The organism is Lactococcus formosensis, from assembly GCF_037892375.1.
Taxonomy (GTDB): Bacteria; Bacillota; Bacilli; order Lactobacillales; family Streptococcaceae; genus Lactococcus; species Lactococcus formosensis.
The window spans coordinates 1,903,156-1,960,826 of the sequence record NZ_CP141721.1; the positions used below are offsets into that span (position 1 = coordinate 1,903,156).

Annotated in this window: 51 protein-coding genes and 1 other annotated feature (2 of these 52 only partly in view); of the genes, 8 read left to right on the forward strand and 43 right to left on the reverse strand. The window is 39.4% G+C overall.

Annotated features, from left to right (window positions below):
* From VNN39_RS09190 to VNN39_RS09210, 5 genes are all read right to left on the reverse strand, one after another.
* Positions 1 to 2,118, reverse strand: the 5' portion of a protein-coding gene (locus tag VNN39_RS09190; protein WP_339007085.1) for an FtsX-like permease family protein. 540 nt of this gene lie to the left of the window's left edge; only the first 2,118 of its 2,658 coding nucleotides appear in the window; the start codon lies at positions 2,116 to 2,118; its stop codon lies off the left edge, out of view.
* 4 nt (positions 2,119 to 2,122) lie between these two features.
* Positions 2,123 to 2,824, reverse strand: a complete 702-nt coding sequence (locus VNN39_RS09195; protein WP_252175839.1) for an ABC transporter ATP-binding protein — start codon at positions 2,822 to 2,824, stop codon at positions 2,123 to 2,125.
* A 113-nt stretch (positions 2,825 to 2,937) separates the two neighbouring features.
* Entirely contained in the window at positions 2,938 to 3,762 is an 825-nt protein-coding gene (gene nadE, locus VNN39_RS09200; RefSeq protein ID WP_252175838.1) for an ammonia-dependent NAD(+) synthetase, read from the reverse strand.
* A gap of 2 nt (positions 3,763 to 3,764) precedes the next feature.
* The gene (locus tag VNN39_RS09205; protein WP_338997578.1) at positions 3,765 to 4,253 is read right to left on the reverse strand and encodes a GNAT family N-acetyltransferase; all 489 of its coding nucleotides are present in this window, start codon (positions 4,251 to 4,253) and stop codon (positions 3,765 to 3,767) included.
* A gap of 4 nt (positions 4,254 to 4,257) precedes the next feature.
* Positions 4,258 to 5,721 carry a nicotinate phosphoribosyltransferase gene (locus tag VNN39_RS09210; protein WP_017369594.1) on the reverse strand — a complete coding sequence of 488 codons (1,464 nt, stop codon included), beginning with the start codon at positions 5,719 to 5,721 and terminating at the stop codon, positions 4,258 to 4,260.
* Between the two features lie 266 nt (positions 5,722 to 5,987).
* Here VNN39_RS09210 and VNN39_RS09215 point away from each other — a divergent pair, with 266 nt between their 5' ends.
* Positions 5,988 to 6,575, forward strand: a complete 588-nt coding sequence (locus tag VNN39_RS09215) for a nicotinate-nucleotide adenylyltransferase (RefSeq protein WP_019292561.1) — start codon at positions 5,988 to 5,990, stop codon at positions 6,573 to 6,575.
* 11 nt (positions 6,576 to 6,586) lie between these two features.
* Here VNN39_RS09215 and rnr read toward each other — a convergent pair whose 3' ends face one another.
* The 7 genes from rnr to VNN39_RS09250 form a co-directional block, all read right to left on the reverse strand.
* Positions 6,587 to 8,614: a ribonuclease R gene (gene rnr / locus VNN39_RS09220; protein WP_339007287.1), complete on the reverse strand. Its 2,028-nt coding sequence runs from the start codon at positions 8,612 to 8,614 to the stop codon at positions 6,587 to 6,589.
* Between the two features lie 57 nt (positions 8,615 to 8,671).
* Complete coding sequence (locus VNN39_RS09225; protein ID WP_338997580.1) at positions 8,672 to 9,784, reverse strand: FAD-dependent oxidoreductase; 1,113 nt, start codon at positions 9,782 to 9,784, stop codon at positions 8,672 to 8,674.
* Between the two features lie 49 nt (positions 9,785 to 9,833).
* Positions 9,834 to 10,358, reverse strand: a complete 525-nt coding sequence (locus VNN39_RS09230) for a dihydrofolate reductase family protein (RefSeq protein WP_338997582.1) — start codon at positions 10,356 to 10,358, stop codon at positions 9,834 to 9,836.
* Between the two features lie 128 nt (positions 10,359 to 10,486).
* On the reverse strand, positions 10,487 to 10,654 hold the full coding sequence (locus VNN39_RS09235) for a hypothetical protein (protein WP_017369588.1): 168 nt from the start codon (positions 10,652 to 10,654) through the stop codon (positions 10,487 to 10,489).
* A gap of 18 nt (positions 10,655 to 10,672) precedes the next feature.
* Complete coding sequence (gene obgE / locus VNN39_RS09240) at positions 10,673 to 11,986, reverse strand: GTPase ObgE (RefSeq protein ID WP_338997584.1); 1,314 nt, start codon at positions 11,984 to 11,986, stop codon at positions 10,673 to 10,675.
* 252 nt (positions 11,987 to 12,238) lie between these two features.
* Entirely contained in the window at positions 12,239 to 15,376 is a 3,138-nt protein-coding gene (locus VNN39_RS09245) for an SMC family ATPase (RefSeq protein ID WP_338997585.1), read from the reverse strand.
* 2 nt (positions 15,377 to 15,378) lie between these two features.
* Positions 15,379 to 16,551 carry an exonuclease SbcCD subunit D gene (locus VNN39_RS09250; protein WP_338997586.1) on the reverse strand — a complete coding sequence of 391 codons (1,173 nt, stop codon included), beginning with the start codon at positions 16,549 to 16,551 and terminating at the stop codon, positions 15,379 to 15,381.
* Between the two features lie 185 nt (positions 16,552 to 16,736).
* Between VNN39_RS09250 and VNN39_RS09255 the strand changes: the two genes are divergently transcribed.
* Entirely contained in the window at positions 16,737 to 17,198 is a 462-nt protein-coding gene (locus tag VNN39_RS09255; RefSeq protein ID WP_338997587.1) for a GNAT family N-acetyltransferase, read from the forward strand.
* A 100-nt stretch (positions 17,199 to 17,298) separates the two neighbouring features.
* On the forward strand, positions 17,299 to 18,240 hold the full coding sequence (locus tag VNN39_RS09260; protein ID WP_338997589.1) for a UbiA family prenyltransferase: 942 nt from the start codon (positions 17,299 to 17,301) through the stop codon (positions 18,238 to 18,240).
* 51 nt (positions 18,241 to 18,291) lie between these two features.
* On the opposite strand, the gene VNN39_RS09265 is transcribed toward VNN39_RS09260, so the two are convergent.
* The 18 genes from VNN39_RS09265 to VNN39_RS09350 all read right to left on the reverse strand — a co-directional run bounded on the left by VNN39_RS09265 (position 18,292) and on the right by VNN39_RS09350 (position 43,531).
* Positions 18,292 to 20,967, reverse strand: a complete 2,676-nt coding sequence (locus VNN39_RS09265) for a cation-translocating P-type ATPase (protein ID WP_339007087.1) — start codon at positions 20,965 to 20,967, stop codon at positions 18,292 to 18,294.
* A gap of 382 nt (positions 20,968 to 21,349) precedes the next feature.
* Entirely contained in the window at positions 21,350 to 21,691 is a 342-nt protein-coding gene (locus VNN39_RS09270; RefSeq protein WP_035001249.1) for a DUF2200 domain-containing protein, read from the reverse strand.
* Positions 21,692 to 21,752: 61 nt separating this feature from the next.
* Positions 21,753 to 22,643, reverse strand: a complete 891-nt coding sequence (locus tag VNN39_RS09275; protein ID WP_338998122.1) for an ROK family protein — start codon at positions 22,641 to 22,643, stop codon at positions 21,753 to 21,755.
* Positions 22,627 to 24,006, reverse strand: coding sequence for a glycoside hydrolase family 1 protein (locus VNN39_RS09280; protein ID WP_338997594.1), 1,380 nt, complete (start codon positions 24,004 to 24,006; stop codon positions 22,627 to 22,629). Before VNN39_RS09280 ends, VNN39_RS09275 begins: the two co-directional genes overlap by 17 nt.
* Positions 24,007 to 24,018: 12 nt before the next feature.
* Positions 24,019 to 24,816, reverse strand: a complete 798-nt coding sequence (locus VNN39_RS09285; RefSeq protein WP_338997595.1) for a MurR/RpiR family transcriptional regulator — start codon at positions 24,814 to 24,816, stop codon at positions 24,019 to 24,021.
* A 9-nt stretch (positions 24,817 to 24,825) separates the two neighbouring features.
* On the reverse strand, positions 24,826 to 27,444 hold the full coding sequence (locus VNN39_RS09290) for a glycoside hydrolase family 38 C-terminal domain-containing protein (protein WP_339007089.1): 2,619 nt from the start codon (positions 27,442 to 27,444) through the stop codon (positions 24,826 to 24,828).
* A gap of 57 nt (positions 27,445 to 27,501) precedes the next feature.
* The gene (locus VNN39_RS09295; RefSeq protein ID WP_086582483.1) at positions 27,502 to 27,954 is read right to left on the reverse strand and encodes a PTS sugar transporter subunit IIA; all 453 of its coding nucleotides are present in this window, start codon (positions 27,952 to 27,954) and stop codon (positions 27,502 to 27,504) included.
* A 14-nt stretch (positions 27,955 to 27,968) separates the two neighbouring features.
* Entirely contained in the window at positions 27,969 to 29,462 is a 1,494-nt protein-coding gene (locus tag VNN39_RS09300; RefSeq protein WP_165711606.1) for a PTS fructose transporter subunit IIC, read from the reverse strand.
* 194 nt (positions 29,463 to 29,656) lie between these two features.
* Positions 29,657 to 30,394, reverse strand: a complete 738-nt coding sequence (locus VNN39_RS09305) for an MIP/aquaporin family protein (protein WP_338997598.1) — start codon at positions 30,392 to 30,394, stop codon at positions 29,657 to 29,659.
* 51 nt (positions 30,395 to 30,445) lie between these two features.
* Positions 30,446 to 32,275: a type 1 glycerol-3-phosphate oxidase gene (gene glpO / locus VNN39_RS09310; RefSeq protein ID WP_338997599.1), complete on the reverse strand. Its 1,830-nt coding sequence runs from the start codon at positions 32,273 to 32,275 to the stop codon at positions 30,446 to 30,448.
* A gap of 36 nt (positions 32,276 to 32,311) precedes the next feature.
* Complete coding sequence (glpK, locus tag VNN39_RS09315; RefSeq protein ID WP_338997600.1) at positions 32,312 to 33,808, reverse strand: glycerol kinase GlpK; 1,497 nt, start codon at positions 33,806 to 33,808, stop codon at positions 32,312 to 32,314.
* A gap of 175 nt (positions 33,809 to 33,983) precedes the next feature.
* Positions 33,984 to 36,092 carry a BspA family leucine-rich repeat surface protein gene (locus tag VNN39_RS09320; protein WP_338997601.1) on the reverse strand — a complete coding sequence of 703 codons (2,109 nt, stop codon included), beginning with the start codon at positions 36,090 to 36,092 and terminating at the stop codon, positions 33,984 to 33,986.
* A gap of 297 nt (positions 36,093 to 36,389) precedes the next feature.
* Entirely contained in the window at positions 36,390 to 37,856 is a 1,467-nt protein-coding gene (locus tag VNN39_RS09325) for a helix-turn-helix domain-containing protein (protein WP_096368372.1), read from the reverse strand.
* Positions 37,857 to 38,014: 158 nt separating this feature from the next.
* Positions 38,015 to 39,226: a voltage-gated chloride channel family protein gene (locus VNN39_RS09330; RefSeq protein ID WP_165713657.1), complete on the reverse strand. Its 1,212-nt coding sequence runs from the start codon at positions 39,224 to 39,226 to the stop codon at positions 38,015 to 38,017.
* 254 nt (positions 39,227 to 39,480) lie between these two features.
* The gene (locus VNN39_RS09335; protein WP_004257921.1) at positions 39,481 to 39,720 is read right to left on the reverse strand and encodes a DUF896 domain-containing protein; all 240 of its coding nucleotides are present in this window, start codon (positions 39,718 to 39,720) and stop codon (positions 39,481 to 39,483) included.
* Between the two features lie 16 nt (positions 39,721 to 39,736).
* On the reverse strand, positions 39,737 to 41,770 hold the full coding sequence (glyS, locus tag VNN39_RS09340) for a glycine--tRNA ligase subunit beta (protein ID WP_338997603.1): 2,034 nt from the start codon (positions 41,768 to 41,770) through the stop codon (positions 39,737 to 39,739).
* Positions 41,770 to 42,738 (reverse strand): glycine--tRNA ligase subunit alpha, encoded by a 969-nt coding sequence (gene glyQ / locus VNN39_RS09345; protein WP_339007091.1) that lies wholly within the window; start codon positions 42,736 to 42,738, stop codon positions 41,770 to 41,772. Before glyQ ends, glyS begins: the two co-directional genes overlap by 1 nt.
* A gap of 13 nt (positions 42,739 to 42,751) precedes the next feature.
* The gene (locus tag VNN39_RS09350; protein ID WP_338997607.1) at positions 42,752 to 43,531 is read right to left on the reverse strand and encodes a formate/nitrite transporter family protein; all 780 of its coding nucleotides are present in this window, start codon (positions 43,529 to 43,531) and stop codon (positions 42,752 to 42,754) included.
* Positions 43,532 to 43,848: 317 nt separating this feature from the next.
* Between VNN39_RS09350 and VNN39_RS09355 the strand changes: the two genes are divergently transcribed.
* On the forward strand, positions 43,849 to 44,871 hold the full coding sequence (locus VNN39_RS09355) for an alpha/beta hydrolase (RefSeq protein ID WP_338997609.1): 1,023 nt from the start codon (positions 43,849 to 43,851) through the stop codon (positions 44,869 to 44,871).
* Between the two features lie 36 nt (positions 44,872 to 44,907).
* Here the strand turns inward: VNN39_RS09355 and VNN39_RS09360 are convergent, their stop codons facing one another.
* Both VNN39_RS09360 and VNN39_RS09365 read right to left on the reverse strand, forming a co-directional pair.
* On the reverse strand, positions 44,908 to 45,930 hold the full coding sequence (locus tag VNN39_RS09360) for a DUF475 domain-containing protein (RefSeq protein ID WP_019293557.1): 1,023 nt from the start codon (positions 45,928 to 45,930) through the stop codon (positions 44,908 to 44,910).
* A 12-nt stretch (positions 45,931 to 45,942) separates the two neighbouring features.
* Positions 45,943 to 46,566: a YigZ family protein gene (locus VNN39_RS09365; protein WP_017369704.1), complete on the reverse strand. Its 624-nt coding sequence runs from the start codon at positions 46,564 to 46,566 to the stop codon at positions 45,943 to 45,945.
* Positions 46,567 to 46,620: 54 nt separating this feature from the next.
* Between VNN39_RS09365 and VNN39_RS09370 the strand changes: the two genes are divergently transcribed.
* Both VNN39_RS09370 and VNN39_RS09375 read left to right on the forward strand, forming a co-directional pair.
* A complete protein-coding gene (locus VNN39_RS09370; RefSeq protein WP_338997610.1) occupies positions 46,621 to 47,877 on the forward strand; it encodes a DEAD/DEAH box helicase in 1,257 nt (418 codons plus the stop codon).
* Positions 47,874 to 48,518 carry a ComF family protein gene (locus VNN39_RS09375; RefSeq protein ID WP_338997611.1) on the forward strand — a complete coding sequence of 215 codons (645 nt, stop codon included), beginning with the start codon at positions 47,874 to 47,876 and terminating at the stop codon, positions 48,516 to 48,518. The genes VNN39_RS09370 and VNN39_RS09375 overlap by 4 nt, the downstream gene beginning before the upstream one ends.
* A gap of 2 nt (positions 48,519 to 48,520) precedes the next feature.
* Here VNN39_RS09375 and VNN39_RS09380 read toward each other — a convergent pair whose 3' ends face one another.
* The 5 genes from VNN39_RS09380 to ald all read right to left on the reverse strand — a co-directional run bounded on the left by VNN39_RS09380 (position 48,521) and on the right by ald (position 52,123).
* Entirely contained in the window at positions 48,521 to 48,982 is a 462-nt protein-coding gene (locus tag VNN39_RS09380) for a diacylglycerol kinase family protein (protein WP_096368379.1), read from the reverse strand.
* Positions 48,966 to 49,454, reverse strand: coding sequence for an rRNA maturation RNase YbeY (ybeY, locus tag VNN39_RS09385; protein ID WP_338997612.1), 489 nt, complete (start codon positions 49,452 to 49,454; stop codon positions 48,966 to 48,968). The genes VNN39_RS09380 and ybeY overlap by 17 nt, the downstream gene beginning before the upstream one ends.
* Before the next feature lie 9 nt (positions 49,455 to 49,463).
* The gene (locus tag VNN39_RS09390; RefSeq protein ID WP_017369708.1) at positions 49,464 to 49,937 is read right to left on the reverse strand and encodes an NUDIX hydrolase; all 474 of its coding nucleotides are present in this window, start codon (positions 49,935 to 49,937) and stop codon (positions 49,464 to 49,466) included.
* A 1-nt stretch (position 49,938) separates the two neighbouring features.
* Entirely contained in the window at positions 49,939 to 50,898 is a 960-nt protein-coding gene (locus VNN39_RS09395) for a PhoH family protein (protein WP_096368380.1), read from the reverse strand.
* Between the two features lie 118 nt (positions 50,899 to 51,016).
* The gene (ald, locus tag VNN39_RS09400; protein WP_338997613.1) at positions 51,017 to 52,123 is read right to left on the reverse strand and encodes an alanine dehydrogenase; all 1,107 of its coding nucleotides are present in this window, start codon (positions 52,121 to 52,123) and stop codon (positions 51,017 to 51,019) included.
* Positions 52,124 to 52,432: 309 nt separating this feature from the next.
* Here ald and VNN39_RS09405 point away from each other — a divergent pair, with 309 nt between their 5' ends.
* Positions 52,433 to 52,774, forward strand: coding sequence for an AAA family ATPase (locus VNN39_RS09405; protein WP_243415387.1), 342 nt, complete (start codon positions 52,433 to 52,435; stop codon positions 52,772 to 52,774).
* Positions 52,775 to 52,873: 99 nt separating this feature from the next.
* Here VNN39_RS09405 and rpmA read toward each other — a convergent pair whose 3' ends face one another.
* The 6 genes from rpmA to VNN39_RS09435 form a co-directional block, all read right to left on the reverse strand.
* Positions 52,874 to 53,158 carry a 50S ribosomal protein L27 gene (gene rpmA / locus VNN39_RS09410; RefSeq protein WP_004257956.1) on the reverse strand — a complete coding sequence of 95 codons (285 nt, stop codon included), beginning with the start codon at positions 53,156 to 53,158 and terminating at the stop codon, positions 52,874 to 52,876.
* On the reverse strand, positions 53,151 to 53,495 hold the full coding sequence (locus tag VNN39_RS09415; RefSeq protein ID WP_004257958.1) for a ribosomal-processing cysteine protease Prp: 345 nt from the start codon (positions 53,493 to 53,495) through the stop codon (positions 53,151 to 53,153). The genes rpmA and VNN39_RS09415 overlap by 8 nt, the downstream gene beginning before the upstream one ends.
* Before the next feature lie 3 nt (positions 53,496 to 53,498).
* Positions 53,499 to 53,813, reverse strand: a complete 315-nt coding sequence (gene rplU, locus VNN39_RS09420; protein ID WP_003136338.1) for a 50S ribosomal protein L21 — start codon at positions 53,811 to 53,813, stop codon at positions 53,499 to 53,501.
* 33 nt (positions 53,814 to 53,846) lie between these two features.
* Positions 53,847 to 53,919, reverse strand: a sequence feature (ribosomal protein L21 leader region).
* A 143-nt stretch (positions 53,920 to 54,062) separates the two neighbouring features.
* Complete coding sequence (locus VNN39_RS09425; protein ID WP_165714463.1) at positions 54,063 to 54,971, reverse strand: YegS/Rv2252/BmrU family lipid kinase; 909 nt, start codon at positions 54,969 to 54,971, stop codon at positions 54,063 to 54,065.
* 90 nt (positions 54,972 to 55,061) lie between these two features.
* The gene (locus VNN39_RS09430) at positions 55,062 to 56,240 is read right to left on the reverse strand and encodes a DUF998 domain-containing protein (RefSeq protein ID WP_165711982.1); all 1,179 of its coding nucleotides are present in this window, start codon (positions 56,238 to 56,240) and stop codon (positions 55,062 to 55,064) included.
* Position 56,241: 1 nt separating this feature from the next.
* On the reverse strand, positions 56,242 to 56,619 hold the full coding sequence (locus tag VNN39_RS09435; RefSeq protein WP_017369717.1) for a DUF1934 domain-containing protein: 378 nt from the start codon (positions 56,617 to 56,619) through the stop codon (positions 56,242 to 56,244).
* 200 nt (positions 56,620 to 56,819) lie between these two features.
* Here VNN39_RS09435 and VNN39_RS09440 point away from each other — a divergent pair, with 200 nt between their 5' ends.
* Positions 56,820 to 57,671, forward strand: partial view of an HD domain-containing protein gene (locus tag VNN39_RS09440; RefSeq protein ID WP_339007093.1) — the 5' portion only. The gene runs 447 nt beyond the window's last position; 852 of the gene's 1,299 nt are visible here — the first part of the coding sequence; the start codon lies at positions 56,820 to 56,822; its stop codon lies off the right edge, out of view.

Here is a 57,671-nt window from a genome sequence, read left to right on the forward strand (position 1 = left end):
ATTTGTCTTTATTGGTGCATCAAACAGCTCCTTATATTGGTTTTGATTCATAAAAATATAGTGCCCCATATACATCTCGGTAATGCCTGCAACTTTTATTTTTACTGTTTTATCCTGATCGTTTTTTAACGAAATGGTCTGTCCAACTTTTGCTCCAAGCAATTCTGCCAATTTTTCACTTACTACTGCACCCTCTTTTGGTAAAGACAGCTTCTCTTTACTTACACGATTACGCAGTGTTACAAACTGTTTAAAGTTCTCTTCCTTCTCCGGAACCATTAAACTAATATCCTGACGATTATCGTTAATCGTTTGATGCAGTTGTTCAAAGTGAACTGGAGCGTAAGACTTAATATTGTCTGACTGTAAAAACTGGTCAAGTTCATCTTGCTCCTGTTTATTCAAGTTATCTTGAGAAACCGCAAGCATATTGTAGTGTAAAATTTCGCCAAACTGTCGTTGACTAAGCCCTGAGATAGAATCACGGATACCAAAGCCCATAACAAGAAGTGCTGTACATCCCGCAACCCCAACAATAGTCATCAACATTCGCTGTTTGTAACGGAAAAGGTTACGTGCTGTTACTTTATAAGTAAAGCTCATACGCTTCCAAATCGGCTTGATTCGCTCCAAGAAAATACGCGAACCTGCTTTAGGTGGTTTGGCTAAGAAGAGTGACGCTGGTGCGCCACGCAACTCAGATTGAGCCACCAAATAAGCGGGCAAAACGGTACAGGCAAGCGCAATAACAAAGGAAACAAGCGTCCAGAAAGGTGAGAAAGTCAAAATCAATCCTGAAAATGTAGAGGAAGCCGAATAAGCGTTAAATACCACATGAGGAAGCACAACATGACCTAAAATAACACCTACAGTTGCACCGGCACAGGCTGAAACAGCTCCATATACGATAAATTTTTTCCGAATTTGAGCATTGGTGTAACCCAAGGCTTTAAGTAAGCCCATATTGCCTCGTTCTTCTTCCACGAAACGTGTCATCGTCGTTAAACTTACAAGTACGGCAATCGCAAAGAGCACGACGGGAAAAATGTTTGAGAGGGCATCGATACGAGTGGAATTATCAACAAAGGTTTGATAGCCCGGGTTTCCTTCTTTTCGATTATTTACGGTATATTCTGGAGCTTCAAGCGCTTCTAGTTTATCTCTCTGTTCTTGCAGTTGAGTTTTACTTTCTACAAGTTTTGATTTACCTGTATTCAAACTTTCCTGCAGGGCTTGGAGTTGAGGATTTTCACCAGCTAAAGCTTTTTGTTGATTGAGCACATTCTGTGATTCTTGCAGTCTTATTTCTTCTGCTTTCAGTTTATCCTGGGCTTGATTTAACTGAGCTAGTGGCTCTTCTTTTATCTCCGCTAAACGCTTTTCAGGTTGTCCTTCCAAAAGATTTTTAAGCTTTTGTTGGTAATAGTCTGAGCGTTCCTTAAATTGTGAATCATATGGACTGAGGCCTTGCATGGTTTTGAAACTCAAGCGTGCAATCATATACACATCTGACTGAAAAGCTTCAGGAGGGACCACGGCATAGCCGTTAAGCTGTCCCGTTCCTATATTGGTCGGACCGTATAGACTTTTATCAACAAATTCACTTGATTTGACAAAACCGACCAGCTTTAACTCATGGTTTTTTAGAAGATATGATCCCTCATTTTTTTCTTCAGTTACGCGGATTGTATCGCCAAGCTTATACTTGTCTTGGTAGAGAAAATCAAGGGCAATTTCATTGCTTTTTTGGGGCATTTTTCCTGCAATGAGCTCATAAGTCGAAAGGTTATCTGCTTGCGAGAAAATACGCAAGGATGTTTTCTTATCGGGCAACAAGATATCACGAAAGTAGCCAAAGTCCACCGTTTTGAGTCCATCTGCCTGGCGAATAAGCGCTTGGTCCGATGCATTTAAACCCATTGTTGAAGTAATGCTCAAATCTGCCAAGTGATGCCGCGCATAGAACTCCTCAGCCGTTGCCCTCATATTTGGCCCAGACATTTTTAAACCGACAAAGGCAAAGACCCCCAAAGCCATGAGGGAGAAAATAGATATGAAACGTCCAAAGGATCCAGTAATCGACCGCCTTATACTTTTATTGAGGGTTTTTGTTTTCATCGAATCACCACTCAATCGTTTCGATATCTGCCGGACTGTCGTTGACCGTAATCTCCTTGACTCGACCATCATGGACATGAATGATACGGTCCGCAATTTGACTAATGGCAGCATTATGGGTCACAATAATCACTGTTGCACCCTGAACGCGCGACATGTCCTGCAGTATTTTCAGTACATGCTTACCTGTTTGATAGTCTAATGCTCCGGTTGGTTCATCACAGAGAAGGATTTTAGGATTTTTAGCGATAGCACGCGCAATAGCCACACGTTGTTGTTCTCCCCCTGAAAGTTGTGAGGGAAAATTATCCAAGCGATGACCCAAGCCGACATTTTGAAGAACTTCTACAGGATCAAGCGCATTTTCGACAATCTCTGAAGCTAATTCGACATTTTCCTTGGTCGTCAAATTATTAATCAAGTTATAAAATTGAAAAACAAAACCAACGTCACGTCTACGATAAGTGATCAATTCTTTAGCAGACAACTCAGCAATATTTATATCATCTATTATTACTTGACCTTCATCACTAGAATCCATGCCGCCTAAAATATTCAAAATCGTTGACTTACCCGCACCTGATGTACCTAGGATAACCGCAAGTTCCCCTTTCTCGATTGCAAAGTTCACATGATCATTGGCATAGATTTTTTCTCCACCAGATTGATAAATTTTAGATTCATCTTTTATCTCAATATAGGACATAATATTCCTCCTGTAAGCGTTTATATTACTCTATTATACCATACTCTCAACTCGCATTTTATTGATTTAGGTATAAAAAAACGCCAGCCTAGGCGCTCACGTCTTTTTATATATTATTTCCAAAAATCATCAAAAACGGTAATAGGTAAGTGACGTTTGTGTTCCGTTTTAAGATACCAATTTTCGATTTTTTCTTGTGCCTCAGGGCTGATTGAGCGGCCTTCTGTATAGTTGTCGATATCCTCATAAGTCACGCCCAAAGCAACTTCGTCTGCCAAACCAGGCTTACCATCTTCCAAGTCTGCTGTTGGAACTTTTTCATAAAGAGAAGCTTCGGCACCCAAAGCAGCGAGCAACATTTTACCTTGACGTTTATTGAGACGGAAGAGCGGCAACAGATCAGCGCCACCATCACCAAATTTCGTATAAAAACCAGTAATATTTTCAGCTGCATGGTCTGTTCCCAAAACAGCACCTTGCATCCCACCAGCAATCCCATATTGACTAATCATACGTTGACGGGCTTTGATATTTCCCTTGTTAAAGTCAGAAATCTCCACACCAGTTGCTTCTAAAGCAGCAACTTGAGCATCAACAGCTTCTTTGATATTCACCACTAAACTTTTATCTGGTTTAATAAAGTCCAGTGCTCTTTGCGCATCCTCTTCGTCTGCTTGTGTACCATAAGGCAGACGAATAGCTACAAATGTATAAGCTTCGTTTCCCGTTTCTGCACGCATTTCTTCCATGGCAATCTGTGCCAAGCGGCCAGCCAATGTTGAATCTTGCCCTCCAGAAATTCCTAAAACATAGGTTTTAATAAATGGATATTTCTTTAAGTAGTCTTTGAGGAAATCCACTGATTTACGGATTTCTTCTTGTGCATCGATTGTTGGTTTAACACCTAATTCTTTGATAATTTTTTCTTGTAAAGACATATTCACTCCAAAATTTTCGCCATATAAAATTCATCTACCAACTCATCATTGATTTTAAGAGATTGGCTACGTACACCTTCAATCACAAAACCGTTTGTTTTATAACATGAAATAGCTGCACTGTTGTTCATTGCCACTGTAAGTTCTAGACGCGAAACTTCTTCTTTGCGTGCCCAATCTTCCAATGCTGTAAAGAGACGGCTCGCAATTCCTTGACGACGATAATCTTTAAGCACAGCAATGACAATTTTAGCACAATGTCTATTGCGACGGTAAGTGCCCCGATAGGCAGCTAAGAAGGCAACTAATTCACCTTGATCATTGTCGGCGCCCATCAAAAAGTCCGTTGAGGCAACTTGATTGGCTAATTCATGAAGTTTAGTTTTATGTTCGTCCGGTTCAACCAGCATAAAGTTATTTTCTTGAAAAATTTCCATTTGGAGCTGACCAAACGCTTCAGCATGTCCTAATTCAATATTTTTTATTCTCATAGTATCAATCCAATTTCATTCCAGAAACCTTGGTGCGTACTTGACTAATCAAACGCATCTTATGGTTCCATAATTCTTGTGATAAGTCAACGGGATAAGGTTGGGGATTGAGGTTGCGCTTATATTCATCCCAAAGTTCTGTCAAGTTGGCTTCAGCAAAAGTTTTAATTTCTTCTAAGGTAGGCAAAGGATAAACTTGCTGGCCTTTGACAAAAATTTCTTTAAGTAGAGGTTTGGCAGTAAAGTCACGTACATTTTTATTGATGAAGGTATGCACAGGGTGGAACATATAGATTTCCTCACTCTGGTCTGGTCTTTCCCCATCAAAAGTAATATAATCCCCTTCAGATTTACCGTCACTTTCTCTTGTGATACGCCATATTTGTTTTTTGCCGGGCGTGGAAACTTTCTCTGCATTGCTCGAAAGTTTGATGGTGTCTTGCATTTCGCCCTGATCATCCTCCATAGAGACGAGCTTGTAGACAGCACCAAGCGCAGGCTGATCATAAGCCGTAATGAGTTTAGTACCTACACCCCAAACATCAATTTTCGCTCTCTGCATTTTCAAGTTCAAAATTGTTGACTCGTCCAAGTCATTTGAGGCGTAGATTTTGGCATCAGTAAAGCCAGCTTCATCCAGTTGCTTACGTACTTTTTTTGAGATATAGGCCATATCTCCAGAGTCGATACGGACACCTTGGAAATTGATTTTGTCACCAAATTCACGTGCCACACGAATAGCTGCCGGAACACCAATGTTCAAAGTATCATATGTATCCACAAGGAAGACACAATCTTTATGTGTCTGTGCATAAGCTTTAAAGGCTTCATAATCGTTGCCATAGCTCTGAACTAAAGCATGAGCATGTGTTCCACTTGGTTTAATGCCAAAAATCTTAGCCGCACGCACATTACTTGTGGCATCTGCACCACCAATATAGGCCGCACGTGTCCCCCAAATAGCAGCATCCATTTCTTGGGCACGGCGTGTACCAAACTCAAGCAAAGGATCATCACCAATCACAGACTTGATGCGTGACGCCTTGGTTGCAATCAGTGTTTGGAAATTAATAATATTGAGGACAGCCGTTTCGATAAGCTGACATTCAGCCAGCGGTCCTTCTATCTGAACCAAAGGTTCGTTGGCAAAAACGAGTTCTCCTTCTTGGACAGCACGCACCGTACCTGTAAAACGAAGCTGTGTCAGATAGTCCAAAAAATCCTCAGGATAATCTAAATCACGCAGATAAGAAATATCTGTTTCGGTAAATCTTAGATTGTTCAAGTAGTTAACCATGCGTTCCAGACCTGCAAAAATAGCATAGCCGTTTTCAAAAGGCATTGAACGGAAAAAGACTTCAAAAACAGAATTGCGGTTATGACGCCCAAGCTCCCAATAGGTCTGCATCATATTTATTTGGTAAAGATCTGTATGTAAAGTTAAACTATCGTCTGGATATAGTGACATGGTGATCCTTTTATGAGTGACAAATTATATTCTAACTCTATTTTAACAAAATTTGACGGTAAATTGTATTGTCATCACCTTTATTTACAAATATTCAGGGACATTTCTATCTTCATGTTGAAATTATCTCAATGCTTCTTAAATTCTTCATGAGTTTAAACTCAATAAATTATTATTTTCTTATTTGAAAATGCTCATGTGACTGATGAAAGTGGGCTTTTCTGATATAATATGAAAAGAATTAAAAAGGAGCTATATACCTACTAATGGAACAAGCAAAAAGAAACAAAATAGGAATTCTGGGCGGTAACTTTAACCCGGTCCACTTTACCCATCTGATGATGGCTGATCAGGTCGCTCAACGTCTTGAATTAGATAAAGTTTGGCTCATGCCCGAGGCTCTTCCTCCCCATATTGATGAGAAAAAAACAATCTCGGCTGAGCATCGTGTGAAAATGCTGGAGCTGGCGATTGCAGATAGTCCACGTTTATCACTTGAGTTGGGAGAAGTTGCACGTGGTGGGAAATCTTACACCTATGACACGATGAAGCACCTCACTCAAGCTTATCCAGATACTGATTTTTATTTTATCATTGGTAGCGATATGGTGGAATATCTTCCGAAATGGTACAAGATTGATGCCTTACTTGACTTGGTTCAGTTTGTTGCTGTTCAACGTTCAACTGAAGCTATTGAAAGTCTTTATCCTGTCCAATGGGTGGACTTACCTCTTTCTTTTGCTTCCAGTACTTCTTTACGTAAGATGTTTAAAGATGGAATCGAGCCGGTTTACCTCATGCCTCAATCTGTTATCGATTATATTAAAAAAAATAAGCTCTATCTTGAAGGATAGAACTTTTTTTATTATTCTTCAATAATTTCTTCAAAATCAACGGTTCCCTTACGTTTATTGGCTGAAATGACACGAATTTTTAGGACATCCCCCATACGATAAGTTTTCTCAGATTTTTTACCTTTGAAGATATCTTCTTCTTCATCGAATTCAATGGCTTCTTCAACACCCGTATGAAGATTGACTGTACGAATCAAACCTTGAACCGTATTATCAAGTTCCATGAAAAGGCCAAACTTTTGAACACCAGTTACGGTTGCTGAGTAAACTTCACCGATATGATCTTGCATATACTCCGCTTTTTTCATGGCATCTACGATTCGCTCTGTCACCACTGCACGATGTTCCATGTCAGAAGACTGTTTAGCGATTTCAGGTAAACGTTCTTTCCATTCTTCTTTCGTACGATTTGAGTGATCTTTTGGATAAAGATGAAGCAAACGATGCACAATCAAGTCCGGATAACGACGAATCGGACTGGTAAAGTGAGTGTAGTCTGTCGCAGCTAAACCATAGTGCTGCGTATTTTTTTCCGAATAAAGAGCAGTCGACATCGTGTGGCGTAATTGATATGTCAGTGTTTTTTCAAACGCCGTTCCTTTAATCTCTTCCGCAAAGTAATTCACAGCTTCATGAGAGTTTGAACTCAAGCTAAAGCCAGCATCAGCAGCCTTTTCCATTAATTTAGCAAATGCTTTTTCTTTTGGCTTGTCATGTACGCGATAAAGTGACGGCAATTTTTTCTTTTGGAAATCAAGGGCAACCGTTTCGTTGGCTGCCAACATGAAGGATTCAATCATACGTTCTGCTGTACCACGTTCACGTTTCACAACATCAATCGCATGTCCTTTTTCATCCAAGATAACTTTTGCTTCACTTTCGTCAAATTCGATCATGCCACGTTGATGACGCATCTCTTCGAGTAGTGCATGAAGTTCCCCAGCGATAGCGACAGAATCCACAATTTTAGGGAATTGCTCTAGACTTTCGCGATGTCCTTCTTGCCCTTTATTGAGCATCTTGTTTACTGTTGAATAAGTCATACGATAAGTTGTCTTAATCACAGACGGACCAATCTTATAATTGATAATTTTACCGGAATTATTGATTTCCATCACACAGGACATCGTCAACCGCTCTTGCGCTTCATTTAGTGAACAAAGGTTATTGGACAGCTTAACGGGTAACATTGGCACGACACGATCGGTGACGTAGACAGATGTAGCGCGCGCAAAAGCTTCCTCATCCAAAGGTAAACCATCAGTGACATAGTGAGAAACGTCAGCGATATGAACACCCAGTTCATAATTTCCGTTGTCTAACTTCTTAACATGAATGGCATCATCCAAGTCTTTCGAATCTTCGCCATCAATCGTATAAGTGATTTCTGAGCGATAATCGTCACGCCCTGCAAAATCTTCTTCCGTTAATTCTTCTGGGATTGCTTCGGTCTGAGCCATTGTTTCTGCTGTAAATTCTTGCGGAATTTTCATAGCGCAAAGCACTTCCAAAATATCAATCCCCACATCATCCTTGTGTCCGATAATTTCTAACATTTGTCCTTCAAATGCTTTATTTTCATCGGGATGTTGGGTTACTTTGACACGGACAACATCACCTTCTTGTACTTCAGGCAGCGGTTGCTTGATGTATAAAGGATCTGTGATTTTATCATTGTAGAGTTGAATCGTGCCTTTGTAGCCTGTAAGTTTGCTTTGACGGCTAGATAAGCTTTGATAACTCCCAACAGTTTCCGTCACTGAACGTTTTGTGATTTTGATTATCTGTCCATCTGCACCACGTTTAGCATTTTTTTGATGAAGCACACGAACAAGGACTGTATCTCCATCCATTGCTGATTTGGTAAATTTTGGTGAGATGAAAATGTCATTACTCTTGTCAATCGCATCAAGCGGGTTCACAAAGCCAAATCCCTTCGGATGCTTATGAAAAACGCCTTCAACTTCGTTTTTTTCTGGTGTATTAATAATTAAATCTGATATTTTTGCCATTATTATCTTTCTGTTTTTTAAATCTATCTTTTCTATTATAACACACCCTACAAGACGTCTTTTGTTTTGAAATGTTTTTTAAGCTCATTCTTCTTTTTTATTCACATAGAGATTCATTTCCTTTTGATAATGACTCATATCCCATTCTGAATGATCTGCATTTAAATGTTGTGCTAAAAGATAGGCAATGTAAGGACCTGTAGTTAGTCCTGAGGAACCGAGCCCACTAGCAATACTCAAACCTTTCTCTTGCACTACTGGTCCAAAGAAGGGAGCAAAATCAGCAGTGTAGGCGCGAGTCCCGACACGGTAACTATAAGCTGTGTCTGCAAAATAATCTTCCTTTAAGAAGGTCTGCACGCCTTTAGTCAGTTGCTCAAAAGCCTCTTGTGTCGGTTCTAAATCCCAGCCTGCTTCATTTTCATGAGTTGCGCCTAAGAGTAAACGGCCATTTTGAAAAGGAATCAGGTCGGCTTCACCTTCTAAGAAGGCAACCGGCCATTTCTCTGTCTCAAAATTGGTCTCAAAAGACAACAGCTGCCCTTTCTGAGGTAAGACTTTGGCTGTATAACCCAGTTGATCCAGTAAAGTTTTCAATGCTGGTCCCGGTGTCAAAACAAGTTCATCTACTTCCACTTCCTCTTGCACTGAAGTCACTCGCCATTTTGCATTCTCCTTCTTGACTTGGGCTTCTTCGCTTACTACACGAACACCGCGGGTTTGGGCACGTTTCCGAAGATGTTGCAAGTAAGCTTTTCCATCAAGTCGTGCGCCTCCAGAGATGTATAAGCTTTCGACAGGTTTTAGCAAAGGCAGCATGTCTGTCGTTTCTTCTTTGGTAAGATGGCGCACTTCCCCAATCTCTGGTGCAGTTGCACGTCGTTCTAAAGCAAGCTGTTCGAGTTCTTGGAGTGCTTCTGGGCTTCTCACAAAGAGCGTGCCGCACTTCTCATAAATGGTTTCATCTAAGCTCAAGTCTTTGACAAGCTGCTCAAAAAAAGCAGCGCCATCTTTGGCTAAAGCATACCATTGTTTGTTTCTTCGCTTGGACAACCAAGGAGAAATAATCCCTGCACTGGCACCTGTCGCCTGATTGTTACCAGAATCAAAAACTGTAATGTCAAATTTTTCTGTATCTAAGTAATTGGCCAAGGTCATCCCAATGATGCCACCACCAATAATCGCTATTTTTTTCATAATTTTATTGTTCCATATGGTACTCTTTTAAGTCAACTTAATCTTTTAACTAACTTTTTGTTTTCATTTTACGCTTATAGGATAGCTCAACAAATTGTCCGTATCGTGTCGTCCCTTGAAACTCTAAGTCTGCCGCATAATTCCCTTGTGGAAAGAGCGGGATGCCTTCACCCAAGATAACTGGAGCAATTGTTACTTGATATTCGTCGATAAGATCAGCTTCCATGAAATCCTTAATCAGCTTGCCGCCACCAACTAACCAGATTTCTCCTTGAAGTTCTTGGACAAATGATGTTAGATTACTTGGATGCACAAACTTGATATTAGCTTTATCTTCCCAAGTTTGTCTTGAAAATACATAAGTCATTTTATCTTCATAGGGCCATGTTTCTAACTTTTGATCTAAAAGCCATTGGTAAGTTCTGCTGCCCATGATAACAATATCTACAGATGAGAGAAATCGAGATATACCATTGTCTCCCTCTCCTTCAACAGCCATCAGCCAATCCAAATTATCCTGCTTATCAGCGATATACCCGTCTAATGTTTGGGCGATAAAAAGTTTTACTGCCATGCGATCTCCTTTTCGTTTCTTAACTTGCTTCATTTAGCTTAGCAAGACTAAATTATAAATTCAAGCTAATTGCTCTTGTTTTCTACCATGTTATAAAAATAAAAACCATGAAAAACATGGTCTTCTTTTTATTCATCTTCTTTTTCATTTGTTACTTGTGCAGCTTTAGAGAGGCGGAGTTTACCTGAGGGATTATATTTCTTAATCAAAGCATCAATCCGTTCGTCTGTCCAAAAATCTGCTGAGGCAATAAATTCACCGTTTTCATCACGGTCAGAAATAATCTTAAAGCCCATCTCAATCCTCCTACGCTATTAATCTACAAATTCAAACTCAAATTTCTCGATACGTACCAAGTTACCATCACGTGCGCCTGCCGCACGAAGTTGTTCATCAACACCCATTGAACGGAGTTGACGCGCAAATTTCATGACAGATTCATCACGGTCAAAGTTAGTCATCTTGAAGAGTTTCTCAAGCTTAGTACCTGACAAGCGCCAAGCGGCATCATCATCACGTGAAATACTGAATGGTTTTTCTTCTTCTTCAAAGCCATAGTATGCTTCTTCATCGATGAAGTCTTCGTCTTCATACAACAAGAATTCTGGTGTTTCAGCTAAGAGTTCACTTGTACGTGCCAAAAGACCTTGCAAGCCTGTTTTTGTTAGACCAGAAACTTCAAAGATTTGAGGCATTTCTTGCCCTTCAGGTAGATTTTCAGCTAACTTTTTCTTGAAATCTGCAAGAATCTCTGGCGCATCTGGCATATCCATTTTGTTGGCCACAATCAATTGCGGACGTTCAAGTAAGCGAAGATTGTAACTTTCCAATTCCTTATTGATAGTTACATAATCTTCGTAAGGGTCACGTTCCTCGATGCCTGACATGTCCAAAACATGCAAGAGAACCCGTGTACGCTCGATATGACGTAAGAACTGAATCCCTAAACCAGCACCCGAATGTGCACCTTCAATCAGTCCAGGCATGTCCGCCATAACGAAACTGTCACCGTAACCGATTTGAACCATACCAATGTTGGGTGTGATTGTAGTGAAATGATAAGCTCCAATCTTTGGTCGTGCATTAGAGACAACACTCAAAAGTGTTGATTTACCTACAGAAGGGAAACCTACTAAACCAACATCAGCAAGGACGCGTAATTCAAGCATAAGCCATTTTTGCTCCCCTGGTTTACCGTTTTCAGCAACTTCTGGTGCAGGGTTACGTGGTGTTGCAAAGCGAATGTTTCCACGTCCGCCACGACCACCTTTAGCAACGACAAACTCTTGGCCTTTGTCAATCAAGTCCACAATTACTTGTCCTGTTTCATTATCTTTGACTGTGGTTCCTTGCGGAACTTTAACAATCAAATCTTCTGCTCCACGTCCGTGCATCCCTTTGTTCATACCTTTTTCACCTGGTTTTGCACGGAAAATACGGTTGTATTTAAAGTCCATCAGAGTAGAAAGTCCCTCATCGACACGGAAGATGATGTCGCCACCACGTCCGCCATCTCCACCAGCAGGACCACCGTCTGGTACGTATTTTTCACGACGAAAAGCGACCGCTCCGTCTCCACCTTTACCAGCTCTTACTTCAATTCTAGCTGTATCTAAAAACAAGCTCATTTTTATTTTTCCTATTTCTTCCTAAAAGCATACGCTCTTCTATTTGGTTCGAGTTCGATTTTCCAGCAGGACTAAACTTCATCATTTTTTACTGCTGTTTGCTGGAAAAGCTTTTTCCCATACATCTCACTCCACACTCCTTTGTGAGTAGAGTTTTGAACTCTACTATTTTACCATATTTCATTGTTTTTCTCAAAAGGCTACTTTGGAAAGCAGTCGGAACTTTTTATCTTGGTTTCTGACTAAAAAATTTTATTTCGAAAAGAGTTTTACCTGACTTCGTCCGTCTCCGACTTTTTCAACACGCAGTTGCTGTGCGATTGAATCTTTCATTTCTTCTACGTGACTAATAAGGCCAACAAGACGGTTTTCTCCTATTTGTTCGAGTGCTGTCATGGCTTTTTGGAGTGTTTCTTGATCAAGTGAACCAAATCCTTCATCGACGAAAAGTGCTTCTATTTGAACCCCTTGCGCAGAATTCTGAACTACTTCGCTCAGTGCCAAAGCTATTGACAGAGCAGCAATAAAGGTTTCTCCACCCGATAAGGTATTTGATGAACGTGAGGCTCCTGTTTCATTATCATAAATGCTGATGTCCAAACCATGATCGCGCCTTTTATTGGAGGATTCTTTGGCCAACTCAAAGCGATAGCGGTTATTTGAAAGTTGATTGATGAAATGCTGGTTAGCATAAATCAAAACTTTTTCCAGATAATGTTGGACAACAAAGGTTTCAAGCTTTAGCTTATCTCCTGTTTTTCCTGCAATAGCATTGTAGAGCTTAGTCATTTCACGCGCCTTATCCGCCGCCTTCCCTTGTGTTTCAAGTGTTTGTTCAATCTTAGCAACAGTTGTTTCGAGTTGTTGGCGTGTATTGGATAGCTCAATAACTGTCTTTCGCGCTTGGCTAAAGCTCTCGCTTAAGGCTTGCTTTTCTTCTCTCAACTCAGTAAGATCAGGTCTTTGCTTACCGCTTAATTTTTCCTCATATGCTGCTAAAGCACGGTTCAAGCGTTTCTCCTCAAGTTCATAAGTATTGATAAACTTGGAAATTTCAGGCAATTTATCCTCTGCAAGCCAATTTTTCAGTGTGACTAAATCATTGGTCCAAGCATTTGGAGCTACCAATGCGTTCTGGATAATACGCCGTCCCTCTTGAAACTTCAGTTTTTGCTCTTCAATACGTGTCAGGCGTTCTTCATGTTTTGCTTTTTGCTCTGCATAACGCTTTTCAAGGGCAATTATCTTCTCTCGTACCTCTTGGCACTCTGTATAATAGTTATCAACTTCTTGGCGCAATATAACCTTCTGCTCTTTTAGAACTTGACTGGGTTGCAGTTGCCCAAACTCAGCTAAACTTTGAGTAACTGTTTCGAGCTGTGCTTTGACTTTATCGCTTTCCTGTACAAATCCTTGACGTTCAGCTTCTAAGTTTTCTACTAAAACAGACAGCTTGTCTTTTTCCAGAGAACGTTCTTTTTGTGCAGTGCTTTTTTGCCTATAACTGTCTTCTCGAGCTTGAAAAATGATATTGAGCTCTTGGCGGCTAAACACTTTAGGAAAACTGCCTTCATGTGCCTGACAAAACTGACGGTAGGCTTGGTCAAACTTCTGCCCCATTTCTTGCAATGTTTCAGCTTTTTCTGCAGCTTTTTTTTGAGCCATTTCAAGTTCGCTTTGAGCCTTTTCATGCCTTCCTTCTGCAGCAGCAAAGGCTTCTTGAGCTTCGTCAACTTGTTGCATAGCTGCTTTTAAGTCATCGTCAGAAACATCAAGCTCAACATGTGATAAAGGATGTTCTGTAGCACCACAAACTTTACATGGTAAACCATCTTCGAGTTCCTTTTGCAGTTGAGCAATCATGAGACTTTGGCGTAATTTTCGCTTTTCCTGATAGCTTTCCTGTTTGAGCATGAAATCTTGCTCCATTTTTGCAATGTTTTCCTCAGCAAAGTTTAATTCCTTTTGTGCAACTTGATTTTCTTGTTTTAAGCGCTCCAAATATTCTGCTAAAGGAGAAAGTTGCTGGTGAAAGTCCAACTTTAGACGACTTAAAGTATCTTTTTCCTCCTGCAAGATACTCTCATCAAGGATCTCTTTTTGTAATTGATCAAGTTTGACTTGTGCTTCTTTTAGGGGCACATCTGTCTCACTTTGCTTAAGCTGCAAGTGGACAATCTTTTTCTCCAAATCTTTTTTCTGCCAGATAAGTTTTTCTGCCTGCTCGGCTTGCGTAATCGTGCGAGTCAGCTCTTCAATGCCCTTACCTTTTTCTTCAAATTCTGAAGCTTTCTGATCTAAATCTTGCTCACGTTTTTTCACTTCTCCAAGTATTTTCTGCTCTTGCTCGGCTTTTGAGCGATAATCAGCTTCACGTACTTGGTTAGCTTCTAGTTCTTTTTCAACCTTTTCCAAGTCACGTAAAATATCCTTAAATTGTTGCGCCCAGCTGCGAGCTTCATAGGCTTCTTTCTGTTGCTCATAAAACGCTGCTTGCTCTGCTATTTTTTCCTGGTATTCTTTTTGAGTCTTTTCTGCTTCTAGAAACTCTCGCTCCAGCAGCAAGGCATCTTCGTAAGCTTTATCGATAGTTTCTACTTGTTGCTGCGCTATTTTTGCTAAGTCACGAGCCTTGCTTTCTTGCATCTGCTTTTGCTCTAGAAATTCTGTCGCTTTGTCAAATTTTTCCTTATCTGGACATTCTTCCAAAGCTTTGGCTTCTTCCTCCGTCCAGACAGAAGAGCTATATTGGCTTTGCAAGATTGAATCAAGAGCTGCGTTTTCTTGATTGTTTTTTGTGTATTGATTCCGCACTTCCTCGGAAAAGACCGTAAAAATTGCCGTACCAAAAATTTTCTTCAGAATTTCTTCTTTTTCATTGGTGGCTGATTTTAAAAAACGTGAGAAGTCATTTTGTGGCAGTAAAATGATTTTCTTGAACTGCTCGGCGCTGAGGTTTAAAAGACCATATATTTCACTGGCAACATCGACCGGTTTTGTAGCCAAGCTGGCTTGCTCTATGCCAAATACCCTATCTACAATAGCTAAGCTGGCTTGACTTTTTTCCGTCTTAGTGCCTACTCCTCTTTTCTTAAAGACTTCTTGCTCGGGACAGCGTTGTACCTTATAAAGAAAGTTACCTTGCTCAAAATAGAAAATGACTTCTGTACGTTGGTCTGGCTGTGCAAACTGGCTGCGCATCTCTCTCGCTTCACGATCTCCTGTCGTCTTGTCAAAAAGAGCATAAGTCATTGCATCAAAAATCGTAGATTTTCCGGCACCCGTATCGCCACTAATCAAAAATAATGGTGCTTCATCTAAAGCTCTAAAATCAATTTCCGAGTGAGCGTGAGGTCCGAAATAATTCATTTCTAAGTAAATTGGTTTCATGTCTACTTCTCCCCTCTCAAGTCGATAAAGGTTTCTTCAATAAAAGATTTCTGAAATGAGCTAAGTCCCTCTCCCGCAACCTGCTGGTAAAAGCTTTGCACGATTTCTTCATCACTCATCATTTCCACATTTTGATGGATTTTCTTCTCCATGACTTGCTCTTTATCTTCATAATCTAGTTCGACAATCGTGCCGTAGATTTTCTGAAGTTGGGCGCGCAAATTTTGCCCAGCATGAGCAAAACGATCAAAGTTTTTGATACACAGGGCAAACCAAGCAGATCCAAAAGGCTGTTTCTGGTAAAACTCTGGATCAATAAGTGTTTCCCACTCTTCAGCAAGTGCGACCAAGTCTGTCTGCGGTTGAATTTCGAAAAACTCGGTCTCAACCTTATCCGTCACATCCACAATATAATAACCTTTTTTTGTCTTCGCTTCTTTGATATTAAACTTGACAGGACTTCCTGAATAGCGTACTGCCTCACTGGGTGAAGCATGATGTGTATGAATATGTCCCAAAGCAACGTAGTCAAAATCCACAAACTGCTGGACTGTGACAGTAGCCAGCCCACCAGCTTTAGACTTGGTTTCACTTGTCAGCTCAATCTCCTGATCTGCAGAAGGGCTCACAGCAAAGTGAGTCACTAAAATTTGTTTTTTCTCAGGGTGAAAGACTTCTCGCATTTTTTCAAGCACTAGTTCTAATGCCTGAGACAGGGTTTTAATTTCTTTCACATCCTCTTCCGGCATCCCTGCTTGTAAAAAATAAACACGCGCATCAGCTGGATCAAAATAAGGAAGCAAGAAAATTTGGACTTCTGCTGTTTCGATGGGTACAAAAGCTTCTTCTAATAAAGTGTTCAAATGCAACTGGTTAAATTCCATCCATTCACGTCCATAATTTAGTCGGCGTGCACCGTCATGATTGCCCGAAATTGCGTAAATAGGAAAATTCTCCTGAATATTCATTTCTCGCAGCATTTCGTTAAAGGTCGTTACAGCTTCCGCACTTGGTACCGTCCGGTCATACAGATCACCAGCGATGATAATACCATCAACTTTTTCTTGCTTGGCTGCGGCAAGCATAATTTTAAAGGCGTGCTTTTGTTCTTCTAAAAGACTCCAACCGTTCAAGGTTCTGCCAATATGCCAATCCGATGTATGTAAAAATTTCACTAATTTCAGCCCTTTTCTACTTTTTTCTTCCTCTATTATACCTCATAAAAGTTAAAGACAAAATAATGGGGAGATTTCCTCATCTGGACAAATATTTATTCATTACTTTTTTATCCTCGCCTATGGTATACTTTAAGAAAAACTAGGCTCAGCCATACCAGATGTTTTTAAAATAAAGGAGAATTATGGTAAAACTTATTGAAATGACACAAGAAAGATTTCAACACTACATGTTCACTGCCGTAGAAACCTTTGCTAAAGAAAAAGTCCTAAACGGTACTTGGAGTGAAGAACAGGCTTTTTCAAAGGCTCAAGCAGAATACAATTTACTCCTGCCTGAAGGCCTCCAAACACCCAATAACTATTTTTATTCTATCCTTGAAAAGGGAGAGGTCATTGGTTATGTTTGGATTGCTCAAAGTACAGACAATGCTCGAACTGCTTTTATTTACGATTTCGAAATTTATGAAGAATTTCAAAATCAAGGTTTCGGCTCCACATCTCTTGAATTAATTAGTTTTCAAGCTAAGCAACTTGGCTTTTCATCCATAGCTTTGCATGTCTTCGGAAGTAACTCTAGAGCTTTATACGTCTATAAAAAAATGGGTTTCGAAATTACTGATATTAATATGCAAAAAGAATTGTAATTTTACCTTTTACTGAGGGAAAATTTAAGTACTTTAGCTTAGTTCGCTGTCGTTCTTTCCAACTAAGAAACACTCCTTTTTTTGTGATATAATTCTCATTATGAACGTCAAAACATTTCTTAACTTTACAAGAATCCAAACCTTACCCGTGGCTCTGCTTTCGCCACTTGCAGGAATTATGTTCTCGCTATGGTATTTTCACTCTTTTCATCTTTTACCCACCCTTCTTTTTCTAATTGGGCTTGCTGCCATCAATCTTTTTGTTTCCGCATGGAATAATTTGATGGACTACCATAAAGCGCTGGATCCAGAATACAAAACCCAGCAAAATATCATCAGCAATCGCAATATCAACCCTAAGTTAGCACTAAAAATTTGCCTGCTCTTTCTTTTCATCGATATCGTAGTTGGGCTTGCAATTATGCTTATCACCAATCTTGCCATTTTACCCGTTGGCGGGCTTTGCTTTCTTGTAGCAATCTTTTATACTTATGGCCCCTTTGCTTTCAGTCGCTTTCCTTTAGGTGAAATTTTAGCTGGCCTATGTGAGGGATTTTTCGGTTTCTTTCTCGCTGTGTATATTAATTCCTATGATTTACAGTACTTTTTCATTCAATTTGACGGCTGGAAAATGAACTGGACGTGGGATTTTTCCCAACTTCTTCCGATTGTTCTCATAGGTATTATGTGTTTCTGTCAGAACTTCAATGTCATGCTTTCCGATAACATTTGTGATTTGGAACAAGACATTCGCAATCAACGTTTTACCTTACCTTATTATCTTAAAATTCCTGCCAGCTTAGTGCTTTATAAAGTCATGTATATCATTCCTGCTCTTTGTGTTAGTCTAGCAATAATCTTAGGTATCTTGCCTGTATGGTCTGCCTTAATGCTGCTCATCCTCTTCGAGTTGATTCCTAATATGAAAAAATTCCTCCACAAGCAAGTCAAAAGCGAAACTTTTCATTATCAAATTAAAAATTTAGTTCTTTACAATGGCAGTTTGGCCTTGACTCTGTTTATTGCTATTATCTTTAACTAAAAAAAACGCTCCAAAAGCTAGGAGCGTTTTTTATATTTTCTTAAAGGATAATTAACCTACTTTGTTAACTGTTGCTTTTGCTTTTTTCTGACTCACAAGTACGCGAAGCGCTTTGATGATTTCCATCATCAAGACAGCACCTAAAGCAAGACCAGCAGCAAGTAACCAGTAGTGCATACTGAAGTTTGCCGGAATGCTGAAGAATTCACGTGTGAAAGGTAAGGTTGTCAAGCTGTAAAGTCCAAGACAGAATACTACCGCACCTAAAACATATTTGTTAGAGAAGAGGCCCAATGAAAGGATTGTTTGTGAATTTGAACGTGCTGTGAAAGTTTGCAAGCTACGTGCCAAGATTAGAGTTGTGAAGGCCATAGCTACACCCAACTCATCTGATACTTGCATCCCGATATATTGAGAAATAATCGCTGCAATACCAATCAATACACCACGAACCGCAACACTTGCCATCAAACCGCCTTCGAAGATACCTTCGTCAGAAGGACGTGGTTTTTTCTTCATGACATTGGGTTCTGCTTTTTCCATACCCAAGGCAATCGCTGGTACAGAGTCATTTACCAAGTTGATGAAGAGCAATTGCAGGGCTGTAAATGGACTTGCCCAGTTCATAACTAAGGCAAAAACAATGGTAATAATCGCCCCTAAGTTACCTGAGAAGAGGTAACCAATTGATTTTTTAATATTATCGTAGACTGTACGTCCAACCGCTACAGCATTAACAATAGAAACGAAGTTATCATCGGTCAAAATCATTGATGATGCATCTTTGGCAACGTCTGTCCCTGAACCCATAGCAATACCAATATTGGCTTGTTTCAAGGCTGGGGCGTCATTAACTCCGTCACCAGTCATAGCAGTAACATTTGCTTTCTTCTGCCATGCGCGAACAATACGAATCTTGTTTTCCGGTGACACACGCGCATAAACAGAGATTTTCGCCAAGTTGTCATCCAACTCTTGCTCTGACATAGCATCTAATTCTTGCCCAGTCACAGCAATGTCGTTTTCCCCAAAGAGACCGATATCTTGCCCAATCGCACGCGCTGTTGTTTTATGGTCACCCGTAATCATCACTGTACGGATACCTGCTTTTTTCGCTTCCGCAATTGAATCATAAACAGCTTCACGTGGTGGGTCAATCATGGCTGTTAAACCAATCAAGATCAAGTCATTTTCATCTTCCAAATCCAGAACTTCTTTGTCTTGCGCCAAAGGTTTGTAAGCATAAGCCAAAACACGGAGTGCTTTGTTACTGAATGCTTCATTTTGTTTTTGGAATTCTGCTTTTAATTCTTCAGTAAAGTCTTGGACTTGACCGTTGATAAGAACTTTCGAACAACGTGCAAACATCACGTCTGGTCCACCCTTAGTCAACATGAGTTTTTCATCATCAATAAGGTTAATCGTTGACATCAACTTACGGTCGGAATCAAAAGGAAGTTCTGCTAAACGAGGGTAAGCTTCACGAAGTTCTTGATAAGGTTTACCTACCTTGTTGCTAAAAGCAATAAGTGCAACTTCTGTTGGATCGCCGAGCTCTTGCCCTTCTTCATTGATGCTTGAGTCATTACACAAGACAGCTGCTTCAATCAGCAGTGCTTCGTCCGACGTCCAAGTTTCTGGCTGATCTGGGAAAGTTTCTTTTGTGGTTGTAGGCAAAAAGTAATCGACAACCGTCATTTTGTTTTGGGTTAATGTCCCTGTTTTATCCGTACAGATAACACTTGTTGAACCTAAAGTTTCCACTGCAGGCAACTTACGAATGATAGCATGTTGTTTTGCCATTTTGTTTGTACCTACTGAAAGGACAATCGTTACAATCGAAGAAAGTGCCTCTGGAATAGCGGCAACAGCAACGGCAACGGCAAACATAAAGGCATCTAACATCTTCACTTCAATATTTGCACCGTCTCCAGCAAAGAAGATACGTGCCGCTTGGATCGCAAAGATAGCAACAGAGAGAATCAGGATAGCAATACCCAGTTGTTTACTGAATTTTTCCAGTTTTTGTTGCAAGGGTGTTTGTTTATCTTCAGCCGTTTCAAGGAGTGTGGCGATTTTACCAATCTCTGTTTGACTTCCGGTACCGGTAACGATAAATTCTCCACGCCCATAAACGGTGAGTGCTCCGCTGTAGAGCATATTTTTACGGTCACCTAAAGGAAGTTCCCCTTCAAGCGCTACATCTGTCTTTTCAACTGCTTCAGACTCACCTGTTAACATGCCTTCTTCTACACGCAAGCTCTTACAGGTCAAGACACGTCCATCGGCAGGAACAAAGTCCCCTGCTTCAAGCAAGACAAGGTTACCCACAACAAGTTCACGGGCTGGAATCGTTATTTTTTCACCATTACGTAACACTTTTGCATGGGGCGCCGAAATTTGTTTCAAAGCATCCAATGAACTTTCTGCTTTTTTGGTTTGAATCACAGTGACGATTGAGCTGATTAATACTACACCAAGGATGATACAGGCTTCAACCACTTCACCTAATGCCAGCTGAACAATGGTAACAATCAGTAGGACAATAACCATCGGATCTTTAAAAGTGTCCAGTAATATTTTCCAAGTTGGAACTTTGTCTTTACTCTTCAGCTCATTAAAGCCGTCTCGTTCTTGTCTTTCTTTGACTTCTTGCTCCGTTAGACCTTCAACGGTTGTCTGCAATTCCTCAAGGACAAGCTCTGTTTCTTTGTTGTAGAATTCCATTTTAGCTCCTTCTCCAATAGTTAAATATGACGCTTGATATCAAAAGCAATATTTTTTGATTCGAAACGAATAAGACGCTGCGGCAATCGATAGATAGTATGATTTCCCCTCCAGCATGAACATCTTTCAATGCTTGTGTGTAGCGTATTAAAAAGACCCCTGCCAAAAAGATGGCAAAGGTCTTGCTAAACATGTCATATCCATGTCAACAAAGCCGGTGAGAATAATGCTCACGGAATGACGACTTTGTTTCGGCTTGCACCGACGCTACTCCCCTTTGGGAATTCATATTCAATATTGTTCCTTAATAATAACAAATTCCCTCACCAATTGCAAGAATTGGACTCAGTCAGACCTCAGAAACCCTTATTGTGTCCAGGAGTTATGGAGTTGCTCTTTTAATCTTTTCCAGACTTTTCCCTTTAGCGAGTTCATCCACTACTTTATCCATATAACGTAGCTTTTTCATGAAGTTGTCTTCGATGTCTTCTACACGAACGCCGCAAATCACTCCTGTGATAAGAGGTGCATTGTCATTAAAGGCTTGATTTTCAATCAATTGCCCCAAGCTACCCGTGAGCTGGCTAGGATTCGTATATCCTGTTAACCAAGTCAAAATCTCATCTAATTCTTCTTTTGTCCGTCCTTTTTTCTCTACTTTTGCCAAGTAAAGCGGATAAACGGTTTCAAATTTCATCTGTTTTACACGATCAGTGCTTGCCATATTCTGTACCTCTATAAAGCCTTTTCTTTTAAGTATATAGAGCGCTAGTTTTTTTGTCAAATCATCTCTGAACTTTTGGGAAAATAGTGTAAAAATTTAAAGCTGCCCCAATCAGATTTGCATTGTTCATATAATGACAACTTTCAATTCTTGGCAGGATATGAGCTATATCATAGTTTTGAAGACGTTCTGCTAATTTTTTCTGGAGGATATCTGGCAAATCTTTCCGCGCTGACATTCCGCCACCAATGATAATTGTATCTGGATCAAGCGAAACTTGGATATTATATAAATAATCAGAAATAATCTCCAGCATATTTTCGATAAGTAAAGTAGCTTGGGGATTTTTTTGATCCATTAAGTCATACAGTTCCTTACCTGAAATTTTCTGCCCTGTCTCTTTGGAATAAGTTTCCGCAGCTTTAACCAATGGTCCGGTTTCGCTAAAAGTTTTATGCTTCGTGTTTTTCATCAAACCGAATTCGCCAGCAAAAAGATGCGCACCTTTATAAAGCTTGCGGTTAATAAAGATAGCTCCACCAACTCCTGTACCTATGACCAAAAAAACAGCATTCTGGGCTTCTTTTCCTGCACCATAATCAATTTCACAAATCCCTGCACAATTGGCATCATTTTCGATAGCCACGGGCAAGTCAAAGCATTGTTCAATTTCATCAAATATAGGACGATTGTGCAGATAGGGTACGGCGCTGATTCCTTCAATCCTTCTTTTCGCTGTATTGACAGCGCCTGGAGACGATATCGCTATTCCCTTAAGTTCTGGATAGTCCTTGATAATACTGCCCATCTTCGCAGTAAGCTTTTCAAAGCTTTGAGGTGTTTTAAAAGAAGCATTATTCAGGATTTTTTCTCCATCCCATAAACCATATTTTACTGCTGTGCCGCCAATATCAAACACGGCAAGATTCCGTCCATTATTCTTCATATCCATTTCGCTCACTTAGTTTCTTATACCAAAGTCCGCTCTTTTTCACGGTACGTTTATAATCCTCTTCCAAATCAACCCGATAAAAACCATAGCGGTTGCGATAACCATTCAACCAAGACCAACAATCAATAAAGGTCCAAGTATGGTAACCAAAGCAATTACTTCCTTCTTCAATCGCTTGATGAAGGTAACTGAGATGCTCCTTCATAAACTCAATGCGGTAATCATCTTGAATCATACCTGAGTCATCCATAAACCGCTCCTCATCAGCTACACCCATGCCATTTTCACTGACAAACCAAGGAAGATTATGATAGTCCTTTTTCATCATCATTGCTACATCATAAATGGCTTGCGGGTAAATCTCCCACCCACGATAAGGATTCATTTTCTTTTCAGGCCAATCATAAGGTTGGTAAAAATCATCTAAGGTTTTGGCGGGGAAACTCGCATCCTCAGGTGCTTGAACGCGACTCGGTTGGTAATAATTTAAACCGATAAAGTCTACTGTATTGGCTGCTACATCTTTTTCATCTTCTGGCAATGTTTCAGGTAAGAGTTGGTTAATTTTGAGAAGTTCAACCAAATCAGTGTTGTGTTTTCCAAGCACCGCAGGATCAAGAAAGCTTTTTATATTGACTAAATCAGCGGCTTTTTTAGCTTTTAAGTCTGCTGCTGACTGACTGCGCGCATAGCTCGGAGATACATTCAGAATAATACCGATGGATCCTTGCGGCATAAGTTTTCTAAAGGTTTGAACAGCTTTTACGTGTGCCATTAAGGTATGATAAGCCACTTGAACAGCTTTTTTGATATCGACAATTGCAGGATAATGAAAGCCTTGTAAATAACCACATTCCACATGAACCATTGGTTCATTGAAAGTGGTCCAATCCTGAACTAAATCACCAAAGCATTCAAAAGCTGTTTGGGCATAAAAACGAAAAGCCTCAACAGATTCTCGGATTTCCCACCCACCTTTATCCATCAACCACATGGGCATATCAAAATGAAAAAGGTTAATTATTGGCTTGACACCATTTTCTTTCATCTTTGTAAAATAATCTCTATAAAAATCAACCGCCTGAGGGTTGAGCGTTTTACCGTCAGGAAGTAGTCGTGTCCATTGGATAGAGGTACGAATCGAATTAAGCCCGATAGCTTTCATCCGTTGGCAATCCTCTGCGTAATTTTCGTAAAGATTAGAAGTTGTTTCCGGTCCTTGGTTTTCATTAAATCTTTCAGGATTTTCTTTAAACCAGTAATCCCATGTAGAAGCAGATTTACCCTCTTTTAGAGAATAACCTTCAGTTTGTGGACCGGATAAAGCTGAACCCCACAAAAATCCTTCAGGAAATTTTTTCATGTTTAAACCTTCTTATTTTTTATTTTTATGTAAAATTTCTTCAGATTTGATCCATTTCTTTACAGAATCAGAAAAGAGATGAAGATAGCGTTCGTAAAGTATGTCTAATTGAATCAAAATCGGAATTTGTGGTAAGATATTCCCGATAGATTCTTCATGTGTTAAGCCCGCTGATATTAGTGTAATATCTGCTTGTTTAATCAAATCAGAATTAGGATTGGAAGTAATCAGTGCTATCGGAATATTTTTTTCCTTTGTTATGGTCATCGCTTCAAGAAGATTGCTGTCTATTCCTCTCAAGGAGGCCACGAGTATCATTTCACCCTCACGGGCAAATTCTGCTGACATTAAGATTGACTTTTCCTCTGAAATGACACGAACATACTTGCCAAACCGTGAAAATTTGAATGAAAAATCAGCTCCTGTATAACTGTTAAATCCCTTTCCAAAAAAATGAATGATATTATGATCTTTTATTAAAGCGCACAGCTTGTCCACTTCCACCTCAGAATAAGCATTGTCACTTCGTGTGGCTAAAGCGTGGTAAATAGCTGTCACTGCCGATGAAATCGATGGCTCTTCTTTTTTATCCAAGGAAAGGTTGTATAAAAACATGAGTTCCTTGTAATTATCCAAACCAATCTTTTTACAAAAGCGAGTAATCGATGCCTTTGATACAGCTAGTGTTTGTGCTAATTTATCTATATTCAGTGGTGCCTTTTTACTGATAAAATAATTGGCTATAATCTCCTCAACATAGGTTAATTCCAAACGGTGCGATTCAATTAATATGAAAATATCTTCCTTCATGATTTTTCCTCAATCTATGAAATGAACAGTTTTAATCTGTCCTGCTCTAAAATCTCCCAGATTAATTTTACTATTTTTTTGTCGTTCGGTCAGCGCAATTCCTTTTAAGTCCACAAACTCATAGCGAAGCTCCTGCTCTGACAGAATAAAATTCTCACCCTTAACCGCTTGGGTACTTGGATTATACACCCGTAAATCCCAACCGCCGTAAAGCTTATTCTTACGGAGTGAACTAAAGACAAGGTCAGGTGATTTCAAGCTGATATTCTGGGGACTGGAAATTTTTTCTTTCAAGGTATTTGACACAAAATATTTTAAAGTCGTTGTAAAAAGATTTAGACTCTGAATTTGATAGAAAGGCAGGGATAAAGCATAATCAAGGTAACTTTGAGCAAGTCGTGCGGGGTTATAATCCTGTTCTAAACTTATTGCAAATTTGAATGTTAATTTTTCCAACAATTGGCTATCAGGTGTTGGGATGTACTTAAAAGCATTACCAGAAGCTACACCTGGCCTTCTGAGCAAATCAGGTCGTCCTAAAAATCCGACACTTCGAAAGAGGGTTAAAGCTAACTGATGGTGTTTTTCCCCGATTAATTGATATTCTTTGATTCCTTTGGCAAAAACCGTCCAACTGTTTTTATCATCGTGAGCATTAACCCATTTTAGCATGGGATAAATAGCCGTTGGTTCTTCACGCCAGCCGATTTCTTGCCAATCTTTCAAATGCGGATCTTCTGCTTCACGCTTCACTGTACCAAAAGGCGTATCTGTGTAAGAATATTGATTAGCAAAAGGAAGATTGATGACTGCACGCATACGATGATCCAGCGCTTGATTATCTATCGTCAAATGGCATTCGAGATGCTTGCTCCCTTTTTTTAAGGTAATTTTTAATTCGTAGTCTTGTTTTTGTTGGCAGATGCCTTCTGCACGTTCTTTCAAATCTTTAGGAAGTTCCCAAGAACCTGTCAATAATAACTCTTGATAATGTTCCCCACAAAAAGTACTATTTTTACTTCCTTCAAGTGTCAAATCAAAGACACGATCTGCATGAGCTGGCGAGTAATCGTAAGTATCACCTTCATCACCGCCATCTTCAAAAGATAAGATGTTGTCATAACTTTGCTGCTTTTTCTTATCAAATAAATGAAGCTGTCCTTTTTCATAGCTCAGCTTGTAGTAATCATTTTCAATATAATCTTGCTTGTCTTCGCTGATGACCATGCTTGACCGTTGACTTTCTTCAACGAAGTAATTCACAAAACTAAGCGCAGGAACCGTAACTTCTACAGCCAGTTCATGAATATAATAATATTTATCCGGATCTTGAGCGGCTTCTTCGCGTCTGATTTCACCAGAATATTCTTTATTTCTTGCCAGAACATCAAAACTGAGCGCTTCCCCTGCTGTATTTTTCAGTTGGATATCTTCAAACTCAGTAGAGACATTAATTTTTACTGTTTTAGTTACTTCCCAAGGTAGGGTATTAAAAATGCTGACTTGATGGTCACAAACTTTTTTCTGTGACTCACTGATTTTTCTGGTCAAGTAGTCGACTATGGAATAAGACAGTTGGTCTGCTTCGATAAAGCGTTCGCGAATAATGCGATTGGTTTTATCGCTATTACAGCCGCCCGCACTGTCGTGGGCTTGATTTTTTGCCAGTAGTTTCCAGATTCTGTCAATTAAGCCCTGCTTGTTAGCAATTCCAAGTTTTTCAGCCATAAGAACGAGTGGTTCTACCTGATAAATCATCCGTCTTTCCAGCTTATCATTCAAATACTTATGATCGTAACGTGAGGAGTAAATCGAGCGATGGATTTTCGAGACTGAGCTGGAGATAAATTCACCTTCAATTGTGGTCAGTTCCTCTTTTTCGAGTTCGGAGAATAGCTCCTCATAATTGCTTTCTTTTAACTCATAGTCACTCAGTTTCTGGTTGTAAAAATCAATCCGCTCACGCAGGTTAAAATCTACATAACGCTGGTCTCCTCCTACAGGTAATACAAGATGTTGCCCCACAGCACCGTCTTCAATCTGTGTCATAAGTTCTTGGGTTTGGTCACTGTGAATAAGTCCAACGCCGACAAAATAACCATCCTTAATATTTGCGGCTAAAACTTTTGAACCATCTTCAGCTTGCCAATAAAATTCGCGGTCCCTTGTTTTTTCCTGCGGCAATCCTCGCCAAAAGAGTGTACGATCAATTCCTAAACCTCGATATATCTTAGGCATATCTTTGCTCTGGCCGAAAGAGTCTGGCAGGTAACCGATATTCATATAACCACCCAAATCTTCGGCTAATTCCATTCCCAGAGTCAAATTTCTCACGATTGACTCGCCACTTATGATGAGTTCATCTGTTTGAGTATACCATGGACCAATCCAGAGTTTTCCAGCTTGAACCAGCTTTTTGAGTCGTGTTTTTTGTTCAGGAAAACTTTGGAGGTAGTCATCCAAAATACTCATTTGCCCATCGAGGAGATAATAAGAAATTTCATTATTCTCCAAAGCGCGCATTACTTCATCCAAATGATAAGCCAACTGGACGAAAGACTCATTATGAGTAAAATACCATTCTAAATCCCAGTGTGTATGATGAATGACATGTACTTTTTTCTTCATTTTTACTTCCTTATTCATTTTTTCAAAAGGCCAAATCAAGATGATTTGACCTTTGAGTTAAAAATCAATTTTATCTATAACGGCAGTCAGATTATTCGGGTCTTTCTCTGATAAAATATCTTCACGAAATTGATCATCGATTAGTTTTCGAGCGATTAAGCTCAGCAACTTCAAGTGCTCAGTCGCACCTTCCTCGGGAATCGTAAGTGCCAGAGCAACTTTCACGGGTTTGCCATCCAAAGCATTCCAAGGAATTTCATTGGCAAATCTAACGAAAAACATGCCCGGCTTTAAGTTCGTTTTATCTTTACAATGAGGAATGGCGATATGGTCTTTGAACCCTGTTGTTGCTTCTGCTTCTCGCTGTTTTAGGCCTTCAAAATATTCGGCTTCATTGTCCACAAAGCCCAGAGAATGTGCAAACTGTGCAATAACTGCAAAGGCTTCTTCCTGTGTACGTGCGCTTGTATCGAAAAGGATATGTTCTTGATTAAAAACTTCTTTGTTCATCTTTATTCACCTTCTTATTTTGCTTTAACTTTTACTGTTTTTTTGAATTCAATACCTCGTGTAAATCCAATCAATAATGCGGTGGTCAAAATACCTGCACATACGCACAAAATCCATGTTACAAAAGGAATCGGTTGCTCAATATAACCAATAAAGGTCCCCAGAGGCGAGCCAATACCGCCATAAAATTTCGAACCAGTAGCTGAGATAAGTCCGCCTGCAACAGCTGATCCTACAACGTTTGAGAAAATCATTCGTACAGGATGTGCTGCCACAAATGGAATAGCTCCTTCAGTGACACCCACAATCCCCATACCGAAGGCTGCACTGGCAGCAATTTTTTCATCTTTTGAAAATTTATTTTTAAATAATATCGTAGCCAACCATACACCTAAGGGAGCTACCGAAATCGCTGCTTGTGTTGCTGTACCTGGTACAAAGTTTGCACCTTCAATACCGTATTTTGTCATTGTATCGGTAAATATTGCTGTCCCAAACACCAAAGCCGTTTTATTGATTGGTCCACCCAAGTCAAACCCAATCATTGCGCCACAAATGGCTCCGATAATGATTGGTGCACCTGCGAAATTATTATTTAAATTGGTTAACCCATCATACATAGCATCCATCCCCACCGATATTGGATTTCCGATGATATAAAGCACGATCAAGCTGATAACTGCTGTTGCAATAAAGGGAATAATCATAATTGGCACGATTGGCATAACAATTTTAGGCCATTTTATTTTTTTCAATCCTTTGACCATATAGCCAACAATGAAAGCCACAATAATTGCACCAATAAAACCTCCACCTGCTTCAGTTCCTAAAAATTCTGGGTCATTAACAAGATAAGCACCAATCATGGCAGGAGCTATTGCGGGTTTGTCTGCAATGGAATTTGCCACAAAACCAGCAAATAGTGGAATCATCAGTTTAAAACCCATCTGCCCAACATAAAAAAGTTTTTCCATGAGGAAGCCCATTTGTGTCGTATTGTCAAAACCCCACTTGACAATACGTCCTAGGTCGTCCCTTTGAAAGGCATAGAGATTGGCAATGGTAAGGAGAAGACCTGCAGCGATGACCATTGGCACCATATAAGAAATACCACTCATCACATGGGTCAGAAAAGTAACCTTATCTTTATCATTACCAATCTGAATATTCCCTACTTTACTTCCTTTCTTGCCAAAAACTTCAGCCTCAGCGAATGCTTTTTTTATCAAAGCTTCAGAATCTTCAATTGCCGGAATAGATTTTGTAACATAAAGAGGCTTACCTGTGAAACGAATCGGATCAATCTTAATGTCTGAGGCAACAAGCACAAGATCTGCGCTTTCGATCTCTTCAGGAGTTAAGACATTCTCTGCTCCAATAGCTCCATTTGTCTCTACTTTGACCTCATAGCCCATTTTTTTAGCCGCTTTTTCTATAGATTCGGCGGCCATATAGGTGTGCGCTATTCCAGCAGCACAGGCCGTAACGGCTACTATTTTTTTCGACATTTTGTTTCCTCCAAAATTTTTCTTTTAGTTTTGTTATATTTGTAATATAGCACCTCTTATTTTCAAAAGCAAGAGAAAATAAAGCGTTTTCTTTGTTTAGTTTTTATTCCCATAAGCTGGAGGATTACTGGTATTTTTTTCATAAAAAAAGAGCTAGATTTTTGTCTAACTCTGCTTTTGTCTATTATTTCAATTTATTTACTTGCAAATTGAATAACCATGTTAAAGAGAAGGGCGCCTAAGCTACCACCAATGATTGGACCAACAACAGGAATCCATGCGTAAGACCAGTCAGAATCCCCTTTGCCCTTGATAGGTAAGATAGCGTGCATGATACGAGGACCTAAGTCACGTGCCGGATTCAAAGAGTAACCGGTTGTCGCACCAAGTGATAAACCAATGGCTGTGATGATAGCACCCACTAAAAGAGGTGAAACACCAGAAGTTTGCGTAATTGCATATTGCCCAAAGGCCAGAATACCTGTCGTTAAGACTGCTGTTCCAACAATTTCACTGATTAAGTTCGAACCCGTCTGACGAATGGCTGGGCCTGTAGAAAATGTACCTAAGATATCTGCTGGATTTTTAGTTTCAGCATAGTGAGGATAAAACATCAGGTAGAGGATAATGCTGGCAACCATTGCCCCGAGCATTTGCGCGATAATATAAGGGAAAACCAAACTCCAGCTAAAGCTACCAATCATTGCCATTGCAATTGTTACTGCTGGATTCAAGTGGGCAGGCGACATAAATCCGGAAATGTAAACCCCCATCATTACTGCAAAGCCCCAACCGAGTGTGATAGCAACCCACCCTGCTCCTGTTGCTTTCGTCTTGTTCAGAACAACGCCTGAAACTACACCGTTACCAAGAAGGATTAAGATAAATGTGCCTAAAAATTTACCGAGTAATTGTACCATTTCTGAGTGCATATTGACTCCTTTTTTCTATATTTTATTTGTTTCAATCATCGTTGGACTCTTCTACTTCTTCAAGTCCGACAAGTCAGATTCACGAAGTGCTTCTTCCAAAGCTTTTTCTTGTTCTGCTTTTTCTTCTGCAGACCAGCCGAGATATTCCGCCATGGCATTAACAACATGTACCTTGATAGCATCTACGCCTTCACGCATAAATAAAATATGGTTGGTACGACGAAGCAAGTAATCCACTGGCGTCAAGATCATTTCATCTTCAAGCGCATAACGTAAACGTGCTGATTCGGCGAGAGATAGACCTTCATATGGCTCCATTTCAGAAGCATAGGCAAAGACTTGGAGGGCGTTCATACCATAAAAGTCCGCGATGTATTTTGCTTCTTCTTCTGTAAGTCCTGCAGCAACACCAACTTTCATGTTTTCAGCAACAACTTCTTCAACCTTAGTTGGGTCAAATTCACCACCAGAGATTTGGTATTTTTTAGAGTCTATAGGTTCATATTTCAAACCAAAGTCCTCATTAAGCAGTTGGCAGATAAGTTCCATCGCACCCGCAGCCATTTTACGGTAGTCCGTAATTTTACCGCCCGCTAGAGTAATCAAACCATCGCTCTCACGTTCGAGGGAACTTCCACGCGATACGGAAGATGGTGCATCTCCTTTTTCGGAAAGGCTTGATTCCATATTGTTCAACAAATGTTCTACTTCGGCTTTTGTTGCTGTTTTATTTTTATAGCGGAGCACTGCCTCAACGACAGCGTTAAAGCTGGTTTCAGAAACCGCACCATTATCCCCACCGTTATAGTCTGAACCAGAATTTCCACCTAATAGTGGGCGCAATCCAGCCCATGAAGCTTCAATGTCATTAATCGTGATATTTGCTTCAGGGTAACGGAAATTAATGACATCCAAGAGGTAATCCACATCTTCTTGAGTGACTTTTGGATCAGTAAAGTCGCCATGATAATCCGTATCTGTCGTACCAAAATAAGTTTTATTTTCACGGGGAATAGCAAAGACCATACGTTTATCGTGTTTGCCTGTATCAAAATAAGTTGGTTGTGGTACAGGTAGTTTGGCTGCATCCACTACCAGATGTACACCTTTTGTTGGACGCATTTTTGGCACAATAGGACGTGTGAAGTTCAGGTAACGAATCTTATCTACCCAAGGACCACTTGTATTAATCACAAGTTTAGCTTTGACTTCAATGACTTGGTCTGTCAACAAATCACGCGCACGGACACCAGAGATTTGTCCATCGGTATAGATAAAATCAATCACTTTCATCTTGCTAATGGCTTGCGCACCATCTTCTACGGCTTTTTTGATATTATCAATTACCAAGCGTGCATCGTTATTACGATAGTCAAGATAAACACCAGCTCCTTGTAACCCTTTTTTCTTGATGAGTGGCTCACGACGCAATACTTCTTCTGGTGAGATAGTATAGTTAGCATATGGTAAGTCTTCATCCACACCGGCCAAACGGTCATACAAATCCATCGCAATTTTCACAGAAAACATATCAAATGTTGTCTTGCCTTCATCATCGTAGATAGGAAGTAACATCGGATCTGGCTTAGGAATATGTGGTGCAATGCCTTGAACAACAGCACGTTCTGAAACTGTATCAGAAACAACTTCCACATCGAAGTTTTTGAGATAACGGATCCCACCATGCACGAGTTTTGTTGAACGGGATGATGTACCTTCTGAAAAGTCCTGCATTTCAAGTATAGCCACTTTCATGCCAGCAGCCGCTGCTTGTAAAGTCAAGCCAGCACCAGTGATCCCCCCTCCGATAACGAGTAGGTCCATCTCTTCATTTTGAACTTTTGTGATTGCTTCTTGTCTTGTTTTTTTAGAAAAAGCCATTTCTATTCTCCTTTTAGGTTACTGTCTGATTGATTATTATTTGAAAGCACGTGTCGCATTCACGGCTTTTTTCCAACCGGCATAGAGTTCTTCTCTGCGTTCTTCTGGCATTTGAGTTTGGAAAATTTTGCCCGGTTCATAGGATTCTTTAAGTTCTTCTAAGTCTTTCCAGAAACCAACAGCTAGTCCTGCAAGGAAGGCTGCACCAAGTGCTGTTGTTTCCAAATCGCCCGCACGTTGGATTGGGATATTCAGGATATCCGCTTGGAACTGCATCAAGTATTCATTGTTTGCAGCGCCCCCGTCTACCTTAAGCACAGACATATCGATTCCTGTATCTTCTTTCATAGTGCTGACTACATCACGAACTTGATAAGCAATCCCTTGTAAGGTTGCTTTCACAATATCTTCTTTTGTTGTTCCACGTGTCAAGCCAAACATTGCGCCTCGCGCTTCTTGGTCCCAATATGGAGCTCCAAGGCCGACAAATGCTGGAACAACATAGACTTCATCTTTACTCGTTGATTGGAGGGCAACTTCTTCCGAATCACTGGCACGCTCCAACATCTTTAAACCATCACGTAACCATTGAATGGATGATCCTGCAACAAAGATACTTCCTTCTAAGGCATAATAAACTTTTCCATTAATACCATAGCCAATCGTTGTCAGCATGTTATTTTTCGAAATATGGGGTTTCTCACCTGTATTCATAACGATAAATGAACCTGTACCATAGGTGTTTTTAATCATTCCAGGTTCAAAGGCCATTTGTCCAAATAATGCAGCCTGCTGGTCTCCCGCCATACCAGAGATTGGTACTTCAGAACCGAAGAAATGGAAGCCTTTAGTCACACCGTAAACTTCAGAGTTTGACTTGACCTCTGGAAGCATTGAAGCTGGGATATTAAGAATCTTCAAGATTTCTTCGTCCCATTTCAGTTCGTGAATGTTGTAGAGCATCGTACGGCTTGCATTAGAATAATCAGTATAATGTGCATCACCATCTGTCAACTTCCACAAGAGCCAAGTATCGATAGTTCCAAAGAGGAGCTCGCCTCGTTCTGCACGCTCTTGAGCACCTTCTACGTGATCAAGGATCCAACGAATCTTTGTGGCTGAAAAGTATGAATCAACAATAAGTCCTGTCTTTTTGTGGAAGAGCTCCTCATGCCCTGCTTCTTTAAGACCATTTGCAATATCGGCAGATTGACGCGATTGCCAAACAATGGCATGATAGATGGGCTTTCCTGTTTTCTTGTCCCAGATAATAGTTGTTTCACGTTGGTTAGTTATCCCGATACCGGCAACCTGTACAGGTTTGATACCAGATTCGATAAAAGCTCCTGCGATAACAGATTGAACAGAGTTCCAAATCTCGTTTGCATCATGTTCGACCCAACCTTCTTTAGGAAAGTACTGGGTAAATTCCTTTTGGGAACTCCCAATGTGTTTACCCTGTTTATCAAATATAATAGCTCTTGAGCTTGTTGTACCTTGGTCAATTGCCATAATGTAAGAAGTTTCTGTCATGTTCGTTCTCCTTTGTAAACGCTTTCTATACTTCTTATTATAGCATTTAAAAAGAATCAAATACTTTCATTTTTTAAGAAATTTAAAAAAATTTTGAAAGTCATCCATAAACTTATGTCAATAACATAAAAAAACTCCCATCTTTAGGAAGCTTTTCTATGTTATTTCTTGTTTATTATTTTACAGTAGTCTTGTTCACTTTCCTCCGTTGAAGCCATAATACTATTGCAACTATCAACTGCACGAAACCAAGTACACCCCATAGACCTGATCCTTCTCCTGTTTTTGGTAAATTACCGTTACTTTTTTGAGGGTGTTCTTCCCCTTCGTTATTGACTTCAGAATCTCCATCACTACTTTCCCCACCATTAGAAGTTCCGTTGTTCTCCTCTCTAGTTTTGACTGTGATCTCAGCTGTTGCTTCTGCACCATCATAAGCGTAAGTCACCTTATAGACCCCTGCCTTATCCGTATCAACAGAGCCCATCACCGTAATCCGATCAAACACCACCTCTTCTCCAAAACGATCAGTCGCTTTGATAAAGTTATCTTGCGGTTTCCAATTATCACCTATAAAAAGGCTACTATTCTTAACTTCAACTGCAGTTTGGTAGGGTACACGTCGCCAGACTCCAGCAGCTTGGCTTATATTACCAGATAAATCCATCAAGTCTTCAGAACTTAACCAATTCATTTGTTCTCTCTGTATTTCCCGTCGCCAAAAGTTAAGAAATCCTGGAGTTGTTGTCTCACTTGGTAAGGCAGAGGCGCTGATGTTGGTATTTGCGCCTAAATGAAGCTCGACTAAAGACTCTAACCCTTGGAAAATATTTGTTCTATTATGTGTTTGAACATTCCTCGTATCAAAAGATGACATATCTATTTTTCTTAATGCCCGAGCTTCATCAAACATTTCATTCATTCGTGTAAGTGCTGGTGTTTCAAAGGAAGAGAGGTCAAGTTCAGTTAATGTATCCGCCATCCAAAACATTGCTTCCATATTTGTGACAGCCCTTGTGTCAAAACCACTTAAATCAATTCTCTCAAGATTGCGTGTATGGGCGAACATAAGGGACATATCTGTGACAGAACTTGTGTCAAAGTTTTCCCTATCTATATCCAGATTGACAATTCGGGATCCAGCAAACATATGATTCATGTCAGTCACTGCACTTGTATCAAAATGAGACAAATCTAAATAATCTAATCCCCATGTTCCTAAAAACATACGTCTCATATCTTGTACCTTATCTGTTCTAAAGCTTTCAATATTTAAATCGGTTAAACTGTGCGCGCTTGCAAACATATAAGCCATATTGGTTACATTCTTTGTATTAAAATGAGATAAATCCAGACTCTTTAAGCTATTCGCAAACCAAAACATCCCTTCCATACTTATAACAGTCTGTGTATCAAACTCATCTAATCCTTTTATATCAATCAAATCATGAGAATAACCGAACATATCTCTCATAGTTGTAACTTTAGATGTGTTAAAGGAAGACACATCAATATGATGTAAATTTGACGCTTGAAACATACTACTCATGTTTATGACATTATCTGTCACGAATGAAGATAAATCTAGCTCTTCAAAGCCAGATTGTTGAAACATTCCTAACATAGTAGTCACAGCACGTGTATCAAAAGATGACAAATCAGCAGATGTGAGTGATGGTGTATTCCTAAACATTTGAGACATATCTGTCACATCACTGGTATTTAGATATGACAAGTTGTCAATTGTTTCAAGTTCCTCCATTCCCATAAAAAGAGCACCCAAGCTTTTGTCACCGTCAACAGTCACAGAATCTTTAAAAACAATGCGCCTCACTTGCTCCCGCGGAATCGTTCCCCACCCACTCGGTACAGTTATTGTACCGCTTAGAAGTGTTAATGTAGCCGTATTAGTATCCCACTCCGCTTCTACTTCTCCCAAAATGGTCATTGATACTATAGAGACCTCTTCTGTACTTTTTGTTTCAGAATCAGTTTTCCCAGCTTCTGGAATATATTCTGCGGGTTTTGGTTCATCAGGGTTTTCAATTTTTTCTTCTCCTGGCTCAATTACCTTGTTTTTTGCTCTGGCAATTTTACCTTCTGAATCATCTGTAAGTGAGATCTCTACACCTTTACTGATTTCCACATCTGATGAGAGTGTTGTTGCTAGAGCAGATGTGCCATTAAGCACTGGGCTACCGACAAGCCCTGCTAGACTCATAATAGTTAAAAGCTGACTCGTTGTACTTAAAAATCTCATTTTTTTATTCTTCTTTGTTTTCATATTAAACTCCTTTTTTCATCACACAAAAACGCCCAAAATTAAGGCGTTAATTATAAGCTAAAAAAGACACATTAACTTGTAGTGACTCTCCAAAGTTAACTGTGCTGTGCTGTGCTGTGCTGTGCTGTGCTAATAGATTATAAGACATAATATTACCTCTGTCAATACCTAGATATTTTTAGTTACCTAAATAACATTTACATAACAAAATTGTAATAAATTTATCAACAAAAGCAAAATTATTTCCATATAAACAAATAAAAAAGAGACAGGTTGCCTCTTTTTCTATTCTGATTCTCAAGTGAGAATTGCTTTCTTTTGAAATTTTTCTTTCTTCAAGGCTTCGATACAGGTCAGTAACTCTTCAAAGTCATAATCGCTGGAAAACTCGGAAAGAATATAGACAAACTTTCGACTGTCATTTCTTTTACTTGAGATAAGCAGGTCATAGCTCTGACCTTCATGATAATGCTCTAGCTTTATCTTTTCTACTGCTCTGAGACGATTTTTAAGATAGTGTTCCATGGGGATTTGATAGGCTGGCGTATCAGACAAATCATAAGCCACCGTCAATTGTTGAGCAGATAAAAGTTCCAATAACATCAAAGCATTACGATAGCCAAAGATGAGTTCAGGCAAATCCTGTTCTTTTGGAATATAACTTAAGGCGATATTTTTGAGATTATCAAGTAAATCTTGGAAACTTTTATCAACCCAGTTTTGCTTCTGCAACAGTAAAGCTTCTTGGCTCTTAGTAAAGAGACCGCCTTGGAAAAAGGCGAATTTATTATTCACTTGAGCCAGCTGATAACTGATGGCTTTTTCCTCTTCAAACCCTAAACGATGAGGACGATAGTGGTTCAACATACGTTCTCTTAAAGAAATATTCAAGAGAACGGTGGGGATTTTTTTACTGCGAAAAATATCAAAGCGGTAATAACTTTCCTTATCTAAGATGAAAAAGGATAAGAGAAAACTGTAGAAAAAGATTGTCTCACAGTTGTCCTTACTCTGTTTATCATAAATATATTGGTAAAAAAGAGAGTCCAACAGCTGATAAAGGTGGTCATCTTGATAGATTTTCTTCAGTTTCAAAGATTGAGTGACTTGAATGTCTGTAAGTTTACGCCTTTTTTCTGTAATGGCTAACCAACGGTAAAGTTTATCTTGGCTGCTTGTCGAAAAGGTTACTTTTAAGGTTTCTTCGAGTTGCAGGATAAAATCAACTTGAAACTTCGTGACTTGAAGGAAGTTTGGCCGAAATTTAGGATGAAGCGAATCAAACAATAAGTAGTAAAAATAGCGAATCTGACTCTCTTCCCCCACCAACTTATTGTTTTTGATTTGAAGCTCAAACTCGGCTAAAAGTTTATTCAGCTCTTTTATTTTGCGGAACAAGGTTGATTCACTGACCAGTAAGGCTTCTGCTAGTTCAAAAATCATGTAATTTTTTTGTTCTAAAAGCAAGAGAAGCAAGCGATACTTAATGCTGTCTTGGATTAAAAAGCTGATGACTTCATCTAAGCTTTGAGACTCTGCCATGTTTAGGACAAGTTTATTATCCTGTCGCAGAACTTCCATAGGCGTTCCCATCACCTTTCCCAGATAAGAGATGTCCTCCAGGTAACTTTCAACTGATGGACGGGAGAGATTTACCCAATCACACAGTTCTTGTGCTGTTACCTTATCATGTTTGACGACCAACTGACGTAGAATCTTAACCTGTATTTGCTCTTTCTTTTCAAGTAAAGCTTCAATATTCACAGTTGCCCCTCTTCTTTTCTAAGCCAATATTTTTCGTAGGCGTTTTCATATTCTTCTTCTATTTTATCACTTCACTATAATTTGTGATCAAAAATTGCTCATTCTAGTTATAGAAAAATAGACAATAAAAAGAATAAGACCAAAAGTCTTATTCTTTTTTAAACCTCTAAGTTGAGTTTCCCTTGTGCATATATCGAAGCATTGCCATTGAGAATATAGGCGATTGTGACGATCGGTAAGATATACTGTACCGTACCGAAGCCAAAGACTTCTGCAGCAATAAATATGGAAGCAAAGTAAGAGTTTGTTGCTGAAGAAAAGACGGAAACATAACCGGCAGCAGCAACTAAGCCGACAGGTAAGCCCAAAAGTACAGCCAAGGTCGCACCTAAACTGGCACCAATCGCAAAGAGTGGGGTCACTTCTCCACCTTGAAAACCTGCTGAAATACTTAAGACCGTAAAGAGCAGCTTCAGAAGCCAATCGTAGGCATTGATATGCTGCCCGTTAAAACTCATCGAAATTAGATTCGTCCCTAGTCCTGCATAACGATCAAGATGGATAAAGATAAGACCCAAGCTCAAAATCAGACCCATAAGTAAAATGCGGCGATAAGGGTTAGATAGCTTGCTCGCCATATAAGTCTTCATAAAGGCTAAACCTTGGGCAAAGATGCGACCAACTAAGCCGAAACAAATGGCCACGATAAGAAGCTTTAGAAGCACCAACGGATCAATAGTTAAGTCGGTATTGACCGCAAAGGAAAATTTTTCTAAGCCTAAAGCATGAGAAGTCGCACTAGCTACATAAGAACCGACCAGGGCGGGGAAGAGAGCCATATATTCGATCTTGCCCACCATCAAGATTTCAATAGCAAAGAAAGTTGCAGCAATAGGGGTTTGGAAGAGTCCTGCAAAACCAGCTGCCATCCCCGTAATCAAGAGCACTTTTTGTGCTTCTTTGGAAGATAGTTTACTTCCCACTGTATGACCAATCGTAGCACCAATCTGGACAGCTACTCCTTCTCGACCGACACTTGCACCAAAGAGATGTGACAGCCAAGTTGAAAAGATAATCAAGGGCACTAAGCGTTTAGGGATATCTTCTCGCCCCTTATTTCCAGCTTCAAAAATTAGACCCATTCCTTTTTGACTCTCTTTACCAAAACGTTGGTAAACATAAACAATCAAAAGACCAGCTAATGCTAAAAAAGGAAGAAAATACAAGGGATGTGCATCACGTGTTTCAGTAATATAAATCAAGCCACGCCCAAATAAAGCATCAACAGCTCCAATGATTACCCCAATCACAAGAGCTAATACGGCATAAAGTATAGCCCATCTTGATATTCCAATTTTTATATTTTTCATTAAAAGTAATTCCTCTTACCTGTCTAAATAATAACAAGGGTGCAGAAATCAAACAAACTTGATTTCTGCCTAAATAAAATGCCCAGGCAATTCTGATAGGAATTGTCATCTAACATTATCAATTTGTCAAGATAAATTCCTGACCAATAAGGTGCGCTAGAAATTCTCATAGGAATTTTCAAGCAGCATTAACTCCTTCAGGAGCTAATCTGGTAGCATATTAAAAACAGGCCGAGCACAATGCTCGACCAGCTTTAATCGCGCATACCTTTGGCACGTTGAATGTCTTTAAGTTTTTCTGGTGTGATGTCTTTTCCATCTTCATCCACCAATTTTACTGCTTCAACTTGACCGCGGAGATTTTCACGTACGCTATCAAGATAAATACGGCGCAATTCAGCACGTTCTGCAGTTTCGGCTTCTGTTAGTCCTTCTGCTTTGTGTTTACGTGCAAGCTCATTGATACGTTCTACTTGTTCATTTGTGATTGCCATAAGACCAATATCCTCCTTATTTTGTATTGATTAAACTAAAGTCAGCCATTGTTCCTGTAAGTGCTGACAGCTCTGTAAGCAAGGCCAGACGATTGTGACGTACTTTTTCATCTTCTGCCATAACCATTACATTTTCAAAGAAATTGTTAATAGCTGGAACACCTTTGTTGACAAGAATATCATATTTTTCAGAGGCAGACAAGTTTGCCCAACCTGCTTTAAGTTCTTCTGTAGCTTCGTAAAGCATGCCTTCAGCATCGTTCTCAAAGAGTTCAGAAGAAACCGTTCCGACATGATCGGCTTTTTTCGCCAAGTTGATCACACGTGAAATATTTTCAATAGCTGGTTTAAAAGTTTCTTCGTCCTTATGACTGTTAAGCATTGGTGCAATTTCCATCATGTTAGCAATATCCATTGTATCTGCCGCAATCGTTGCTTCAACAATATCGTGACGGATTTTCTTATCCAGTAGAAGTTTTTGCACACGCCCTTTGAGGAAATCAATAACTTGCTCTTTATTTTCATAATCAAGTACGGCGATAAACTCCGAAAAGTCAAAGTGCCAGTTGAATTTCTCAATAATACGTGTCAATCCTTGCGCTGCACGACGCAAAGCGTATGGGTCATTTGAGCCTGAAGGAATTAAGCCTGCGCTAAAGAATGAAAGAATGCTGTCGATTTTATCTGCAGCAGCTAAAACACTTCCGACAGCAGTTTCCGGCAAATCTCCTTCAGCAGATACCGGCATATAATGCTCACGAACTGCTACTGCTACGTTGCCATTCTCTCCTGCAAGAAGGGCATATTTTTCACCCATAACGCCTTGAAGTTCATCAAATTCACCAACCATACCTGTCAAAAGATCAAATTTATAAATATCTGCTGCACGCGCCACATCCGTCTTTTCAGTTTCTGTCAGCTTGGCAATATCTGCCAGATGTGCTGCAATTGCTTTTGTACGAGCCATATGTTCTGTGATTGAACCGATTTTTGCATGGAAAGTTACATTTTCAAGTTTCTTCACAAGATCTGCAATTTTTAATTTTTGATCTTCTTTCCAGAAGAACTCAGCATCTTCCAAACGGGCAACCAGAACTTTTTCATTACCTAAAATGACATTCTTCATACCTTCAGCATTACCATTACGAACGGAGATAAAGTGCGGTGCGAGCTTACCTTCTGCAGTATAAACTTCAAAATAACGTTGGTTATCGCGCATTGAAGTAACCAGAACTTCTTCCGGAACTGACAAATACTTTTCATCAAAGCTGCCGACAAAAGCAGTTGGGTACTCGACTAGGTTGTTGACTTCTTCAAGAAGTTCAACATGTTTTTCGTCTGAAAGTTCAACTTTCCAGCCATGTTCAGCTGCAATTTCTTTGATTTGTTGGCTAATTTCAGCTTTACGTGCACCAGCATCAACCATAACAAAATTATCAGTCAAAACTTTGGCATAATCTGTCGCATGTTCAAGCGTAAATACTTGGTTTGAAAGGAAGCGATGACCACGTGTTGTATTTCCTGCAGTCACATCAAGAATGTCAAAGGGAACCACTTTGGCATCTAGTAAAGAAATCATCCATTGGATTGGACGCACGAAGAGGAAGCTATTATTTCCCCATTTCATGTAAGTTTTGAACTGCATTTTAGAAATGACTTCATCGCCAACTTTTGTCAATATTTCTTGTGCAGCTACGCCTGCGATATGTTTGTTTGCGAAATAGTAATCGCCCTTGAGGACCAATTCGTCAGGTGTTACGCCTTGTCCACGAGAGAAACCTTGAATGGCTTTTGACCAGTTTCCTTCAGCATCTTTAGCAATTTTAGCAGATGGACCTTTGACTTCTTCGTCCATTGCTTCGGAATTTTCAGCAAGTCCTTCCACCAAAACAGCCAAACGACGTGGTGTTGAAAATTTGCGGATAGCATCAAATTCTAAACGGTTTTCATTCAAAAAGTCCGAAAGACGTTCTGCCAATTGATTGATTGCAGGTGTTACCAAGTGGGCTGGCATTTCTTCCAAGCCAATTTCGAGTAAATAGTTTGCCATTATTTTGCCTCCTGTTCTTCTGCCAATTGTGCCAGAACTTTTGTATATTTCCCTTTTTCTCCCAGATATTTCTCACGTAAATCTTCATCTTTCAAAAGTGGGAAACCAAGTTTAGCACGTTCTTCAATAAATGTTTTGGCAACTTTACGCGCCATTGTACGTACGCGGTGCAGGTACCCAGCACGTTCAGTTACAGAAACTGCGCCACGCGCATCCAAAAGGTTAAAGGTATGAGAGCTCTTCAAGATAAAGTCATAAGCAGGGTGGACCAAACCTAAATCTAGTAATTTAAGTGCTTCTGCTTCATACTTGTTAAACAAGTCTAAAAGCATATCTTGATCTGACTCTTCAAAAGCAAATTTTGAGTGCTCGTATTCCGGCTCTTTGAAAATATCGCCATAAAGTACACCATTTCCCCATTCAAGATCATAGACGCTATCGACTTCTTGAATAGCTGTTGCCAAGCGTTCTAAACCGTAAGTGATTTCAGAAGTTACAGAATCCACTTCAATACCGCCAACTTGTTGGAAATAAGTAAACTGTGTACATTCTTGTCCATCAATCCAAACTTCCCAACCAATGCCGGCACAACCCATTGATGGGTTTTCCCAGTTATCTTCAACAAAACGAATATCATGCTCCAAAGCATGAATACCCAAGGCAGCTAAACTTTCCAAGTAAAGTTCTTGGATATTTTTTGGTAAAGGTTTCATCACCACTTGAAATTGGTGGTGTTGGAAAAGGCGGTTAGGGTTTTCACCATAACGTCCATCTGCAGGTCGACGTGAAGGTTGAACATATGCCGCTGACCAAGGTTCAGGACCATTTGAACGCAAGAAAGTATAAGGACTCATCGTTCCTGCACCAACTTCGTTATCGTAGGCTTGCATCAAGTTTGCACCTTGCTTAGACCAAAAAGCCTGCAAAGTCAGAATCATATCTTGAAATGATAATTTATTATTTGACATTTAATTCTCCTTATTATTTATTAAGTTCATTCATTTGGCGTCTATACCCGAGGAAGTAGAAACCAGCAACGAAAATCACACCACCGATGATGTTTCCAGCATAGACAAGACTGAAATTGCGGATGAATTCCATCCAGGTTGCGCCACCTTCAAAGATTGCAGCGGGGATGGCAAATGCATTTGCCACACTGTGCTGGAAACCAATTGCAACAAAAGCCATTGTCGGGAACCAGATTACCATTACTTTTCCTGCTGCATCTTTGGCTCCGTAAGAAAGCCACATTGCAAGGCCTACAAACCAGTTACACCCTACTCCAGAAACCAAAGTCTGAAGCCAAGTTGCATTTATTTTCGAGTGCGCAACAGTGATTAATTCCTCACGATACACACCTGTACTTGTCAACCCAACAATGTGTGCAAAAAAGAAAGCCACAAAGAAGGCACCCAGAAGATTAAAAATCGTGATGACAATCCAGTTTTTGAGCAAATCTGAAAACTTTACTTTCTTTGCAAAGAAAGATACAGAAACAGCCGTCATATTCGATGTGATGAGCTCGCCACCGCCCATGAGAATAACAATCAAACCAATAGGAAACACTGCTGCACCGATGAAACTTGCCAAACTTCCAAAATCATCGACGACACTTGATATGACGCGGATATAAAGCAGATAACCTAAAGAGATTAACGCGCCTCCAATAAAGCCAAGTACAGCTTTTTCTAACATCGGTCGTTTGACCTTTTCTTGTCCATGGTAAATAGTTGCAGCCAATATTTCTGCTGGATTCATCATAATGTTCTACTCCTTAAAATAATATAAAAACCGCGCAATACACCTGTCCTAAGACAAAGGGTGCTATGCACGGTTCCACCTTTATTTTTTACTTCATTCGTATTGCGATGATTTTGGGCCATTTTAAATCTCGGCTTTCACTGTCCCGAGTCGCTTGCTTTACCTTAAAATTGTAGTCCTTTTTGCTGAAAATGTCAAGGCCAGACTTAAAGTTTTTAGTGTTACCGATTTGAAGAGGCTAAAGAGGGATTCAGCTTGCTGAACCCTTTTTCAAAAATCATTTGCAACATGAAATAATTTGATATAATAAGTTCATCATGAAAAAATTATTTAAGGTTATAAGTTTATTGTTAGGCTTTCTTGTGGTATTAATTTTAGGAGTGGTACTGGTGTTTAATCTCTCCCCACGTCCCGGAGCATTTGTGATCAACCGTCTTTTTGCTAAAAGTGGCGGAAAGATAACAGATCAAAATACCTATGAGGCTCACAAGAAAAAGGTCCTTTTGAAAAGTGACATCAGCTATAATTCAGACAAAAAAAGAAATACCTTTGACATTTACATGCCACAAAATACCAAAGGCCCTATTCCAGTAATTATCTGGGTTCATGGTGGTGCTTATGTCGGAGGAAATAAAACTGATGTTAAAGAATTTGCCTCTAGGATTGCGCATGATGCTCAAGTTGCTGTTATCTGTCCTAATTATGCACTTGCACCTGATGCACAATATCCCAGCCAAGTTCAGCAAATAAACGAATTGATAAAGGATTTATTCCAGCATCAAGATAAATATCCTTCTCTTGATTTTACTCAAATTATTCTTGGAGGTGATAGCGCTGGTGCCCAAATTGCAGCCCAATATGCGGCTATTCAAACCAATAAATCTTATGCGAACGCATTAAACTTCAAACCACTCCTCACTAAGCAAAACTTAAAAGGTGTCATCTCTTATTGCGGCCCTGTAAACTTGCAAGAAAAGGCACATGATAAGTCAAATAATTTATTGCTTAAAGCTTTCACCAAAACTGTCGCTTGGTCACTCTTAGGTACAACAGATTGGAAAACCAATACACATCTAAAACAAGCAAGCGTGGTTCCGGCCGTAACAGAAAACTATCCGCCCACTTATATTACGGATGGAAATACTCTTAGTTTCGCTCCAGAAGGTGAAGCATTGGCAAAGCGTTTAAAGGAGCTAAACGTTCCTGTATCCGAGCTCTTCTTTAGTGATTCCAGTAAAAAAATTGGACATGAGTATCAATTTGATTACCGTACGAAAGAAGCACAGCTCTGCTATCAACAAACGCTCCGATTCGTTCAAGAACATACCCTCCAACACTAAAAAAGCTGCACTTCTTGTGCAACTTTTTTTATTTGATTAATGTGTTCGATTGTAAATAATACTTGAGATAAAGGATAACACGATAATAATCCCACCAAGTAAACCTGTCACTGCCTCACCAATTTCCCAATGGATACTTGCCAAAATCAGAATGGCTAAGGTAAGAATCGCCCAATGCGCACCGTGTTCTAAATAAACAAGCTCATTCAGTGTTCCTTTTTCTACCAAGTAAAGGGTCAGTGAGCGGACAAACATTGCACCAATAACGCCTAGTCCAAGCAGGATAATAATTGGGTCTGAAGTAATAGCGAAGGCACCGATAACACCATCAAAACTAAAGGATGCATCGATAACCTCAAGATAAAGGAAGAGTGAGAAAGCTGCTCTTCCTACAGCATAAGTCGTCTGACCTGCTGTTTCAGTAGGCATATGCTCGGTCATCATATCGCCAAAACCGTTCACCAACATATAAGTTACAATCCCCAAAACACCGGAGAATAGAACCGTGTGTGCATCAGCTGCGATAAATTCAGCAGTCAATAAAAGAACAAGCATTGAAATTATCGCATTTGCTGCAGGAAAATGACCAACCTGTTGCAAGACTTTCTCAGGCAATTTTAGCCATGTATGTGCCCTTTGATCAAAGAAAAAACCAAGAGCAAGCATCAAAAGAAACATACCGCCAAATGCAGCGATCGAAGGGTGCGCATGGTGCAAAATATAACCGTAGGTCCCTGGAACACTGGGATCCCCTTTTTCTAAAGCTAAGCGCATGGCACTTATCGGATCCAGTTTTGCGGAGACACCAACAATCAAAAGCGGAAAGACCAAACGCATCCCCACAACAGCAATTAAAATCCCCACCGTCAAAAATATTTTACGCCAAGCATGGCTCATACGCTCCAAAATACGTGCATTAACAATGGCATTATCCATGGAAAGTGAAATTTCCAATACCGCTAGGATAGCTGTAATCATTAAGCCATCCCATCCAGCATAGAGGTAAGCGATAATCAATGCAATAATACTAACAATAAACGAGCTTCTAAAAATTTTCATAAATTCCTTTTTCTAAATATCAACTTCCACCAGGTGCTTGTCCCCTTTTGCCACGGAAATTTTTCCACTGAACTGTTCAATCAAATCGGCCAAAAGTTGGTCGGTCTTATCCAAGTCAACAAAGAGCTTGACCGTAACATCGGAGAGAAATTCACTTTCTGAGATAATTAAGCCTTGGGCGCTCAAAAAGCGTTGCAGCCCGTCATAGTTCCCGTAATCAAGAGTCAAGATTAATTGCTCCTGTGTGACAAATTTGACCAAACCAACCTGATCTAGAGCATGACCGACACTCCCCGCGTATGCACGGATTAAACCACCAGCGCCGAGTTTAATACCCCCAAAATATCGAGTAACAACTGCACAAACGTTGGTAATTTCTCTTTTCTTAAGAATTTCCAGCATAGGTACACCAGCTGTGCCAGAAGGTTCTCCATCATCACTTGAACGCTGAATTTCCTGACGGTCGCCTAAAGTGAAGGCTGAACAATTATGATTTGCCTTATGATGCTCTTTTTTGATTTCTGAAATAAAGGATCGTGCTTCTTCCTCAGTATAAACGCGCTTCAAATGGCAAATGAAGCGCGATTTTTTGATTTCTTCTTCTGCAGTGAAATCCTCTTTTATGGTAATTATCATAAATAAATTTTATCAAAAATAGTGAAAACATGCGACTTTTTTCGTCTTAAAGATATGAATGAATTATACGGTAGACTTCTTCTGCAAAAAGAATTGACGAAAATACCAGACGAAGTCATACTTTTTGATGGTATGAAAGAAGTTTCAAAAACGATTGTCATGTGTAACCGCTGTGGTAAAAAGAGTAAGAAAAAAGAGGTTTATCTCCCCGTTGGTGCTTATTATTGCCCGCATTGTATTCAGATGGGGCGTGTTCGCTCTGATGAAAAACTTTATCACCTTCCACAGAAAAATTTTGCTGCAGTTTCTTGTCTAAAATGGCAGGGAAAGCTCACAGGTCCTCAGCAATATATCTCCGATAATTTACTTAATCTGCATCGGCAGCAAAAAACAGTGCTGGTACAGGCTGTAACAGGGGCAGGAAAGACGGAAATGATTTATCAAGTCATTGATGCCACCTTAAAGAAAGGAAAAGCTGTGGGTTTGACGAGTCCACGCATTGATGTTTGTCTAGAACTTTACTATCGCTTAAAGAGGGATTTTTCCTGTCCCATCTCGCTTTTGCATGGAAAGGGTGAGAAATACAGCCGTTCTCCTCTTGTAATTGCAACCACACATCAGCTTTTACGTTTTCGTCATGCCTTTGATTTACTCATTCTCGACGAAGTTGACGCTTTTCCATTTCCAGATAATGAAATGCTTTATTTTGCGCTGGCTCAAGCTCGAAAACCTTCTTCAAGCTTGATTTATCTTACTGCAACAACCACCAACAATTTGGAAAAACAAGTCAAGTTGGGGCAAATCGAAAAGTTACAACTTCCCCGACGCTTTCATGGTTTTCCACTAGTACTTCCGCAATTTTTTTGGCAGAGCAAGTTTTACAAGATGATCAAAAAACAACGCGAATCTGGTTTACCATTACTTATCTTTGCCCCTGAAATAAGGCTGGGAGAAAAACTGTGCCAAGACTTACAAAGCAGTTTTCCTCATGAAGAAATTGCCTTTGTTGCATCAACGAGTCTTGAACGCTTAGAGTCTGTGGAACGTTTTCGACACGGAAAAGTTTCTATCCTTGTCTCAACGACTATTTTAGAACGTGGCGTAACCTTCCCTAAGGTTGACGTTTTTGTATTTCAAAGTCACCACCATAATTTCACAAGATCAAGCCTCATCCAAATTGCCGGACGAGTAGGTCGAAGTACCGAAAGACCTGACGGCAAAGTGATTTTCTTTCATTTAGGAAAAACAACAGCAATGTTGGAAGCTTATAAAGATATCAGAAATATGAATAAAGCAGGAGGTTTCCAATGATTTGTTTGCTTTGCCATGCTGAGTACACTCTTGAACCCACCTTTCATCAGCTTTTGCTCTTAACATTACCCTCTCCCGGAATTTGCACAAGTTGTCACAATCAGTTTCAACAGATTACTACTCCTTATTGCAGCCGCTGCTATAAGCCAGACATAAAAGATGTCTGCTCTGACTGCAAGATTTGGGAAAAGGAAGGCATTATTGTAAATCATCAAGCTGTCTTTACCTATAATACAGCTATGGAAGACTTCTTTAGTCGTTATAAATTTATGGGAGATTACCGCCTACATCATGTTTTTCACAAATATTTTAAAACAGAAAGAGGCTATACAATTGTTCCAATTCCTGTGAGTAAGCAACGTTTTCAGGAGAGAGGCTTCAATCAAGTTATTGCACTTCTACACTCCCTCCCCTTCTCTTCTCTTTTGGAAAAAGAAGAGGGTCCTGCACAAAATACACGTAACAGGAATGAACGACTCAAAAACAAAAATACCTTTACTCTAAAAGCAAAGGTAAAAATACCAGATAAGATTTTACTAGTAGATGATGTTTATACTACCGGTCGAACGCTCCAACATGCTATAGCTGTGTTAAAACGAGCTGGAGCTCAGGAAATCAAAACCTTCTCTTTGTGTCGTTGACTTTAAAAAAACAGGTGCCAAATTTTAGGTAAGAAGATAAACGCAGCAACAATCACGGCAAAGCCGGAAATGACTAAAACAGCTCCCGCAGCCATATCTTTGGCTCTTTTGGCACGCAAATGAAACTGATAATCTGCAGCCAAATCAACCACATTCTCAATAGCCGAATTGAACAGCTCTGCCATAAAAACCAAAAAGATGGCAAGAAAAAGGAAGAGCCACTCAAATTCTCGAATTTGTAAAGCAACACCAAAGATTAAAGCCAGAATACCAGAAAGTGTATGCTTGCGCATATTTCTTTCTTCTTTAAAAGCTGTCCAGATACCCGTGATTGCGAACTCCATACTGGAAATAACATTCGTGTTTTTCCAGCGCTTACGCTGGGTATTCTCAGGGACTTCACCGTCCGCAAAGTCTTCCTTATTAAAAATTTTTACATCTTTTTCGTTATCTTTTAAGTCCATAAGCAGTCAAAATCTCCTCCTGAAGTCCGAACATTTCTGCTTCTTCTTCTGGAGAATAATGATCGTAACCATTAATATGTAAGAAGCCATGTACAGCTAACCAGCCATATTCACGTTCAAGGGAATGTCCATAATCTGCTGCTTGCTCGGCAGCTTTATCGATTGAGATAAAGAGCTGACCAATAAAAGGATCAAGCTCATCCATCAACTCTTCTGGAATATCCATATCTTCATCAAAGAAAAACTCATCTTCATCAGGTTTATATTCAAGTGAGATAACATCCGTAGGTGCATCTTTCTCCCTATATTCCAGGTTAATTTCTTGTGAACGCGCATTATCAACGAAAGTAACAGACATTTCTTTTGAGTCGGCAAGCTTTATATAATCTGCAGCAAAGCTTAATAACTTTTCAGTTTGCTCAATAATTTCTTTTGAAACTTTTTCCGTTTCATCAACTAATTCTATATACATTCTTTTTCCTTATATATTTTCGATGTTCTCTCTCATTTTTCTCGCAAAATCTAAGAGCGGTGTTCTTGTCGAAGGCATAATATTTTCTGGCAATTGGTCAAATGCAAACCATTGTGCATCCAGGACTTCGCTTTCTTCAAAAACCATTTGCCCTGAAAAATCCTTGCTGGCATAAACAGTATCCACGATATGTACTTCATCACCATTTGGATAGCAGAAATGCTGTTCCTCTCCAGAACACACGGTAAATAACTCCATGTTTTCTACAGTCAAACCTATTTCTTCAAAAAGCTCTCTGCTTGCAGCTTCTTCCGCTGTTTCTCCTGGTTCAATTGAACCGCCGTGATAAGACCAACACCCTGTATCCTTACGTTTCTGCAGCAAGATTCCATCTTCATTATAGATAATTATGCTGGCACATGCAACGACAAGTGGGCGCGGGCCCACTATTTTACGTAAGTCGAGAACATAACCTTCAGACATCTTACTCTCCTTTTTTCTCGTAAGCATTAATAATTTGAGCTACAACAGGATGACGAACGACGTCCTTAGCTGTAAAGTAGACAAAATCAATACTATTTAAACCAGAAAGTTTTTCTTTTGCGTCAATCAAACCAGATTTGGCCTTAGCCGGCAAATCGATCTGTGAAATATCACCATTGACAATCATTTTTGAGTTGAAGCCCAAACGTGTCAAGAACATTTTCATTTGCATCGTTGTTGTATTTTGTGCTTCATCCAAGATAACAAAGGCGTCATCTAAGGTACGCCCGCGCATATATGCTAAAGGTGCTATTTCAATAATCCCACGCTCCATCATACGTTCCGTTGCATTTTTTCCTAAAATCTGGAACAGTGCGTCATAAACAGGGCGCAGATAGGGATCTACTTTTTCTTGTAAATCTCCCGGTAAGAACCCCAGATTTTCACCAGCCTCTACAGCTGGACGAGTCAAAATAATGCGTTTTACCTGACCATTACGCAATGCTTGAACTGCCATAACGACAGCCAAAAAAGTTTTCCCAGTCCCAGCAGGACCAATGCCAAAGACGACGTCATGCTGTTTCACACTGTCTACATAAAGCTTTTGCCCCACGTTTTTTAACCGAATTGGCGTACCAACAGCATCTTTAGTGAGTTCAATTTCATAAAGTGTGATGAAATTTTCGATATTATCTTCAAGTACCATTTTAACTGCGATCATCGCATCAGAGCTATGGACAGGTAAACCACGAGAAATCAAAACTAAAAGAGCCTGCAAAACTTTACGTGCCTGCTCAGGCGCTACTTCATTATCAGCAAAAATCTGTATGCGTTCCCCGCGATAATTTATATCAACAGCAAGTTGAGATTCAATCAACTGTGCATTTTTATCCTGTGAACCAAAAAGTAAAACTGCATCTTCTGGATTTTCCAACTTAAATTCTACGGAATGTCTAGCCAAACAAATACCTTCCTGTTCTTTTATTTATAATCTTTGTCTCATTATACCATATTTCAAGGTTTATACGCTTCCACACCTTTCTTGAATATAAAAAAGTATTGGGAAATCCCAATAACTTTTACTTAATTTTTGTATAAGGAAGTCCGATTGAGTCAGAAAGTGCAGATGAAACTATTTTTCCTTTATAAACACTCATACCAGAGCGAAGCGACTCACTAAGATTAAGTGCTTCTTCTAAACCATTGTCGGCAATTCTTTTCAAGTATTCTATATTCCCTTTAGACATGACCAAAGTTGAAGTACGTGGTGTTGCCCCTGGCATATTTGGCACTGCATAATGAATGACATTGTGTCTTGTAAATACAGGTTCCGCATGATTCGTTGCGTGATCAATCGTTTCAACCGTCCCTCCTTGATCAATAGCGATATCAACAATCACAGCACCTGGTTTCATTGATTTCACCATATACTCTTTCACAAGTTTTGGGGGCTTAGCACCAGGAATCAGAATTGTTGAAATAAAAACGTCTGCTTTTTTTATGTGCTCTTCAAGTGCTTCTGTTGTTGACTTCACAACCTGTAACTTTTTACCAGCGTAACGCGTTTCCAGCTCTTTAATACGTCTATCATTCAACTCTAAAATAAGGACAGAACAACCAATACTCAAAGCAATATCTGCTGCATTTTCTGCTGCAGTACCACCACCAAATATGACAATATGCCCTGCCTCGATACCACTTTCGGGAATACCAGGGAGTAGAATCCCTTGTCCACCATGTTGTTTTTCCAGATAATATTGTCCAATATTAATAGCGCGTCGTCCTGCAATTGCACTCAAAGGTTTGAGTAATGGAAAAATTCCATCCACAGCGATATTTTCAGCCGAAAAAGCAGTTACATGCATTTCCATCATTTTTTCAACACAAGCTTTATTTGCAGGTAAATGTAAAAATCCCCAGATTATTTGTCCCTCTTTAAGGTATTGATATTCTTCCTCTAAGGGCTCTTTTACGCGAACCATCATTTCTGCTTCCCATGCTTCTTCACGTTCCACTATCTTGGCTCCCGCTGCGATATACTGCTCATTTGGAAAACCAGCACCAAAACCTGCATTATTTTCAACATATAGCGTATGCCCGGCCTCTACCAAAGTTTTTACATTTTCCGGCGTCATTCCGACACGTGCTTCCCCTTGTTTCAAGTCTTTTACTACACCAATTTTCATTATTTTCTCCTTCAATGCAACTCAAAATTATAGAGTAAATATACCATAAATAAAGCGCTTAACTTACGAAAAGGGAAAATAACACTGTCTTTTTAGAATAATATGATATTTTTGTTTTATATTCTACAAGGTATATTTTTAGTGAAAAGTAAGATGTATTTACGTCTTATATAGTGTAAAGAAAAACAAGACATTATTCATTGTAGAGTTTCCCATGTTGCAACACTTGATATTTTTGAGCCTAACCTTCGATCGATCGATTATATTAAGGTTTTGACAAAAACAGAGCTAAAAAACGCAGAAAAATACATGCCCTTATTTTCTGCTTCACGTTTCTTTAAAAGACCAATCAAAAAATATTCTCTCGGAATGAAAGAAATACTGGCTTTCATTTACACTGTAAGCCTTGAAGCAGACCTTATCATTGTCGATGAGCTGATGAATGGGATTGACAATGCGATGCGTGCCAAAGCCTTCCAAATCTTAAAAGAGCTTTCCAAAACAAAAATCATTCTGCTTACCTCCCATATCTTAGAAGAGGTGGAAAAATATTGCGACCAAGTCTATTTTCTTTCAAAATATGGTTTTGATGATGTCCTACATTTTAGGGAGGCACACAAATTAATCCAGGAAACTCAAGTATTTATGTAAAGAAAAGACATGAATCTGTCCCTACAGAGTGGGATTTCCTCATTGTCTTTTCTTTTATATTTATAAAAAAAGCCTCTCCGAAGAGAGACTCGTTTACCATTATTTAGCTACTGCTGGGTAAACTGAAACGTGTTTTTTACCACGTTTCATTTCAAATTTAACGTGTCCTTCGATTTTAGCGAAGAGAGTGTCATCGCCACCACGACCAACGTTAGCACCTGGATGGATATGTGTACCACGTTGACGGAAAAGGATTGAACCGCCGCTTACAAGTTCACCGTCAGATGCTTTAGCACCAAGACGTTTAGCTTGTGAGTCACGACCATTGGAAGTAGAACCCCCACCTTTTTTGTGGGCGAAGAGTTGCAGATTAAGTTCAAGCATTATATTGCCCTCCATTTTCAATTTTAAGTGTAATGTATTGGCTGTAATTATTTGATACTTCTCGCATAGCATTTTCAAACGCTTGGAGAAGTGTTTGAGCCAATTCGCCTTGTCTTTCAGGAGTACTCAAAGGTATTTCAACATAAAGATAACCATCTTCCATGTTGGCAATAGGTTTAATCTTTGCCATTTCATAGAGATTATTTGCTGTTGTAATTGACAACACACTCACAGCTGCACAGACCACATCATGGCCATATTCACCTGATTCAGCATGCCCAGAGATCTCATAGGAAACTATTTTATCTCGCTTTGTCCTGATAACCGCTTCAATCATGCCTTAAGCGTTGATTGATTTGATGACAACCTTAGTGTAAGGTTGACGGTGACCTTGTTTACGGTGTGAGTGTTTTTTAGGTTTGTATTGGAAAGTAACAACTTTCTTTTGTTTACCATGTTTTTCAACTTCACCGACAACTGTTGCACCTGAAACGAGTGGAGCACCAACTTTAGTAGTAGCACCGCCGACAAGAACAACTTCGTCAAAAGTTACAGTTTGACCAGCTTCAACGTTAAGTTTTTCAACGTAGATAACTTGTCCTTCTTCAACTTTGACTTGTTTACCACCAGTTTTGATGATTGCGTAGTTTGACATTGTGATTCCTCCTTGTTAGATTTTGTGCCGTAAAACGGCTGTAAGACTCGCCTTGGACCGTGAGCTAATGCTACTTGAACGGTACCTCGTGCGGTTGTACTTTATGGGAGACCACAAAGACAACTATATAAGTATAGCAGAAAATATTCTTCAATTCAAGTGGAATGCAAGGTTTTTTTACTTCTATTTGTCATTTACTGTTAAGTTTGCATTCATCAGGTGCTTTATAGATAATATAAGATAAAGTTCTTATTTAGGAACCACCGTAGTCAAACCTTTGCGATATACCGTTATGTCCAATGGAAGTGGCGAGCTTTTATCTCCGTCAATTCTTGAATAAGGAATATCTTGTTTTTTATTAGATTGGGCACTTATTTCTAAGTGATTGGTGTCAAAATAAGTAATTTCCATAAAATCTTCGAGTTGGCCTTTGCGTAGTTTGTTGAGGTGAAATAATATTTTGAACAAATTAATTTCCTTCAAAGAATACACTCGGATGAGACCATCATCGACCTTAGCATCAAGGGATAAAGCCTGTCTTCCGCCAATCGTATCGGTCATCGTAATCAATAATAATTTTGTTTTTAAGGCCTTTGTTTTTCCATCATATTTGAGTTCGATACGATAGCTTTTATTATGACGAATTACTTTATAAGCATCCTTCAAGTAAGCAAAAGGTCCAAATTTTTTCTTTTCTGAACTGCTCACGTTTTGAGCGATATCTGCCAAGATTCCCAATGTTAAGCTGGAAATCATATAGTTATCGTTCACTTTGGCAATATCAAATTTTTGCAACTTCCCCTCATTGAGATTTTGCAAGGCAGCTTCTATATCCTGAGGAATATGGAGTGATTTTGACAAGTTATTGACCGTACCATTGGGAACGATACCTAAGATAGATTTGCTTCCTCCCTCAAATACGCCACCACATACTTTATTAATCGTTCCATCTCCACCAAGTGCCACTACAAGATCTGTGTTTTCTTGACTTGCTTTCTTTGCTAAACGTACTGCATCTTCTGGGCTATCTGGATTGATATATTCCACATGAGAGGCTTTGTTTTCTTCTTTTCCAAAAAAATTTTTAATTGTATTTAATACTTCGTTTTCGTCATTTTTTCCTGATTTTTCATTATAAAATACTTTTACTTCTTTCATTTTAACCTCCCTATCGTCTTTATTTTACCATAGCTTTTACTTAAGGTAAAAAAAACCTGCTCTGCTTTTGGTATATGAAAAAAACACAGCTTATTTTTCTGTGATTTTTTCTACGTCTTTTACGATATCAACTTGATAAACGACACGTGGATTAAACAATATCCTCACTAATGTATTAATCAAGAGCATAATCCATGCAAAGGATAGGCTAAAAGAAAGAATTTCAAATGCAGTTAAGTTTAAATAATAGAGTGGATGCCATAAAAAGTAACCAAAAACAATCAGACTCGCTAAACCATAAGAAATACGGTACATGTTTTTATCTAAGTCTGGTAAAAACCAACGAATTCCCAAGATAGACAGACTCATAAATAGGACTATGAGCTGCGCTGCCACATCATGCATAATGTGAGCCAAACCATCACCATTATTAGGAATCAGGCCAACCAAAGCGATAGAGATGGCACACAAAGTTAATAAGATTTGCAAAATCATAAATCGTATACGGTGCCCTAACTTCTCGCGTATTGATACAAATATATAATCAAACAAAGCAATCATCAAGGCAGCTGAAACAACCAAGGTCATATTAAATTGCAAGCTTGTGTTAGATTCACTCGTTCCCAAAAGACTAAAATTCTTTTGCCACCAATATTGATTATTATTGGCAGCCATACTTGCCACAAGTCCGCCAACAGAAACCAAAATAAGCATATTGATCATCATTTGGATAGAAAATGTGTCTACGGCAAAGATCAAAAGATAATTTAAAATTCCAGAGAAGATGGCAAAAATCATCATTGACGTAAAAACATCAAAACTCAACCCATAAAAGAGTTGGTTTAAAAACCAAAATAAGGCAACCAAACCTAAAGTCACAATAATAAAAACAGAAAGAATAACGGAGGGGAAAGTTCGCCAGTACACGCGCGGCACCATAGTATGATAAAGCTCTTTTCGCTTTTTAATAAATGCAATGATGAAAGATGTCAACGCAACTGCATTAGCAATAACTAGAACTCCAGTTGAAATTGATGCCGTACCTGATAGTCTAATCTGACTCAGCCCCATAACTTGACTGGCAACAAAAAAGAGGAGTGTGCTGAGCGCTGTGGGTATCAGAAAGACCCGCGCGGCATCTTCTCTCTTATTGGGTGTTTTAGCACGAATAGTAAAACTATTTTTATTATTTTCAACGACTTCGATTTCTTTTTCACCTGACAACTCCAGCTGGTCGTACAGTTCCTCAGGGAGTAATATTTTTTTCATTTCAACTTATTTTCCAATCAATTCTCATCCGATATTCTCCGATAGGGATTGTATTTTGAGCTAAACGGTATTTCAACTTCACATGTTTTAGCTCTTCATTCATATGAAAATCATCAGTTAAAATCTCTAAAGGACCCAATCCTTCATAAACTGTGTGTGTTGAAAGCTCTTTATGAAAGCGCATAGTAACTGGTTTATCAGCATAACGTGTCATACTTAATTCTGTTTCATCAAACTTAATTAAGACTTTTTCTTCTTCAGCATTTTTGTAATATAATGCAATTTTATTCCCTAACTTTTTCACATCCCCTTCAAAAGTTTCACGAATAAATTCTTCTTGTCCATCAATAACAATACGGTTCCGAATAGTAATTTCCATAACTGTTATTTTACTATAACTTGCCTTATTAGTAAAATGGCAATTTATGTCAATTTCGGTTATAATTGTATTACAGTAATGCAAGAGTTTTCATTAAATAAGAGTCTCATTTGATGACTCTTCATCGAAAAACTTATCTTGAAACTAAAACACATTCAGTCACATCAAGATAATTGCATGCAAAATACAAAGGAGGTTGTATGGCACAGCTCGAAAAAGTTTTTCGTGATCCCGTCCATGATTATATTCATGTCGAAAACCAAACGATTTATGATTTAATCAACACTGCGGAATTCCAACGCCTACGTCGTATAAAACAACTGGGAACTTCCTCTTATACTTTTCATGGAGCCGAACATAGTCGTTTCTCACATTGTATGGGTGTTTATCATATCGCTAAAACAATCACTGAATGGTTCACTAAACGTTATCCTGAAACTTGGAATCCAGAAGAAAATTTAGTTACACAGTGCGCGGCTTTATTGCATGATGTTGGCCATGGCGCTTATTCTCATACATTTGAAGGTCTCTTTGGTACAGATCACGAAGCTATAACACGTGAGATTATTACCTCACCAACTACTGAAATCAATGCGGTTTTACGCAAAGTAAGTTCCGACTTTCCAGAGCAAGTCGCTTCTGTTATTTCCCATGACTATCCCAATCCACAAGTGGTGCAACTTATTTCCAGTCAAATTGATGCGGATCGGATGGATTATCTCTTAAGAGATGCTTACTATACTGGGGCAGTTTATGGACAGTTTGATTTGACGCGTATTCTCCGTGTAATTGCACCTCATGAAGACGGCATTGTCTTCAGAATCTCTGGGATGCATGCCGTTGAGGATTACATCGTGAGCCGTTATCAAATGTATATGCAAGTTTACTTTCATCCAGCCAGTCGCTCCATGGAAGTTATTCTCCAAAACTTGCTGAAGCGAGCTAAATATTTATACCAATTTGATCACGATTACTTTGCGCAAACAAGCCCCTGTTTAGTTCCTTTCTTTGAGAATAAACAAACCTTGCAAGACTATCTTGCCTTAGATGAC

Coding starts and splice junctions, on each gene's coding strand:
- rpmA (WP_004257956.1), bottom strand. CDS start 53,158: ATGCTTGAACTTAATCTGCAACTCTTCGCCCACAAAAAAGGTGGGGGT.
- VNN39_RS09275 (WP_338998122.1), bottom strand. CDS start 22,643: ATGGATATGAAGAATAATGGACGGAATCTTGCCGTGTTTGATATTGGC.
- VNN39_RS09375 (WP_338997611.1), top strand. CDS start 47,874: ATGATTTGTTTGCTTTGCCATGCTGAGTACACTCTTGAACCCACCTTT.
- VNN39_RS09215 (WP_019292561.1), top strand. CDS start 5,988: ATGGAACAAGCAAAAAGAAACAAAATAGGAATTCTGGGCGGTAACTTT.
- VNN39_RS09405 (WP_243415387.1), top strand. CDS start 52,433: ATGCCCTTATTTTCTGCTTCACGTTTCTTTAAAAGACCAATCAAAAAA.
- VNN39_RS09235 (WP_017369588.1), bottom strand. CDS start 10,654: ATGGGCTTTAAGATTATTTCTGACCGTGATGAAAACGGTGAATTTATT.
- VNN39_RS09195 (WP_252175839.1), bottom strand. CDS start 2,824: ATGTCCTATATTGAGATAAAAGATGAATCTAAAATTTATCAATCTGGT.
- VNN39_RS09255 (WP_338997587.1), top strand. CDS start 16,737: ATGGTAAAACTTATTGAAATGACACAAGAAAGATTTCAACACTACATG.
- VNN39_RS09305 (WP_338997598.1), bottom strand. CDS start 30,394: ATGCACTCAGAAATGGTACAATTACTCGGTAAATTTTTAGGCACATTT.
- obgE (WP_338997584.1), bottom strand. CDS start 11,986: ATGAGCTTGTTTTTAGATACAGCTAGAATTGAAGTAAGAGCTGGTAAA.
- VNN39_RS09335 (WP_004257921.1), bottom strand. CDS start 39,720: ATGGCAATCACAAATGAACAAGTAGAACGTATCAATGAGCTTGCACGT.
- ybeY (WP_338997612.1), bottom strand. CDS start 49,454: ATGTATATAGAATTAGTTGATGAAACGGAAAAAGTTTCAAAAGAAATT.
- nadE (WP_252175838.1), bottom strand. CDS start 3,762: ATGTCTTTACAAGAAAAAATTATCAAAGAATTAGGTGTTAAACCAACA.
- VNN39_RS09295 (WP_086582483.1), bottom strand. CDS start 27,954: ATGAACAAAGAAGTTTTTAATCAAGAACATATCCTTTTCGATACAAGC.
- VNN39_RS09290 (WP_339007089.1), bottom strand. CDS start 27,444: ATGAAGAAAAAAGTACATGTCATTCATCATACACACTGGGATTTAGAA.
- VNN39_RS09415 (WP_004257958.1), bottom strand. CDS start 53,495: ATGATTGAAGCGGTTATCAGGACAAAGCGAGATAAAATAGTTTCCTAT.
- VNN39_RS09260 (WP_338997589.1), top strand. CDS start 17,299: ATGAACGTCAAAACATTTCTTAACTTTACAAGAATCCAAACCTTACCC.
- VNN39_RS09210 (WP_017369594.1), bottom strand. CDS start 5,721: ATGTCACTATATCCAGACGATAGTTTAACTTTACATACAGATCTTTAC.
- VNN39_RS09320 (WP_338997601.1), bottom strand. CDS start 36,092: ATGAAAACAAAGAAGAATAAAAAAATGAGATTTTTAAGTACAACGAGT.
- VNN39_RS09225 (WP_338997580.1), bottom strand. CDS start 9,784: ATGAAAAAAATAGCGATTATTGGTGGTGGCATCATTGGGATGACCTTG.
- VNN39_RS09370 (WP_338997610.1), top strand. CDS start 46,621: ATGAATGAATTATACGGTAGACTTCTTCTGCAAAAAGAATTGACGAAA.
- glpO (WP_338997599.1), bottom strand. CDS start 32,275: ATGGCTTTTTCTAAAAAAACAAGACAAGAAGCAATCACAAAAGTTCAA.
- glyQ (WP_339007091.1), bottom strand. CDS start 42,738: ATGTCAAATAATAAATTATCATTTCAAGATATGATTCTGACTTTGCAG.
- VNN39_RS09390 (WP_017369708.1), bottom strand. CDS start 49,937: ATGTCTGAAGGTTATGTTCTCGACTTACGTAAAATAGTGGGCCCGCGC.
- VNN39_RS09245 (WP_338997585.1), bottom strand. CDS start 15,376: ATGAAACCAATTTACTTAGAAATGAATTATTTCGGACCTCACGCTCAC.
- VNN39_RS09330 (WP_165713657.1), bottom strand. CDS start 39,226: ATGAAAAATATAAAAATTGGAATATCAAGATGGGCTATACTTTATGCC.
- VNN39_RS09280 (WP_338997594.1), bottom strand. CDS start 24,006: ATGAAAAAATTTCCTGAAGGATTTTTGTGGGGTTCAGCTTTATCCGGT.
- glpK (WP_338997600.1), bottom strand. CDS start 33,808: ATGACAGAAACTTCTTACATTATGGCAATTGACCAAGGTACAACAAGC.
- VNN39_RS09360 (WP_019293557.1), bottom strand. CDS start 45,930: ATGAAAATTTTTAGAAGCTCGTTTATTGTTAGTATTATTGCATTGATT.
- VNN39_RS09205 (WP_338997578.1), bottom strand. CDS start 4,253: ATGAGAATAAAAAATATTGAATTAGGACATGCTGAAGCGTTTGGTCAG.
- VNN39_RS09270 (WP_035001249.1), bottom strand. CDS start 21,691: ATGGCAAGCACTGATCGTGTAAAACAGATGAAATTTGAAACCGTTTAT.
- VNN39_RS09365 (WP_017369704.1), bottom strand. CDS start 46,566: ATGATAATTACCATAAAAGAGGATTTCACTGCAGAAGAAGAAATCAAA.
- glyS (WP_338997603.1), bottom strand. CDS start 41,770: ATGGCAAACTATTTACTCGAAATTGGCTTGGAAGAAATGCCAGCCCAC.
- VNN39_RS09230 (WP_338997582.1), bottom strand. CDS start 10,358: ATGGCAGTAAAACTTTTTATCGCCCAAACATTAGACGGGTATATCGCT.
- rplU (WP_003136338.1), bottom strand. CDS start 53,813: ATGTCAAACTACGCAATCATCAAAACTGGTGGTAAACAAGTCAAAGTT.
- VNN39_RS09435 (WP_017369717.1), bottom strand. CDS start 56,619: ATGGAAATTACTATTCGGAACCGTATTGTTATTGATGGACAAGAAGAA.
- VNN39_RS09285 (WP_338997595.1), bottom strand. CDS start 24,816: ATGAAGGAAGATATTTTCATATTAATTGAATCGCACCGTTTGGAATTA.
- VNN39_RS09380 (WP_096368379.1), bottom strand. CDS start 48,982: ATGGACTTAAAAGATAACGAAAAAGATGTAAAAATTTTTAATAAGGAA.
- VNN39_RS09425 (WP_165714463.1), bottom strand. CDS start 54,971: ATGAAAGAAGTAAAAGTATTTTATAATGAAAAATCAGGAAAAAATGAC.
- ald (WP_338997613.1), bottom strand. CDS start 52,123: ATGAAAATTGGTGTAGTAAAAGACTTGAAACAAGGGGAAGCACGTGTC.
- VNN39_RS09350 (WP_338997607.1), bottom strand. CDS start 43,531: ATGATGAATCCAGCAGAAATATTGGCTGCAACTATTTACCATGGACAA.
- VNN39_RS09355 (WP_338997609.1), top strand. CDS start 43,849: ATGAAAAAATTATTTAAGGTTATAAGTTTATTGTTAGGCTTTCTTGTG.
- VNN39_RS09300 (WP_165711606.1), bottom strand. CDS start 29,462: ATGTCGAAAAAAATAGTAGCCGTTACGGCCTGTGCTGCTGGAATAGCG.
- VNN39_RS09265 (WP_339007087.1), bottom strand. CDS start 20,967: ATGGAATTCTACAACAAAGAAACAGAGCTTGTCCTTGAGGAATTGCAG.
- VNN39_RS09430 (WP_165711982.1), bottom strand. CDS start 56,240: ATGAAAAAAATATTACTCCCTGAGGAACTGTACGACCAGCTGGAGTTG.